This window comes from Kitasatospora sp. NPDC048662 (assembly GCF_055587065.1).
In genome coordinates, this window is record NZ_JBVJHA010000002.1 from 56,734 (window position 1) to 112,671 (window position 55,938).

Below are 55,938 nucleotides of genomic sequence, written 5' to 3' on the forward strand. Positions count from 1 at the left end.
GACGAGCCGGCCCTCGCCGCCCGGGAACAGCCGGGCGAAGACGTCCACGAACTGGGCGGCGGTGTCGTGGTAGGCGGCGGTGAACAGCTGCTCGACCCTGGCGTCGACGTCGCGGACGATGTCGAGCAGGTCTCGTCGGCTCTTGCGCAGGTCGTCGAGCTGTTCGCCGAGGAACTGGTGGCGGGCCTCCAGGGCGGCGAATTCCTCCAGCGCGAGCGGGTTGACCTTGCCGAGCTGCTGGTAGGCGCGTTCGGCGGCCTTGAGCCGCTTCTCCACCTCGGCCCGGACGTACGGGCGTTCCTCGCCCACGCTCTCGCCGTCCTCGGAGGGCGGCGCGGGAACGGGCCGGTCGGGGCCGTAGCCGTTGAGCAGTTCGGCGGCCTCGATGCCGAACTCCTCCAGTGCCTTGGCCTCCAACTGCTCGATCCGCAGCCGCTTCTCCGCTCGCAGCACCTCGTCGCGGTGGCCGGCGTCAACCAACCGGTCGAGTTCGGTCTGGAGTTCGCGGCCGTGTTCGCGGAACTGGCGCAGTTCGCTCTCGCGGGCGGCCCGGTCGGCCTCGACGGCGGCGCGGTCGGTCTCGGCGGCGGCAAGGGTCTCCTCGATCCGGCCGAGCAGGTGGCGGGCGGCGGTGGCGACGGCCCCGGCGACGGCGGATTCCCGGCGGGCGCGGGCGCGGCGTTCGGCGGCGCGGGTCCGGGCTTCGCGTTCGGCGCGGGCGGCGCGGTCCAACTGGTCGGCGCGGCCGGCCAAGCCACGGACCCGTTCTTCGTGGGTGCGGACGGTGAGCCGGGCTTCCATCTCGGTCTGCCGGGCGGCGGCACCGGCGGCGGCCGTCCGGTCGCGTTCGGCGCTGTCGGGTTCGTCCTCGCCGCTGTCGGCCAACTCCTCGGCGGTGGCCAGGCGTTCGGCGAGTTCCTCGGCGGCGGCGCGGGCCTCGGCGAGGCCGCTCTCGGCCTTGGCGGCGGCGGTGACGGTGCGTTCGGCCTCACCGGCGGCGGCGCGCGCGGCCCCGCCCGATCGCCCGAGCGCTCCGGCGAGTTCGGCGCGCTGCTTCTCGCCCTGTCGGCGCAGCACGGCCAACTGTTCGACTTCGGAGGCACGTTCGCGCAGCTGTTCCCGCGCCTCGGCCAGCCGGTGGGTCAACTCTTCGCAGCGGCCGTCAAGTTCCTCGATGCCACGGGCGGCCTCGGCGACGGCGGCCTGAGTCTCCAGCGGACTGGGGGCGCCGGCCGAGCCGCCGTGCGCGAGGGTGGCGGACAGCAGGTCGCCGTCCCGGGTGACGGCCGTCCAGTGCGGGTGGCGGTCGATCAACTGCCGTGCGGCGTCGAGGTCTTCGACCACAGCGGTGCGGCGCAGCAACTGCCGGGCGGCGGCGCGCATCGGGCCGTCGATCAACTCCCCTGCCCAGCGGGCGCCTTCGGGCAGCAGGTCGTCAACGTCCGTGGCACCGGCGGCGATCAGCAGCGCCGCTCGGCCGCCGTCCTCGGCCCGGAGCCGGGTGAGTGCCGCGACGGCGGTGGCCATGTCCTCGACCGCGACGGCGTCCGCGGCGGCGCCCAGTCCGGCGGCGATCGCGAGTTCGAACCCCGGCTCGACGTGCAGCAGTTCGGCGGCGGGGCCGAGCACGCCGGGCCGGCCGAGCAGGCCGGCGCTGCCGTCCTTGCGGCGCAGGGCGAGGGCGAGGGTGTCGTGCCGGGCGGTGAGCGCGGCGCGTTCCTTCTCGGCGCCGGCGAGTGCCTCGCGGGCGGCGCCGGCGGCCCGTTCGGCGTCGGCCAGCGCGGCGCGGGCCCGGTCGTGACGGCTTTCGGTCTCCTCGTCGCCCGCCGCGCTCTGCTCGCTGCGTTCCCGGAGTTCCTCGTACTCGGCCTGGGCGGCTTCGGCGCGCAGCAGGGCTTCGTCGCGGGCGACGGCGAGCCGTTCGATCTCAGCCTCGGCGGCGCCGGCCCGGGAGCGGGCGGCGGCCGCCTGGCCCTGCAGCCGGGCCAGGCCCTCGCGCCGGTCGGCGATCGCCCGGGCGGCCGCCTTGAGCCGCAACTCCTCGGCGGCGAGGGCGCGTTCGAGTTCGGCGCGTTCCTCGACAATTTCGGCGAGCGCGTACTGGGCCTGTTCCAGGGCTCCTTCGAGGGCGGCTTCCTCCTCGCGGACCCGGGCGGCCTCCCGTTCCAGCTCCTCGGGGTCGCGGCCGCGCCGTTCCTCCAACTGCCCTGCGGTGGCGGCGGACCGGACCCGGGCTTCGGCGAGTCCGATGGTGCCGCGGGTGCGTTCGGCGAGCCCGGAGAGCCGGTACCAGGTCTGCCGGGCGGCTTCCAGGGCCGGCCCGAGCTGCTCGACCTGGGCCTGCAGGACGGCCTCGCGCTGGACGGCGGCGGCGAGTTGCTGTTCGACGGTGGTGCGGCGCAGTTTCAGCGCCAGCTCGTCGGCGATCTCGGCCTCGACGGCGCGGCGCAGGGTGAGCACGTCGTCGGCGAGCAACCGCAGCCGGGCGTCGCGCAGTTCGGCCTGGATGCCGGCCGCCCGCCGGGCGATCTTCGCCTGCCGCCCCAACGGGCCGAGCTGGCGGCGCAGTTCGGCGACCAGGTCCTGCACGCGGTTCAGGTTGGCCTGCATCGAGTCGATCTTCCGCAGCGCCTTCTCCTTGCGCTTGCGGTGCTTGAGGACGCCGGCCGCCTCTTCGATGAAGGCGCGCCGTCCCATCGGGTCGGCGTGCAGCACGGAGTCGAGCTGGCCCTGGCCGACGATGACGTGCATCTCGCGGCCGATGCCGGAGTCGGAGAGCAGTTCCTGGATGTCGAGGAGCCGGCAGCCGGTGCCGTTGAGCGCGTACTCGCTGCCGCCGTTGCGGAACATGGTCCGGGTGATGGTGACTTCGGTGTAGTCGATGGGCAGCGCGCCGTCGGTGTTGTCGATGGTGAGGCTGACTTCGGCGCGGCCGAGCGGGGGGCGCCCGCTGGTACCGGCGAAGATCACGTCCTCCATCTTGCCGCCGCGCAGCGACTTGGCGCCCTGTTCGCCCATCACCCAGGACAGTGCGTCGACGACGTTGGACTTGCCGGAGCCGTTGGGGCCGACCACGCAGGTGATGCCGGGCTCGAAGCGCAGCGTGGTCGCCGAGGCGAAGGACTTGAACCCGCGCAGGGTCAGGCTCTTCAGGTGCACCCGCCCGTCCTCCTCGCCCGGCCGCGACCCGCTGTCCGGCTCCGCTGGCGACTGTATCCGGCCGGGCCGCCGAGCTGCCCCCAGATGGGGGTTTGGCCACGCCGCAGGCTGGGCATGTTCGGGCACAAGAACGCCACGGACACGACGAAGGGACGCCCGTCCCGGACGTCCCTTGCAGGCTGCCATCCCCTTGTCGGGGAAGCTCAGTGCGTCACAGCGTCGATCGTGAGGACCACGAGCGATCTGGCCATCAGGTGGATCAGGCCATCGTGCCGATCAGGTGAGGGCCGGCTCGCGCTGGTCCAGGTCGATGCTGTTGAGCAGCGAATGCTCGTCAGCGACAGCGGTCAGGGCATCGTTCTCGGCCTGGAGCTTCACGAGCTCGTTCTCCAGGTCCTGGACGCGCTGCTGAAGCCGTCGCATCTCGGAGAGCATTCGCGGGTCGGGGCCGCCGACGTACCCGAGAAGCGCCTTTGCCATGATGTATGGTCCTCCACGCTGAGTGACCGAACCGTGTACGGTGTGGGTCTTGGGGGAAGGGATACGCACGCGCCTGCGCGCCGGATGTGCTGGCTGGGCACTACGAAACAGCCGCTGGTGAGTGGCATGCTCACACGGCGGAGCTTCGCCGGTAAACTCAGACCTGTGCGCGGGTTTCCAGCGTCTCACCAAAGACCGTACGGGTCAACACGATCACCGCACGCTACCGCGCCCCTGTCACCTGCATGGCGGGATTGTCACGCCGTCGGCCGGGGTAGTGGATCACTTCGCTTGCGGAGTCAACCACGAGTCTGCCCGGATGGCAACCGTATGACACCGGCAGTTGCCGGCGGCTCTCCTCCGACCGGCAGACGCGGTGCGTTCATCGGATCGCGAAGCCCTCGTACCCCTGGCCCACGGCGCTCCAGATCTCGGTGACTCCGCCGACCCGACCTGGCGTTCCGGGCCCGCGCAGCGCGGCGAGCAGCCGCTCGCAGTCCGCCCGCGACCCCTCGGCCACCACCTGAACGCGGCCGTCCCCGAGGTTGCTCGTGTAGCCCGTCAGCCCGATCTCCAGGGCCCTGGCCCTGGTCCACCAGCGGAACCCCACCTGCTGGACGCGTCCGCGTACCCAGATGGTGGCGCGGACGGGACGGTGACTGTCGTGACCTTGCATGCGTCGACCATAGTCGGGCACTTCAGGGGCGCATGGGGCGGACTTCACGCCTCTTCTACCGTGCCTCCTCACCGGCCCGCGCGCATTTACAGCGTCGGCATCCGCACTTGACCGAGCAGCACTCGCCGAGCAGCACTCAGGGGCGCGGCTCGGCGAGCCGGTGCAGCGTCCAGCCGCGGCCGGCCGGGTCCAGCGGAGCGGTGGCGGCGGTGAACAGTTCGGCGGCCCGGCGGTAGGAGAGCCGGGCCCGGCCGGTGAGCGGGCAGCGGTCGCGCTCCGGGGTGCCGGCCGGGGCGCGCCGGTCGGTGAGGAACAGCGGGCCCGCGCTGCGCCCGGCGATCAGCAGCGGCAGCAGCCGGGCGGTGCCGCCGCGCCAGCGCAGCGGGCTCCCGCCGGCGGCGGGCCGGGCCTGCCGGTCGGCCGGGTCGAGCCGGTCCACGTCCAGTGCCAGCAGCTGTTCGATCGGCGCGCCGGTCTCCCGCACCAGGTGCCACAGCACCTTCTCGCGCAGCGGCACCCGCAGTGCGAGCACGGCCCGCACCTGGGCGTCGGTGAGCGCGGGTGCGGGCGAGCCCACAGGCAGCGGGCGCAGGTTCTCGGCGGGGTCGGCGGCCAGCCAGCCCTGCCCGCACCACCAGCGGACGGCGGCCCGCAGCGCGGACAGTTCGCGGTTGGCGGTGCGCGCGCCGACCGCCCCGGCCCGGGCGGCGAACGCCTCGGCCACCCGCCGGGGCGCGCCCGGCCCGTCCAGCATGCCGAGCGGCAGTACCGGTGGCGCGGCCCGCCGCCGCTCGGCGCCGACCGGCGGGGTGCGCCCGACCAGCAACCAGGCCCAGGTGTGCAGGGCGATCCGGTAGACCCGCCGGGAGCCGTCCGAGAGTCGGGCCTCCGTCAGGTAGCGCTCGGCTGCGACGGCGAACTCCACAGGTGTCATAGCCGCAGTAAACCGCTCCCCTGATGCACAGTCAACACCACCTCCAGCTGCGGTAAATGTGCGATTTACTGCGACACTGAGCAAGCCTCGGAAAATTGATGCCGCAACGCTCAAGTTTTTCGCCGGAAGCCCTTGCCCGGCGCCTCGGCGGCGGGGCAGTCTGCCGGGCATGGTGCTGACCTCACGGCGGCTCGCCGTCCTGCGCGGGCGGGAGTTCCGCCTCTTCTTCATCGGCTTCGCCGTCTCCCTGCTCGGATCCTCGATGGCCTCGGTGGCCGTGGCGTTCGCGGTGCTCGACAGCGGGGGCGGCGGCTCCGGGCTCGGTGTGGTGATGACCGCGCGGATCCTGCCGATCGTGCTGCTGCTGGTGCTCGGCGGCGCGGCCGCGGACCGGCTGGGCCCGCGTCCGGTGATGCTCGGCTCGGACGGGCTGCGTTTCGTGACCCAGGCGGCGATGGCGGTGCTGATGTTCACCGCGCACGACCGGGTGTGGACGATGGCGGCGCTGATGGTGTTCTGGGGCCTGGCCGAGGCGGTGTTCATGCCGGCCCTGGACGCGCTGCTGCCCAGGCTCGTCCCGGCCGGTGAACTCTCCGACGCGAACGCCCTGTTGGGGATCGCCCGGAACGGCGTCGCGGTGGCCGGCCCGGCCCTCGCGGGCGGGCTGACCGCCGTCGCGGGCCCCGGCTGGGTGCTGCTGGTGGACGCCCTGTCGTACGCGGTCGGCGGTCTGGCACTGGCCCTGCTCCGGCTGCCCAGGGCCCCCCGGCAGCTGGCCGACGGGGCCTCGCTGCTGTCCGAACTGCGGGCCGGCTGGGGCGAGTTCAGCTCCCGGCAGTGGCAGTGGGTGAGCACCCTGCAGGCCTGCCTGTTCAACCTGCTGGTGTGGGCGCCGTTCCTGATCCTCGGCCCGGTGGTGGCGAACGAGCGCCTCGGCGGGGCGGGCGGCTGGGGCCTGGTGATGGGCGCGTACGGGGCCGGCGCGGTGCTCGGCGGGCTGTTGCTGCTCGGCCGCCGACCGGGCCGTCCGCTGCGCTTGGCGGTCGCGGCGACGGCGGGCTGGGCGCTGCCCTCGGGCGCGCTGGCGCTGGGCTGGTCGCTGCCGTTGGTGGCGCTCGCGGCGGCCGGCGCGGGGGTGACCTCGATCGTCTGCACGACCCTGTTCGCCACGCTGACGCAGCGCCACATTCCGGCGCAGGCACTGGGCCGGGTCAGCGCGTACGGGACGCTCGGCGCGTTCGCCTTCGGGCCGGTCGGACTGGCGCTGGCCGGGCCGGTCGCGGACCGGGTCGGTACCGGCTCGGTGCTGGGCTTCGGCGCGGCCTGGCAGTTGGCGTCGTGCGCGCTGACCCTGCTGGTCCTGGGTCGCCGGGAGCCGGCCGACCCCGTCGGGCCCGGCGCCACCGCCGAGGCGCCCTCCCCCGCCCGGGCATGACAGCGGCCCCCGGTCCGCGAACGGAACCGGGGGCCGGGGGCCGGGGGCCGGGCACGTCGGCGTCAGTCGCCGAAGTCGCCACCACCGAAGTCGCCACCGCCGAAGTCACCGAAGCCACTGTCGCCGCCGAAGTCCCCGCCGCCGAAGTCGGCACCGGAGAAGTCGGAGGAGTTGAAGGCCGCGCCCGAGTACTCGCCGGCGTCCGCGCCGTCGGTGTAGTCGACGCCGCCACCGCCCTGGCCGTAGTCGTGGTAGCCGCCCGCGTAGGCGTAGCCGGGGCTGGAGATCATCGAGCCGAGCATGGTGCCGACCAGCAGGCCGGGGAGCATGCCGCCGCCGAAGTAGCCGCCCGCCCACGGGCTGTAGGCCGGGCCGGCGTTCCAGTACGGCTGGTGGCCGTGCTCGGTCTCCACGGTGCGGATGTACGGGTCCTGGCCGATGGCCAGGCGGTTCGCGTCGTCGGCGCAGGCCGGGACGGAGCGCGGCGCACCGCCGGCCGGCGCCCACTGGACGTCGGTGGTGGAGGGGCCGTGCCGCGGGTCGAAGAAGCACGGGACGCGGCGCTCGGGCAGCGCGCGGCCCTCGCGGCGGGCGGCCAGGGTGGCCAGCGCGAACCGGCCGTCCTCCAGCGCCTCGGTGACCGGGCGGACGTCCTCGGGCTTCTTGGCCTCGTCCATGGTCCGCTTGGCACGGTCGTAGGAGTCCAGCGCCCGGCTGTAGTCGGCGCGCTGGGTGTCGTCCGCGCCGGGGGCACCGGGGTTGAAGTCGAGCCGGTCGAGTTCCTCGCCGAACGCGGTGATGTCCTCGTCCACCACGGTGCGCAGCTGGGCGAGTTCGGCGCGGACCTTCTCCTCCTTGCGCTTCTTGGCGCGGCGGAACAGCAGGAACACGCCGCCGCCGGCCAGCGCCACCAGCACGATCGGGACGACGATCCAGGCCGCGGAGATGCTGTGCTGCGGGCCGTCGCCCTTGGTCTGCTTGACGGCCTGGTCGACGAAGTCGTTGACGGTGCCGTTGATGTCGCCGTTGTTCGAGCGGAAGGACGCACCGGCGATCTTGCCGGCGGAGTCCTTCGGCAGGGCCTTGGCGTCGGCGCCGGCGTCGAACTCGTTGCCGCGCCACACCGCGTAGACACCGACGACGCCGACCTTGGTGCGCAGGTCGCTCACCAGGGTCTTCGGGGCGTAGGCCTGGCTGTCCGGCAGCACCGCGACGAAGATCGGCTTGTCGGCCTTCTTCAGCTTCTTCGCCAGCGCGTCGGCCTGGTCCTGGGAGAACCGGCTGGTCATCGCCGGGTCGACGTAGACCTGGGTCTTCTTCAACGAGTCGGCCGCGTCGTTCAGCCCGGCCGCCTGAGCGGGCGCGGACAGTCCGAGGACCATCAGCAGGCCGAGTAGAGCTGCCAGCACGGCGGCCGGCCCGGTGGCTCGGGAGCGTCGAAGCACAGTTCTCATACCCAGACCGTACCGGTAGGGGGGGCGGATCCACGCCCTCCCCCGGGACGGTCCGACCCTGAGATCGCCCCTACCCGGGGACGACTCCGCCCCTCCCGACCCCCGCCGACCGGCCGGAGTTGGGCCCCGACCCGGCGCGGCCGGGTAATGAGCAGGCATAGTGGTGACGATCTTCCCTCCCCCGACAGGAGCCCCCAGCGTGATCCTCGGCCTCGTCACCGCCGTCGCCGCGTCCGTCTGTTACGGCACCGGGTCCGTGCTGCAAGCCGTCGGTGCCCGAAGGTCGGCCCGGCAGGAGGCGGCCGACGGGACCGTCACCGAGCACGGCGGGCCCAGCCTCGCCTCCACCGCGAAGGCCGCCGTCACCTGGGAGTTCATCCTCGGCACGGTGCTGGACTTCATCGGCTTCGGGCTCGGCGCGCTGGCCGCGCGGCTGCTGCCGCTGTTCCTGTCGCAGACCATCATCAGCGCCAACCTGGTGATCACCGCGCTGCTGTCGGTCAAGCTGCTCGGGCTGAGGCTGCGCCAGCTGGAGTGGCTGTCCATCGGCATCCTGTGCAGCGCCCTGGTGCTGCTGGCGATCGCCGCCGGGCCGGAGGGCGGCCACCACGCCTCCCGGGCATTCCACTGGGGGCTGCTGATCGGCTCCGCGGTGCTGATCGCCGGCGGTTCGCTGATCGTTCGCCGGATGGGCTCCAACGGGGCGATCGTGGCCGGTCTGCTGTCCGGCCTCGGCTTCGGCGCGCTGGGCATCGGCGTGCGCGTCCTGGACGGCATCGAGCCGTTCTCGATCACCGCGCTGCTCGCCGACCCGGCGCTCTACGCCATCCTGATCGGCGGCATCGGCGGCATGTACCTGCACACCGTCGCCCTCCAGGTCGGCTCCGTCAACGGCGCGACCGCCGCCCTGGTGGTCGGCGAGACCGTCGTCCCCGGCGCGGTCGGCGTCCTCTGGCTCGGCGACTCCTCCCGCCCCGGCCTGGCCTGGCTGGCCGTCCTCGGCTTCGTCCTGGCCGTGGCCAGCGCCGTCGGCGTCGCCTACTTCGGCGAGGACGGCGGAGCGCTGCAGGCCGCGGCCGAGGAGGAGAAGGCCGCCGCCGGGAAATCGAGCTGACGGCGCGCACAACCCTCACGCCGATCCGCTCGACGCACTGGAGATCGAGCGGATCGCGTACAGCTGATCAGCGCGGGCGGCGCTGGCACTTCGGGCAGTAGTGGCTGGAGCGGTTCATCCAGGCGTCGCGCCGCATCGCCGTGCCGCAGCGGCGGCACGGCTGCCCCTCGCGGCCGTAGGCGTCGAGGGCGCGGGAGAAGTAGCCGCTCTCGCCGTTGACGTTGACGTACAGCGAGTCGAAGCTGGTGCCGCCGACGGCCAGCGCCGCGTTCATCACGTCCCGTGCGTGGCCGAGCAGTTCGAGTGCGGCGGGGCGGGTGAGGGTGGCGGTGGCGCGGTCGTAGTGGAGGCGGCTGCGCCAGAGGGCCTCGTCGGCGTAGATGTTGCCGACGCCGCTGATCAGCGACTGGTCGAGCAGGGCCCGCTTGACGGTGGTGCGCTTGGCCTTCAGTGCGGTGACGAACGCGGCGTCGTCGAAGCGGGCGTCGAGCGGGTCGCGGGCGATGTGGGCGAGCGAGAGCGGGGTGGACTCGGGGTCGTCCGGCTCGGTCTCCTCGATGGCGAGGCCGCCGAAGGTGCGCTGGTCGACGAAGCGCAGTTCGGTGCCGCCATCGGCGAACCGGAGCCGCACCCGCAGGTGCACCGAGTCGGCCATGTCGGCTTCCTGGACGAGCAGTTGGCCGCTCATGCCGAGGTGGCCGAGCATCGACAGTCCGTCGCCGAGCGGCACCCACAGGTACTTGCCGCGGCGTTGCGGTTTCCCGAAGGTGCGGCCGCGCAGCAGCGCGGTGAACTCCTCGGCGCCGCCGGCCTGTCGGCGGACGGCGCGCGGGTGCAGCACCTCGATGTCGCTGACGGTCCGCCCGGCGGCCCAGCGGGCCAGGCCGCGGCGGACGACTTCGACTTCGGGGAGTTCGGGCACCGGAGGTCAGGCGGTCGGCCGGTCGCCGTCGGCGCCGTCCTGCTTGGCCTTGATGGCGCGCCAGGCGGATTCGGCGGCCTTCTGCTCGGCTTCCTTCTTGGAGCGTCCGCTTCCGGAGCCGTAGTCCTGGCCGGCCACCCGGGCGGCGGCGGTGAAGGTCTTCTCGTGGTCCGGTCCGGACTCGGTGACCACGTACTCGGGAACACCGATGCCGACGGCGGCGGTGAGTTCCTGGAGGCTGGTCTTCCAGTCGAGTCCGGCGCCGAGCAGCGCGGATTCCGCGATCAGCGGGTCGAACAGCCGGTGGACGAAGTCCGTGGCCGAGTCCAGGCCCTGGTCGAGGTAAATGGCGCCGATCACGGCTTCGACGGTGTCGGCGAGGATCGACGACTTGTCGCGGCCGCCGGTTCCTTCCTCACCCTTGCCGAGCCGGATGAAGGCTCCGAGGTCCAGGCCGCGGCCGACCTCGGCGAGCGCGCGGGAGTTGACCACCGCGGCACGAAGTTTGGCGAGCGTCCCCTCGGCGACCTCCGGGTGGAGGCGGTAGAGGGTGTCGGTCACCACCAGGCCCAGCACCGAGTCGCCGAGGAACTCCAGGCGCTCGTTGGTGGGCAGCCCGCCGTTCTCGTACGCGTACGAGCGGTGGGTCAGGGCACGTACCAGAAGGGCGCGCTCAAGTGGATACCCGAGGCGCCCTTCCAGGACGTCGTATTCGGTCGAAGCCGGCCCGCCGCCCTTACCCCCGTGGGAACCGGGGTTCGGCTTGCGAGAAGAATTGCTGCCGTCCGACATCGATCCGTGCACCCCGCCGATCAGACCGAGAGGACCTGGCGACGGTTGTACGTGCCGCAGCTCGGGCACGCGATGTGCGCAAGCTTCGGCTCGTGGCAGCGGTCGCACGCGACGAGCGCGGGCACGACGGCCTTCCAGTTGGAACGCCGGTGACGCGTGTTGCTGCGCGACATCTTCCGCTTCGGAACAGCCACGGCTAAATCTCCTGGTTCTCGGCGAGACCCTCACGGGTACCGCTGTGTCTTATTCCTCGTCACCCTCGTCGCCGGGGGCGGCGGAGAGTCCCTGCAGAGCCGCCCACCGGGGGTCGGCGGCGTCGTGGTGGTGCGACGGGTCGTCGCTCAGGCGAGCTCCGCATTCGGAGCACAGGCCCAGGCAGTCGTCCTGGCACACCGGCTGCAGCGGCAGTGCGAGCACCACCGCATCACGCAGCACCGGCTGGAGGTCGAACAGCTCGCCCTCCAGGCGGTAAGTCTCGTCCTCGGACTCCTCGTCGAAGTCGTCTCCCGCGATCGCGCGGTGACGCTCCTCGGACTCCGGGTAGTAGTACAGCTCCTGGAAGTCGACCTCCAGGTCGTCCTCCACCGGCTCCAGGCAGCGGGAGCACTCGCCGGTCACGTGGGCCTCGGCGGTGCCGGTGACCAGCACGCCCTCGACCACGGACTCCAGGCGGAGCTCCAGCTTGATCTCGCTCTTCTCCGGGACACCGATCACATCCGCGACGCCCAGGTCCGCCGGGGCCTCCAGGGTGCGGGAGACCTTGCGCAACGAGCCGGGGCGACGGCCGAGCTCATGCGTGTCGAACACGAGCGGGTCGCGGTGGTCGAGGCGGTTCAAGGTTTCCTGACTTCCTGGCGGCGGCACGCATCCCTGCGTGGCGCGGACTGTGGTTCCTGCGGTGCGCGGCCCGGCTGCGGGCACGCGGCGAACCCGGCACGAGCAGGCCGGAGTGGTCAGACTACCCGAGAGTCCGGGCCGAACCCAACTCGTCGCCGTTCACCGGCCGCCGAGCTCCCGCAGCCGGGTCATGTCGATCATGCTGGTGTCGAAGAAGCTGGTCTCGTCCAGTCCGGCCTGCTGCTGCGGCAGCTGGGCCTGCTGCGGCTGCTGCTGGTAGCCCTGCGGGTCGGCGGGCAGCGGGTTGCCCCACTGGTCGTAGCCGGGCTGCTGGTACGGCTGCTGCTGGTAGTACGCCGGGTCGCCCGGCTGCTGGTAGCCGTAGGGCTGCCCGTACGGGTCGGTCTGCGGGGCCGCCGCGGGGTCGTAGCCGCCGCCGTAGACCTCGGCGTACTGCGGGGTCTGCGGCTGGCCGTACTGGTCCTCGGCGGGGTTCTGCCAGCCGGCGGCGGCCGGGGCCGGCTCGGGCCAGCTCTGCTGCTGCGGGACGTCCGCGTACCAGGACTGCTCGCCGTCGGTGGTGGCGAAGCCGGCCGCCACCGCCTCGGCGCGGTCCTTGAGCTGCTGGGCCTCGTCGGCGGCGGCCAGGTAGGCGCCCAGCTCGTCGATCGGGGCCTTGCCGAGCAGCTTGTCGCGGCCCTTGCCGACCGCCTCCAGGGTCGCCGAGAGCACCGCCTCCAGGGTGGCGAGCTTCACATCGACGTACTCGTCGGCCTCCGGGCTGAGGCTGATCCGCTGCGGCTGGAACTCCTCGCCGTCCTCGGTGCCCTCGCCCTCCGGCTGGTACACCCCGGCCTCGCCGCGCAGCTTCTGCCGGCCGCGGCCGACCGCGCCGAGCGTCTTGGTGAGCACCACCTCGAAGTTGGCGAGCTTGGAGTCGACGTAGTCGTCCGCCTCGGCGAGCTTGGTGCGCTCCTCGGCGCGGGCCTCGGCGAGGATCCGGTCCGCCTCGGCCTGGGCCTGGCGGACCACCTCGGTGTCGGAGATCAGCGAGCCGCGCTCGTCGTGCGCGCCGCGGATGATCTGGTCGGCCTGCGCCTGGGCGTCGGCGACCAGTTGCTGATGATCTGCCACCACCGACTGCGCCTGGGCGAGTTCGGCGGGCATGGTGTCGCGCAGCTCGCGCAGCAGGCCGGTCAGTTCGGCACGGTTGACCACGCAGGAGGCCGACATCGGCATCGCCTTGGCCTTCTCGACCATGGCGATGATCTCGTCGAGTTTCTGCTGCACGTCCACGGGCGTCTTCAGTCTTTCCGTGTGCCGCCGAGGTGCGGCGGAGGCAGTGCCACGAGGTCGCGGACTGCGCCCCGGGGCCGGGAGTACAGACTGTACGGCCACCTACCCCGCCGCTCACAACGCCTGTGTCACTTGCGGCGTTCGGCGATCCGCTCGACCAGTCGCCGGTTCACCACCTCGGGCAGCAGGTGGGACACGTCGCCGCCCAGCGAGGCCACCTCCTTGACCAGGCTGGAGGACAGGAAGCTGTACGTCGGCGAGGTCGGCACGAACAGCGTCTCGACGCCGGTCAGGCCGTGGTTCATCTGCGCCATCTGCAGTTCGTAGTCGAAGTCGCTGACCGCGCGCAGGCCCTTGATGATCGCCGGGATGCCGCGCTGGGTGCAGAAGTCCACCAGCAGGCCGCTGTGCGACTCCGCCTGGATGTTGCCCAGGTGGGCGGTGGTCTCCTCGATCAGGGCGAGCCGCTCCTCGATCGAGAACATCCCCTGCTTGTTGCGGTTCACCGCCACCGCCACGTGCACCACGTCGTACAGCTTCGAGGCCCGCTCGATGATGTCGAGGTGTCCGTTGGTGATGGGGTCGAAGGACCCCGGGCAGACGGCGCGGCGCATGGGTGTGCTCCCTTGTGGGGCGGGATGTTCTGCTACGAGTCTTGGTCAGCCCCGGTAGCGGCGCGACCGTACCAGAGCGTGCCCTCGCCGTAACGGCGCGAGCGCAGCCCTTCGAAGCCGTCCGGCCAGCCGAACTCGCCCCCTCGGGTGCTGCGTTCCACGGTGACGAGAACATGCTCGGACAGCCAGCCCCCCGAGCGGAGTGTGACCAGCATCTCCCGCAGCACGGCGTCCTCCACCGCGTACGGCGGGTCCAGGAACACCAGGTCGTACGGTTCGGCCGGCGGGGCGCCCGCGATCACCTTCTCCGCCTTGTCCGCCCGCACCTCCGCGCCCGGCAGCCCCAGCGTCCGGACGTTCTCCCGCACCGTCTTCACCGCGCTCGCGTCGGCCTCCACCAGCAGCGCGTGCGCCGCGCCCCGGGACAGCGCCTCCAGCCCGACCGCGCCACTGCCCGCGAACAGGTCCAGCATCCGCGCCCCGGCGATCGGCCCGAACAGCGACTCGACGGTGGAGAACATCGCCTCCCGCGCCTTGTCGGAGGTCGGACGGGTGTTCCGGCCGGGCGGCACGGCGAGACGGCGGCCTCCGGCACGGCCGGCGATGACGCGGGGCATGGGGCTTGTTCCTTTGGGCAGGGGGTCAGCAAAAACAGGGGCGCGAGGAACTGCGCGCCCGACCATAGCCGACAAATAGTGCACGGCAGATCGGAGCAGCCCCTCGCGCCCTGGTGCCTCAGCGCAGGCGGTCACTCATTGGACGCCGCGCCCAACAGTGTGGGCGAGGCGTAGCGCGACCAGGACAGGCAGCCGTCCGGCGGGCAGTACTCCGGGCGGCGCGGGTCGTGACCGAGCTCGCGCAGCTTGGTGCGGACGGAGTCGGGCGTGCGCCCGTAGCGGGCGGCGATCCGGGCGATGGTGTCGCCGTCGTGGAAGCGCCGGACCAGCTCCTCCTCGTGCTGCGGCACCCAGGGGGAGCCGTGGCCGGGGTAGAGCTCGCGCAGCACGTCCCGGTCGGGGATGGGCTCGGAGATGTCGGCGACGATCGCCAGGGCGCGCAGGGCGCGGTTGAGCGCGATGCGCAGCGAGGCGACGTCCTCCACCGGGAGGCGGAGCTTGCCGGAGGCGACCGGGTTGGCGGAGTTGCCCTCGCGCCAGCCGGTCAGGGTGAGGGTGACTTCGCGGTCGTCTTCGCTGGCGACCTCGATCCGGAAGACCTTGTCGCCGAGCGGGAGCTCGTTGAGGTGACGGAATGCCATGCAATGACCCCCAAATCTCGTGCCGGGAGCGCGACTTGAGGAGCGCCCCGAACAACTCCATTCTCTCCCGGGGCACTGACAATCCGGCCTGATCACACCGCCTGTCAGCCCTTCTCCAGGTACTCCGCGCGGTCCTCGTCGAGCAGGCTCTCCAGGGCTGTGCGCAGTTCGGGGTGGGCGGCGAGTTCGGGGTCGGCGGCGACCAGCCGGGTGGCCTCGGCGCGGGCGGTGGCGATGACGTCCTCGTCGTCGAGGACGGAGAGCACCTTGAGCGAGGACTTCACGCCGGACTGGGCCTGGCCGAGGACGTCGCCCTCGCGGCGCTGTTCGAGGTCGATCCGGGAGAGCGCGAAGCCGTCCAGGGTGCCGGCCACCGCGTCGAGCCGGGCGCGGGCGGCGCTGGCGGCGGGCATGTCGCTGACCAGCAGGCAGAGTCCGGCGGCGGAGCCCCGGCCGACCCGGCCGCGCAGCTGGTGCAGCTGGGAGACGCCGAACCGGTCCGCGTCCATGATCACCATGACGGTGGAGTTGGGGACGTTGACGCCGACCTCGATGACGGTGGTGGCGACCAGCACATCGACCTCGCCGGCGGCGAAGCGGCGCATCACCTCGTCCTTGGCGTCGGGGGCGAGCCGGCCGTGCAGGATCTCCACCCGCAGTCCGGCGAGCGGTCCCTTGGCGAGCTTCTCGGCGGTCTCGACCACGGCGAGCGGCGGCCGGCGCTCCTCGCTGTCCGCTCCCCCACCCACCTCTTCGGGGTCCTCCTTGCGCTTCTTCTTCCCCTTCGGCGCGTCCTCCTCGTCGCCGATCCGCGGGCAGACCACGTACGCCTGGTGGCCCTTGCCGACCTCTTCGCGGACGCGTTCCCAGGCGCGGGTGAGGAAGTTGGGCTTCTCCAGGGCGGGGACGACGTGGGTGGAGATCGGCGAGCGGCCGGACGGCAGCTGGTCGAGGACGGAGGTCTCCAGGTCGCCGAAGACCGTCATGGCGACGGTGCGCGGGATCGGGGTGGCGGTCATCACCAGCAGGTGCGGGGGCTGTTCGCCCTTGGCGCGCAGCGCGTCGCGCTGTTCGACGCCGAACCGGTGCTGCTCGTCGACCACCACCAGGCCGAGGTCGGCGAACTGCACCTTGTCCTCGATCAGCGCGTGCGTGCCGATGGTGATGCCGGCCTTGCCGGAGGCCATGTCGAGCATCGCGCCGCGGCGGGCGGCGGCACCCATCGAGCCGGTGAGCAGGGCCACCCGGGTGCCGATCTCGGAGCCGCCGATCATGCCGGCCTCGGCGAGGTCTCCCATCATCTCGACGATGGAGCGGTGGTGCTGCTGGGCGAGCACCTCGGTGGGCGCGAGCAGCACGGCCTGGCCGCCGGTGTCGACCACGGCGAGCATGGCGCGCAGCGCGACGAGCGTCTTGCCGGAACCGACCTCGCCCTGCAGCAGCCGGTGCATGGGGTGTTCGGTGGCGAGGTCGGCGAAGATCTCGGCGCACACCTTCTGCTGGCCGTCGGTCAGGGTGAACGGCAGCCGGTCGTCGAAGGCGTCCAGCACGCGGCCGGGGACGGCGCGGCGCGGGACGGCGGGAAGTGCGGAGTCGGCGGCCCGGCGCTGGGCGAGGGCGACCTGGAGGACGAACGCCTCGTCCCAGCGCAGCCGGTTCTGGGCGCGTTCCTTCTCGGCCTGGTTGCGCGGGCGGTGGATCAGTTCGAGCGCCTCGGGCAGCGGGATCAGGTCGTGCTCGGCGCGCAGTTCGGCGGGCAGCGGTTCGCCGACGTCCGCGAGGTGCTTGGTGAGGGCGAGTTCGACGCAGAGCGACAGCTTCCAGCTGGGCAGCTGGGCGCTGGCCGGGTAGACCGGGATGAGCCGCCCGGCGAACTGCTTCGCCGCCGAGGAGCCCTCCTCCTCCTCGATCAACTGGTAGTCGGGCGAGGCGAGTTGGCGGGTGCGGTTGAACATGCCGACCTTGCCGGCGAACAGGCCCTGCTGGCCGGGCTTGAGTTCCTTCTGCCGCCAGCCCTGGTTGAAGAACACCAGGGAGAGCCGGGAGCGGCCGTCGGTGACCACCACTTCGAGCCGGTCGCCCTTGCGGCCGCGGAACGGGATCAGCGTGACCTTCTCGATCCGGGCCAGCACGGTGACGTGCTCGTCCACCTCCAGCTCGTCCAGGCTGGTGAGTTGGCCGCGCTCGACGTACCGGCGCGGGTAGTGGTGCAGCAGGTCGCCGACCGTGCGCAGCTTGAGGGAGTCGGCCAGCACCTTCGCGGTGCGGTCGCCGACCAGGTCCTTCAGTGGTTCATCGAGAGCGCCCATCGGGTCCCATTTCACACCACGGGACCGACGCTGCGGCTCACTCGACGCCGATCAGCAGCGGCGCGGCCTCCTGGCCGCCCCGGTAGGCGACGGTGTCGACCTCGGGACGGGTACGCCTGGCGTGCGCGATCAGGCGGTCGGCGAGCTCGGCGGGGGCGTCCTCGCCGAGCACCAGGGTGACGAGTTCGCCGGACGCCGCGATCATCCGGTCCAGCACGGTGAGCGCGGTCTCGGTGAGGTCGTGGCCGATCACCGCGACGTCGCCGTCGATCAGGCCGAGCACGTCACCGGCCTGGCAGACGCCGGCCATCGTCCAGGATTCGCCCTCGGCGACGGCGAGTTCGGCGTACCGGGTGGCGCCGGCGGCGGAGGTCATGGCGACCACGTCCTCGTCGAAGCGGCGGCCGGCGTCGTGCACGGCGAGCGCGGCCAGGCCCTGCACCGGGGAGCGGGTGGGCAGCACGGCGATCCGCACGCCCTCCTCGCGCAGCTGGTCGGCGGCGGCGCCGGCGGCGGCCCGCAGTTCGGGGTCGTTGAGCAGCAGGATCACCTCGCGGGCCGCGCAGCGGTGCACGGCGGCGACCAGTTCGGCGCTGGCGGGGGCGCGGTCCGGGTCGGCGGCGAGCACCACCGAGCCGGCCTGCTCGCACAGCTGGGCCAGTCCGCTGCCGGACACCACGCTGAGCACCGCCCGCCCGTGCGAGACGGTCTCCTCGCGCTCGCCCGCGCGGGCCGCCGCCTCGGCGAAGTGGGTGATCCGGATCCGGTACGGCCGGCCCGCCTCGACGCCCGCCTCCACGGCCGCGCCCGCGTCGTCCACGTGCACATGGACGTTCCACAGGCCGTCGCCTCCGCCGATCACCAGCGAGTCCCCGAGCCGCCCGAGCCGCTCGCGCAGCCGCGGCAGCTGCCCGTCCTCGGCCTCCAGCAGGTAGATCACCTCGAACGCGGGGTGGCCGGGCCCCGGCGGACGCTCGTGGCCCTCGCAGCCGGCCATCACCACCGGGTCCACCTCGCGACGCAGCGCCACCGGCCCCATCGGCTGCTGCCCGGACACCGCGTCCACCAGCGCGCCCAGCACGGCGACCAGGCCCCGCCCGCCCGCGTCCACCACGCCCGCCTCGGCGAGCACCGTCAGCTGGTCCGGGGTGAGCAGCAGCGCCTGCCGGGCCGCCCGGTACGCCTCCTTGGCCTGGCCGGTCAGGCCGTCCGCGGCCTTCGCGGCGTCGGCGGCGGCCGCGGCGACGGTCAGCAGGGTGCCCTCGACGGGCTCCGCGACGGCCAGGTAGGCGGAGCGCGCGCCGTTGTCGAGCGCCTCCCTCAGTTCACCGCCCTCGGCCAGCACCTCGGCGAGGCCGCGCAGCCACTGCGCGAGGATCACCCCGGAATTGCCGCGCGCCCCGATCAACGCCCCGCGAGCAGCCGCGTTCGCGGCGGCGGCCAGCGCCGGCCCCTCCTCCGCCACGAACAGCGCGTCCAGCGCCTCGGCGGCGGACTCCACGGTCAGGTACAGGTTGGTGCCGGTGTCGCCGTCCGGAACCGGGTAGACGTTCAGCGCGTCGATCTCCTCGCGGGCCTGGCCGAGAGCCGCCAGCGCGAGCCGGCACCAGGTGCGGACGGCCGGGGCGTCGAGGGTGTCCAGCACCAGGTCTCCTCCGGGTGAACGCCACGAGAACGCGACGGGACGCGGTGGCGAGGGGCGATGCTGGCAGGTTATCGGCCCCCGCGACGCCACCGACGGCACCCTCCGGCCCAGGTCGGGGGAACGATCACCCCGGCAGCCGTGGTAGTTTCGTTGAGCGGGAGTCACCGTTGTATGCTCTCCCGGTTGCCTGGAACACCCCGGGCTGTTCAAGTTCCTGATCTGAAGTCTTGGAGTGACTCCTGTGGCTGCCAACTGCGACGTCTGCGGCAAGGGCCCGGGCTTCGGCAACAGCATCTCCCACTCGCACCGCCGCACCCCCCGTCGTTGGAACCCCAACATCCAGACGGTGCGCGCTGTGGTTGGGCGCACGCCGAAGCGGCTCAACGTCTGCACCTCGTGCATCAAGGCCGGTAAGGTCTCGCGCTGACGCGCAGACCGGTACGCCGGTCACCTTCTTGCTACGGCGAAAGCCGACCATCCCCTCCGGGGGTCATGGTCGGCTTTCGCTGTTTTGCCTTCAGGGGCTCGTGGGGGTACCTCCCGGCCTGCTAGGGCCGGGGGAGAACGGCGAGGCCGGGTCTGCTGGTGATCAACGGGGCGCTCGGCGTTCCGCCGTTTCTGGTCCCCGTCTTTGACCCGACCCCCCGAGCCCTGGAGCGCTTACCCCCTCGCCTGCCAGAAATGATCCACCGGCCCGATGCCGGAACCCAGTGCGAAGCCGTGCTCGATGGCACCCGTCACATACGCCTTGGCGTTCGCGACAGCCTCGGGCATCGTCTCCCCCTTGGCGAGCTGCGAAGCGATCGCGCTGGCGAGGGTGCAGCCGGTTCCGTGGGTGTGGCGGTTGTCATGGCGGGCGGCCCGGTACCAGTGGGTTTCGCCGGTGGGGCCGAGGAGTAGATCCGCGGCTTCGCCTTCGAGGTGGCCGCCCTTGATCAGGGTCCAGCGGGGGCCGAGGTCGCGCAGCGCCTTCGCGGCGTCGAGCATCTCGCTCTCGTCGGTGACCTCAAGACCGGTGAGCTGGGTCACCTCGTGCAGGTTGGGGGTGACCAGCGTGGCGACCGGCAGGAGGCGCTCGCGGACGGTGGAAACGGCTGCGGCGGCAAGCAGCGCGTCGCCGTGCTTGGAGACTCCGACGGGGTCGACGACCACGGGGGCGGGGGCGTCGGTGAGGAGTGCGGAGACGGTTTCGACGAGTTCGATCGAGGCGAGCATGCCGGTCTTGATCGCTTGGACGCCGATGTCGTCGACGACGCTGCGGTACTGGGCGCGGACGGCTTCGGCGGGCAGTTCCCAGTAGCCCTGGACGCCGAGCGAGTTCTGCGCGGTGACGGCGGTGATGACGCTCATGCCGTGGACGCCGAGGGCGAGCATCGTCTTGAGGTCGGCCTGGATGCCGGCACCGCCGCCGCTGTCGGAGCCGGCGACGGTGAGCACCCGGGGCGGGGCGGTGTTGGTGGTCATGTGCCCCAACCTATCCACCGGGGGAAACGCGTCAGAGCACGGCCTCGGATTCGGCCCAGCGGTCCGGCGGGACGGTCTTGAGCCGGATGACGCCGTCGGCGATCGGGGTGAGGCGGATCCCGGTGTTGCGCAGGGCGGTGAACTGGCCGAAGGCGCCCTGGTGGACGGCCTCGACGGCGTGCCAGCCGAAGCGGGTGGCGAGGACCCGGTCGAGCGCGGTGGGGGTGCCGCCGCGCTGGGTGTGGCCGAGGATGACCGGGCGGGCTTCCTTGCCGAGCAGGTTCTCCAGTTCGAGGGCGAGCCGGGTGCCGATGCCGCCGAAGGTCTGGTGGCCGAACCGGTCGACCTGGCCGTGTTCGAAGCGCAGGGTGCCCGGCAGCGGCTGGGCGCCTTCGGCGACGGCGACGATGGCGAACTTCTTGCCGCGCCGGAAGCGGTCCTCGATCATCCGGGCGACGGCCTCGATGTCGAAGGGCTTCTCGGGGATGAGGATGCCGTGGGCGCCGCCGGCCATGCCCGCGGTGAGGGTGATCCAGCCGGTGTGCCGACCCATCAGTTCGACCACCATGACGCGCTGGTGGGATTCGGCGGTGGTCTTCAGCCGGTCGATGGCCTCGGTGGCGACGTGCACGGCGGTGTCGAAGCCGAAGGTGACGTCGGTGGCGTCGATGTCGTTGTCGATGGTCTTGGGGACGCCGACCACCGGCAGCCCGGCGTCGCTGAACAGTTTGGCGGCGGTCAGGGTGCCTTCGCCGCCGATCGCGATCAGCGCGTCGATGCCGAGTTCGGCGGCGAGTTCGGCGGAGTTCTCCACCGCCCAGTGGATCCGCTCGCGCTGCACCCGGGCGGAGCCGAGGATGGTGCCGCCGAGGGTGAGCAGGCCGGTGACGTCGTCGTGCGAGATCGGGCGGGCGCGGCCTTCGATCAGGCCGAGGAAGCCGTCCTCGATGCCGATGATCTCGTCGCCGTGGACGTCAGTGCCGCGGTGCACGACGGAACGGATCACCGCGTTGAGTCCTGGGCAGTCACCGCCGCTGGTGAGAACTCCGATGCGCATGGTGGCTGTGTTCTCCTGCTCCCGGGAACGCGGGGCCCCCAGCGTAGGTGGAGACCGGACCGCCGACGCTGCCGGTCCGCCCGACAGTCGCCACCCTACGCGTTGGCGGCCCTACCGACGGGTAAAGCAGGCGGACTACTGTTCGGCGAAGTGGTCCCAGCCGGCGGTGCGGTCCCAGGGGGCGCCGTCGACGGTGACCACTCCCCCGCGGCCGGGCCGGGCGGGGCGCACCACCTCGCCGATCTGCCGCCAGCGGGCGGGGAGTCCGGCGCTCTTGGGGAAGGTCGCGACGATCGCGTGGTCCTCGCCGCCGGACAGCACCCACACGAGCGGGTCCACGCCGACGGCCTGGCCGATGTCGGCCATCTGCGCGGGGATGTCGAAGTCCGCGGCCCGCAGGTCGATGTCCACGCCGCTGGCCCGGGCGACGTGGCCGAGGTCGGCGACCAGCCCGTCGGAGACGTCGACCATGGCGGTGGCGCCGAGGTCGCTGGCGGCGGGGCCGGCGTGGTACGGCGGTTCGGGACGGCGGTGCGCCTCGACGAAGGCGCGCGGGGAGCGGAAGCCGCGCTGCAGGACGGTCAGGCCGGCGGCGGACCAGCCGAGCCAGCCGGTGACGGCGACCACGTCGCCGACCTGGGCGCCGGAGCGCACCACCGGACGGCGGCCCTGCAGGTCGCCCAGGGCGGTGATGGCCAGGGTGATGGTGTCGCCGCGGACCACGTCGCCGCCGACCACGGTGGCGCCGGCCACCTGGCACTCGTCGCGCAGACCGTCCATCAGCTCGGTGGCCCAGGTGGTGGGCAGGTCGGCGGGGGCGACCAGGCCGAGCAGCAGGGCGGTGGGAACGGCGCCCATCGCGGCGATGTCGGCGAGGTTCTGCGCGGCGCACTTGCGGCCCACGTCGTACGCGGTGGACCAGTCGCGGCGGAAGTGCCGGCCCTCGATGAGCACGTCGGTGGTGGCCACCACCCGGCCGTCGGGGGCCTTGACCACGGCGGCGTCGTCGCCGGGCCCGAGTTCCACCGCCGGCGTCATCGGCAGCCGCGCGGTCAGCTCCCGGATGAGCCCGAACTCGCCGAGCTCGCCCACGGTCCCCTGCATCAGCCCGTCCTCCCGCGTTCTTCACGATCCGTCTTGGGTGTGCGCCCCCCGCGCGGCAGCGTACGCCCTCAAAGGGTTCGAGGGTCTCCCCTGTGCCACGGTCGCGCGGTAGCGTGGTGATCAGACTGCCGGTCAGCAACTCCCCCCACCCAGCCGCCTGGAGGTCCACCGTGGTGCAGGCATACATCCTGATCCAGACCGAGGTGGGCAAGGCCACCGCGGTCGCCGAGTCCATCGCCAAGATCCCCGGGGTGATCACCGCCGAGGACGTGACCGGTCCGTACGACGTGATCGTCCGGGCCGAGGCCGAATCCATCGACGACCTGGGCCGCCTGGTGGTGGCGAAGGTCCAACAGGTGGAGGGGATCACCCGCACCCTTACCTGTCCGGTGGTCCGCCTGTAGGGGCGCTTACCATCGACGGATGCGTCCACGTGAGCTCCTGAACCGCCTCCCCGCACCGGTCCGCTGGCTCGCACCGCCGGCCGTCCTGCTGGCCTGCACGGCCTTGCTGGCCGTCGCCTGGAGCGGCGACCCCGACGTCGAGCCGCCGACGCCCAGCGCCCAGGTCGCGCAGTACTGCCAGGCGCTGGACGCCAAGCTGCCCGCGGAGGTGCTCGGCCACCCGCGCAAGGACCCGTCCCCGGCCTCGCCGTACACCGCCGCCTGGGCGTCCTCGCCGCGCACCGTGCTGACCTGCGGCGGGGACCGGCCGGCGTACATGAGCGACGACCGGAAGGGCCCGTGCATCGACGAGGTCCGCTGGGGCCTGACCGAGGACGGGCACGGCGGCTACTGGTTCGCCACCGGGCTGCGCAAGGCATACGTCGAAGTGCACGTCCCGGCGGGCGCCTACACCAACTACGCGGATCCGCTGAGCTCGTACACGGACGCCATCCGGTCGACCATCCCGACCTGGGACGAGAAGGCCGACCTGGACTGCTTCGACAACAACGCCTAGGAACTAGCGCAGGCCGGTGGAGCGGCGCAGCGCGGCGGCCAGCAGGCGGTCGATCAGCTCGGCGTAGGGCACGCCGGTGGCCTCCCACATCTTGGGGTAGGCCGAGATCGGCGTGAAGCCGGGCATGGTGTTGACCTCGTTGACCATCCACCGGCCGTCGTTCAGCAGGAAGAAGTCGACCCGGGCCAGGCCCTCGCAGCCGAGGCCCTCGAACACCTCGACGGCCTGCCGCTGGAGTTCGGTGCGCTCCGCGTCGGTGAGCCGGGCCGGGATCTCGACCTCGGAGGAGTCGATGTACTTGGCCTCGAAGTCGTAGAACTCGAAGTCGGCGTCGACCAGCACCTCGGCGGGCACCGAGGCGCGCGGGCCGTCCTCGAACTCCAGGACGCCGCACTCGATTTCGCGGCCTTCGACGCCCTTCTCCACGATCACCTTGGGGTCGTGGCGGCGGGCCTCGTCGATCGCGGCGTCCAGGTCGGCGAGGTCCTTGACCTTGGTGATGCCGATCGAGGAGCCGGCCCGGCAGGGCTTGACGAACAGCGGCAGGCCGAGCGCGGCGATCCGCTCGCGGGCGGCGGCCCGGCCGGTCTCGGACTGCCACTCGCGCGGCTTGACCACCGTGTACTCGCCCGCGTACAGGCCGAGCGACTCGATGATCCGCTTGGTGAACTCCTTGTCCATGCCGACCGAGCTGGCCAGCACGCCGGAGCCGACGTACGGCACCCCGGAGAGCTCCAGCAGGCCCTGCAGGGTGCCGTCCTCGCCCCACGGGCCGTGCAGCAGCGGCAGCACCACGTCGACCTCGCCGAGCACCTTGGGGGTGGCGCCGGGCTCGCTCCACACCACGTCGCGGTTGCCGGGGGTGAGCGGCAGCGCCACCTGGCCCTCGGTGGACTCGGCGACCTGGTCGACGTCGGGCATCCGGCCGTCGGTGATGGCCATCCGGGCGGGTTCGTCGCCGACCAGGGCCCAGCGGCCCTCGTGGGTGATGCCGATCGGCAGCACCTCGTACTTGCTGCGGTCGATCGAGCGCAGCACGCTGGCGGCGGTGACCACGGACACGCCGTGTTCGGAGCTCCGGCCGCCGAAGACGATCGCGACGCGCGGCTTGGCCGACTGGTTCGGGGAGGTCTGTTCGATGCTCATATCGGCGTTGAGACTACCGTCCGATTCCGGTCACCGGCGCTCCGGCTTGGCCGAACGGGCCATCAGCCCCTTCAGGACTTCCTGGGTCGGCCGGCCGTTGTGCACCACGTCGACCACGGCTTCGACGATCGGCATCTCCACGCCGTTGCGCCGGGCCAGGTCGAGCACCGACTCGCAGGACTTCACGCCCTCCGCGGTCTGGCTGGTCGCCGCGATGGTCTCGGCGAGCGTCATGCCGCGGCCCAGGTTGGTGCCGAAGGTGTTGTTCCGGGACAGCGGCGAGGAGCAGGTCGCCACCAGGTCGCCCATGCCGGCCAGGCCCGCGAAGGTGTGCGCGTCGGCGCCCAGCCGCAGGCCGAGCCGGGTGGTCTCGGCCAGGCCGCGGGTGATCAGGGTGGCCTTGGTGTTGTCGCCCAGGCCCATGCCGTTGGCCATGCCGACCGCCAGGCCGATCACGTTCTTCACCGCGCCGCCGAGTTCGCAGCCCACCACGTCGGTGTTGGTGTACGGGCGGAAGTACGGGGTGTGGCAGGCCTTCTGGAAGCGCTTGGCGACTTCCTCGTCGGTGCAGGCGACGACGGTGGCGGCGGGCTGCCGGTTGGCGATCTCGCCGGCCAGGTTGGGGCCGGACACCACCACGACGCGCTCCGGGCCGACCTGCGCGACCTCCTCGATCACCTCGCTCATCCGCTTCGCGGTACCGAGTTCGATGCCCTTCATCAGGCTGACCAGCACCGTGTCCGGGGCCAGCATCGGCGCCCAGTGCGCGAGGTTGTCGCGCAGCGTCTGGGAGGGCACCGAGAGCACCGCGAAGTCCGCGCCGGCCAGCGCGGCGGCCGCGTCGGTGGTCGCCCGGATCGAGTGCGGGAGCGTCAGGCCGGGCAGGTAGTCCCGGTTGACGTGGTCCTTGTTGATGGCGTCGGCCAGCTCCGGCCGGCGGCCCCACAGGGTCACCTCGCAGCCTGCGTCGGCCAGGATCATCGCGAAGGCGGTGCCCCAGGAGCCCGTCCCCATCACGGCACAGCGGGTCACCGGTCGCCCTCCTTGGCCGCTCGCTCGCGCTTGGCCTCGGCGGCCGTGGCGCGGTCCTTGGCGGCCTTGCGCATGTCGTAGCGCTCGGCGGGGGCCTGCTCGCCGCGGATCCCCTCCAGCACGGCGGTGATCGCCGCCATGATGTCGTCGGTGGCCTCGCGCAGCACCTGGGCGGTGATCTCCTGGCCCTGGTACTTGCTCAGGTCCACCGCCGGGCCGGCCGCGACCGTCACCTTGTGCCGGGGGAACAGGTGGTACTTGCCCTTTCCGCCCTTCCCGTACGGCGGGATGATCTCCTGCGCGCCCCAGTGCGCGACCGGGATCACCGGCGCGCCCGTCATCAGCGCGACCCGGGCGGCGCCGCTCTTGCCGGTCATCGGCCACATGTCCGGGTCCCGGGTGAGCGTGCCCTCCGGGTAGAACTGCACGCACTGGCCGCCCTTGACCGCGTCGATCGCGGACCGGAACGCGTCGGCGGCGTCGGTGGACTCCCGGAACACCGGGATCTGGCCGGTCTTGCGCAGCATGAAACCGATGAACGGCACCGAGAACAGCGAGGACTTGGCGAGTATCCGGGGCGGGCGGCCCGAGTTGTACTGCCAGTGTGCGTAGAACACCGGGTCGATCACCGAGTTGTGGTTCACCACGACGATGAATCCGCCCTTCTCGGGCAGGTGCTCCCAACCCCGCCAGTCCGTCTTCGCCAGGGCGTTTGTCACCGGCTTCACCAGCACCGCCGCAAAGCGGTACCAGATCCCGTAATCGGCGTTGCCGAACCTGGCGTTAGAGCGGCGGGCCACCCCAGCTCCTCCTCATTCGCGCGGCGAACCGCCGAGCGGTGCCGCTGATCTCTCTCCCTCGCCGGGGCCGGGCAACGGCTCCGAGGCGCCGACCAGTCTCACCCGCGAGGGAAGTCCGTGTCGAGCAGCCACCGCCGCCACCGGCCGGCAGGTGCCCCGCCGACAGCCCGGGCGACCCGGAACCGCTGGCCAGGCCTCCCCGGCCGACGTCACAATGACGCCGATGACAGAGGACACCGTACGCCCCGCCACCGTCCGCCCGTCCGTCCCGGTGCCGCGGCCGGACGGTGCGGGCCGGCGCTTCGGGTGGACCCTGATCGTCCCGGTCAAACCGCTCGCCGAGGCGAAGAGCCGCCTCGCGGCGCTCGGGGAGCTGCGGCCCCGGCTCGCCCTCGCTTTCGCCCTGGACACCGTCGCCGCGGCGCTCGCCTGCCCGGTGGTCGAACGGGTGTTGGTGGTGGGGCGGGATCCGCGCGCCGCGGGTGCGCTGCGCGCGCTGGGGGCGACCGTGCTCGACGACGAACCCGGCGGCGGGCTCAACCCGGCGCTCTCGCACGGCAGTAGCGCCGCGCACCGACTGCACCCCCGCTCCCCCGTCGCCACCCTCTCCGCAGACCTGCCGGCGCTGCGGCCCGCCGAACTCGCCCGGGTCCTTGCCGCTGTGCCCCCGCAGCGCCGGGCCTTCCTCGCCGACGCCCCCGGCACCGGGACCGTCCTTCTCGCCGGACCGCCCGGCACCCCGCTCCGCCCGGCCTTCGGGCCCGGCTCCCGGGAACGCCACGCGGCCGGCGGGGCGGCCGAACTCCAGCTCTCCGACGTGCCGTCCGTCCGGCGTGACGTCGACACCCCCGAGGACCTGGCCGCCGCCCACCGACTCGGCCTCGGCCCGGCCACCGGCGCCCTGCTCCGAAGCTCTATGCTGCTTCCCATGCAGGCCACCGCGTTCACCTTCGACCCCACGACCCGCTCCGGCTCGGTCCTGCTCGACGACGGCACCCCCGTCCCCTTCGACGCCCCCGCCTTCGACGCCGGCGGCCTCCGCCTGCTCCGCCCCGGCCAGCGCCTGCGCATCCGCACCACCGGCGAAGGCCCCGCCCGCCGCGTCACCTTTCTCACCCTCCCCACCTTCCCGGACCCCGAGAGCGCCTGAGGCGTCGTCAACGACCGGGCCGATGGCCGGAGTTCGGTCAGGCGCTGCGCGGGAGGTGCGCGTCCAGGTCGGGGTACGCGGGCGTGCCCCGGAGGCAGAGCGCCGCGACGGCCGGGGTGTTGAGCAACTCCAGCCGCTTCGGGGCGAGTTGCAGCGGGCCGGTGCTGGTGGGGACCACCCGGATCACGCGGGTCTGGCCGAGCAGGATGAAGCTCAGCAGCAGGTGGCCGTCACGGGCCAGGAACCCCTCGGTGCGCTGCGTGGCACCCGGGCCGAAGAAGTAGCGGTAGGCCTCGTACTGCGTCCAGCCGAGCGGGAGTGTGCGCAGGGTGCCCCAGAGCGAGGCGAGCGCGTCGGCGAGAGAGACGAACGAGGCCGATTCGGTGATGCCTTCGATGCTGACGGCATATCCGGACTGAGGGCCCTTCACGGCGGCTCCTGGGGCGGGTCGAGTTCGGCCCAGATGGTGTGGGACCGGGCGGTGTGGCGATGTCCGTAGCGGTCGGCTTCGGCGAGGACGTCGAGGAGCACCAAGTGGGCCTCGGCGTCCGGGTTTCCGGGGAGGGTGGCTTCCACCCGGTAGCCGCCGCCGGGGAGGCGTCGGATACGGGCTTCGGCTCCGGTGGCGGCTGTGAGCCTGGATGCAAGGTCGAACACCCTGGTGGTTCGCACGCCACGCCTCTCCCCCGCAGTCGGCCGATCACTCAAAGTGAATCTAAGCCATTAGATTCCTCCTGATGCATTAGATTGTCAAGCTGAATCACCCGTCCTGTCGCGATCCGGCAGGTCTCGCCTTCCGCCGGGAGATGCCAGATGCCCTCACAGGACCCGCCGTACCTCCGCATCGCGGACCATCTGCGCCGCCGGGTGGAGAACGGGGAGTGGGCGATCGGCGAGCGGCTGCCGTCCCGCGCGCAGCTCGCGCTGAGCTACGAGGTGGGGCCCAACGTGCTCCAGCGGGCTCAGGAAGTGCTCATCGCGGAAGGCCTGTTGGAGGGCCGGGCGGGTTCCGGAACGTACCGGCGCGAGCCGGTGGAGCGGCGTCCGATGCGGCGCGCCCGGACGGTCGCCGCCTTCCCGATGTCCGCTGTGCCGGACGGGAGTTGGGAGTCGCACACCGAGTCCCGGGTGGAGGCGCCGGCCGGGGTGGCGCGCCGACTGGGCATCGAGCCGGGCGAGTTGACGGTTCACACCCGCTACGAGTTCACCGTGGAGCACAAGCCGGTCCAACTCGCCGAGTCCTGGGAGCCGATGGCGATCACCGACGGAACTCCCGTCCTGCTGCCGGAGTTGGGCCCGCTGGCCGGGCGCGGTGTGGTGGCGCGGATGGCCTCCATCGGGGTGCGGGTGGTGCGCGCGGAGGAACGGCCGCGTCCCGGGCGGGCGACGGCGGAGCAGGCGAGTCTGCTGGGGATCAGCACCGGCGATCCGGTGATGCTGATCGAGCGGACGTATCTGGACGACTCCGACCGGCCGGTGGAGACCGCGGATCTGGTGATTCCGGATTCCCGCTGGGAGATCATCTACGACCTCGCGGTGGAACAGCCGGAGTAATTCCGCCCGGCCCGCCGCATTTCCCCGCCGGCTGCGCCCGTCCCCCTGCGGGGTGTCCTGGCCGGGGTGCCCGAACGAGCCGTGCACGGACGCGAAAAGGCCGCGACGGCCCCCGGTCCCGGGTCTCCGGAGGTCCGGGTTCCCTGGCGTGGGGCCGTCACGGCCTGGCCGCCCCGGCGCCGGTTCTCCGGCCCCGGGCTCGGTGCGACTACTTGGCGGTGGACTTGCGTGCCGCGGTCTTGCGCGCGGTGGTCTTCTTCGCCGGAGCGGTCTTCTTGGCGGCGGCCTTCTTGGCCGCGGCCGCGGTGGTCTTCTTCGCCGCGGTGGTCTTGGCGGTGGTGGCCTTCGCGGTGGTCTTCGCCGCGGTGGTCTTCGCGGTGGTGGCCTTCTTGACCGCCGTGGCCTTCTTGGCCGCGGTGGTGGCGGTCTTCTTGGCGGCGGCCTTCTTGGTCGCCGGGGCGGCGGCAGCGGCGGCCCGCTTGGTCGCGGCGCGCTTGGCGGCCGGGGTGGCGGCCACACCGGTCTTGCCCGGGGTCAGCGAGCCCTTGGGCGCCTTCTTGACGGAGGGGCCCTCCTTCGGCAGCTTCTTGCTGCCGGAGACGAGGTCCTTGAAGCCCTGGCCGGGGCGGAACCGCGGCACGGCGGTCTTCTTGACCTTGACCCGCTCGCCGGTCTGCGGGTTGCGGGCGAAGCGCGCCGAGCGCTCCACCTTCTCGAAGGTGCCGAAGCCGGTGACCGACACCCGGTCACCCGCCACGACGGCACGCACCATGGTGTCGAGCACTGCGTCGACGGCCTCTGCGGCAGCCTTGCGACCGCCCAGCTGCTCGGCCACCGCTTCGACAAGCTGAGCCTTGTTCACGTCTTCCCCTTCGGAAACGGGCGCCGGATGATTCCATCCGTTCTTTTCGCACGTTAGGTATGTATCTGCGGACTTTCAATTACCAAACGCGTGAATCACCCTAGTGTCGCAACATATTTGCGCATGGAGGTGCTCACCGGGGCGGCATCCGCCCCTCGTCGAGGTCCTGCACAAAGCGACTCAACCGCCGTGCCGCCTCCGGGAGATCACGCTTGGCGGTCTCCGTGACGATCAGCAGTTGTCGGGTGAGAGCGGTCTTTGCGTCCGTCGACACGTTCAGCGCGTGAACGCGGGCGTGGGCTTGCTTCAACCGCTCGGCCACCAGTGCGTGGAGCAGGGTGACTTCCGAGTCGGCATCACCGTCCCGACCCTCCGCAGACGCGGGTTCGCCACCCGGGTACGGCGGTTCGGGGTTGTGGTGCATGCAACGATTGTGCCATCTGTACGCAGTTGCGCTGAACCAGGGTCTATTCACGGCTGACGAACTCCCCTGCGAACAACGAAGACCCGCCCCGGAGGGGGGCGGGTCTTGTTGTCCGACCGTCAGAATGCGGTGACTCAGGCAGCCGGGAGAGTACGCGGCTTGAACGACGGCCGCTTCGCTTCGAACGCCGCCACATCGGCCTCGTTCTGCAGCGTGATGCTGATGTCGTCCAGGCCGTTCAACAGCCGCCAGCGGACGTTGTCGTCCAGCTCGAACGAGGCCGTCACACCGGCCGCGCGAACCTCGCGGGCCTCCAGGTCCACGGTGATCTCCGCGGTCGGGTCGGCCTCCGTCAACTCCCAGAGCCGGTCCACGGTCTCCTGCGGCAGCACCACCGTCAGCAGGCCGTTCTTCAGCGAGTTGCCGCGGAAGATGTCGGCGAACCGGGAGGAGATGACGGCCTGGAAACCGTAGTTCTGCAGCGCCCAGACGGCGTGCTCGCGGGACGAACCGGTGCCGAACTCGGGGCCCGCCACCAGGACCGTCGCGCCCTGCCGCTCAGGGCGGTTGAGAACAAACGCCTCGTCCTTGCGCCAGGCCTCGAACAGCCCGCCCTCGAAGCCGGAACGGGTGACCTTCTTCAGCCAGTGAGCCGGGATGATCTGGTCGGTGTCCACGTTGGAGCGGCGCAGCGGGACGGCGCGGCCGGTGTGGGTGGTGAACTTCTCCATGGCTCAGGCCTCCACGGCAACGTTGTTCGGCAGATCGGACGGGGAGGCCAGGCGGCCCAGCAGCGCGGTGGCCGCGGCAACCTGGGGCGACACCAGGTGGGTACGGCCGCCCTTGCCCTGCCGGCCCTCGAAGTTGCGGTTCGAGGTGGACGCGCAACGCTCGCCCGGGGCCAGCTGGTCGGGGTTCATGCCCAGGCACATCGAGCAGCCGGCGTGCCGCCACTCGGCGCCCGCGGCGGTGAACACCTTGTCCAGGCCTTCCTCGACGGCCTGCAGGGCGACCCGGACCGAGCCCGGAACCACCAGCATCCTTACCCCGTCGGCGATCTGACGACCCTCCAGCACTGCGGCGGCGGCGCGCAGGTCCTCGATCCGGCCGTTGGTGCAGGAGCCGACGAACACCGCGTCGACCTTCACCTCGCGCAGCGGGGTGCCGGCCTCCAGGCCCATGTACGTGAGGGCGTTCTCGGCGGCGATCCGCTCCTGCGGGTCCGCGAAGTCGGCCGGGTTCGGCACGTTGGCACCCAGCGGCGCGCCCTGGCCCGGGTTGGTGCCCCAGGTGACGAACGGGGTCAGCTCGGCGGCGTCGATGAACACCTCGGCGTCGAACACCGCGTCCTCGTCGGTGGCCAGGGTGTCCCAGTAGGCGACCGCGGCATCCCAGTCAGCGCCCTGCGGGGCGTGCGGACGGCCCTGCAGATAGTCGTAGGTGGTGCGGTCCGGGGCGATCATGCCGGCCCGGGCGCCCGCCTCGATGGACATGTTGCAGATCGTCATCCGGGCCTCCATGGAGAGGCTGCGGATCGCCGAACCGCGGTACTCCAGGACGTAGCCCTGGCCGCCGCCGGTACCGATCTTGGCGATCACGGCCAGGATCAGGTCCTTGGCGGTGACGCCCTCGGGCAGCTCGCCCTCGACGGTGATCGCCATCGTCCGGAACGGCGCCAGCGGCAGCGTCTGGGTGGCCAGCACGTGCTCGACCTGGCTGGTGCCGATGCCGAACGCCAGTGCGCCGAAAGCCCCGTGGGTGGAGGTGTGGGAGTCGCCGCACACCACGGTCATGCCCGGCTGGGTCAGACCCAGCTGCGGGCCGACCACGTGCACCACGCCCTGCTCGACGTCGCCCAGCGAGTGGAGGCGCACGCCGAACTCCTCGGCGTTCTTGCGCAGCGTCTCCAACTGCACCCGGGAGACCGGGTCGGCGATCGGCTTGTCGATGTCCAGGGTGGGGGTGTTGTGGTCCTCGGTGGCGATCGTCAGATCGGTGCGACGAACCGGGCGGCCGGCCAGCCGGAGGCCGTCGAACGCCTGCGGGCTGGTCACCTCGTGCAGCAGGTGCAGATCGATGTAGAGCAGGTCGGGCTCGCCCTCGGCGCGCCGGACGACGTGGTCGTCCCAGACCTTCTCTGCGAGTGTCCGTCCCATCGGATTCCCTCCAGCCGGCCGCTCTGCCGGCCTTCTCGTGATCGTCGTCGAGGTCTTGTCCCGTGCCGCCCTGTGAGGCTCGCTCGGCATCGTGACCTGCACGCCGGATCGTCCAGCATCCGGACACCGTGATACGGCTCCGCGCCGGGTGTTCTCCCTGGCTGCTGAGTCCAGAGTGGCGCTTTTCCCGGAAGATTGAACTTGCGTCTCGCTGATTGAGACTGCAGTATCGAGACATGGACAACACTAGCGGCGTCGGCGTTCTCGACAAGGCCGCTCTGGTGCTGAGCGCACTGGAGTCGGGCCCCGCCACGTTGGCGGGGCTGGTCGCCGCCACCGGTCTGGCCCGGCCCACGGCCCATCGGCTCGCCGTCGCACTCGAACACCACCGCCTGGTCACCAGGGACATGCAGGGCCGCTTCATTCTCGGCCCCCGGCTCGCCGAACTCTCCGCCGCCGCAGGCGAGGACCGGCTGCTCGCCGCGGCCGGCCCGGTGCTCACGCACCTGCGCGACGTGACGGGCGAGAGCGCCCAGCTCTACCGCCGCCAGGGCGAGATGCGGATCTGCGTGGCCGCCGCCGAGCGCCTCTCCGGCCTGCGCGACACGGTGCCCGTCGGCTCCACCCTCCCGATGAAGGCCGGCTCCGCCGCCCAGGTCCTGCTCGCCTGGGAAGAGCCCGAGCGTCTCCACCGCGGCCTCCAGGGCGCCCGGTTCACCGCCACCGCGCTCAGCGGCGTGCGCCGCCGCGGCTGGGCCCAGTCCATCGGCGAACGCGAGCCCGGCGTCGCCTCCGTCTCCGCCCCCGTCCGCGGCCCCTCCAACCGCGTCGTTGCCGCCGTCTCCGTCTCCGGCCCCATCGAACGACTCACCCGGCACCCCGGCCGCCTCCACGCCCAGGCCATCATCGAAGCCGCCAACCGCCTCACCGAGGCCCTCCGCCGCAGCTGACACCCCCACCACCCCTTGTGCCCCCGCCAACCCGGCGGGGGCACACGCGTTTCGGGCCCGTGGTGCACCCGAGCCGGTGGGTGCACGGACGGGTGGGCGGTCGGGCGGGCGAGGCGGGAACGCAAAAAAGCCCCGGTTTCCCGGAGCTTTCAGAAAATCTTGGCTGGGGTACCAGGACTCGAACCTAGACTAAATGAACCAGAATCACTCGTGCTGCCAATTACACCATACCCCAAAAGTACCCCCGACCGGATTCGAACCGGCGCTACCGCCTTGAGAGGGCGGCGTGCTAGGCCGCTACACAACGGGGGCCCTAGCTTGAATGAGTACCCCCGACCGGATTCGAACCGGCGCTACCGCCTTGAGAGGGCGGCGTGCTAGGCCGCTACACAACGGGGGCGTGTCTCATTCATTCTGCAATTGTCAAGAATTGCGTACCCCCGACCGGATTCGAACCGGCGCTACCGCCTTGAGAGGGCGGCGTGCTAGGCCGCTACACAACGGGGGCTTGCTTCACTTGCGTGTTGCGCTGGGGTACCAGGACTCGAACCTAGACTAACTGAACCAGAATCAGTCGTGCTGCCAATTACACCATACCCCACCAGAGTTCAACCCCTGCGGGCCTTCCTCGGTGTCTTGCGCCCCCCTGCCGGGCGGCGCAGAAAGAACATTACCCGACGCCCGGCCCGGCTCCAAAATCGATAACCGCAGGCAGTGCGCAGGACACCTGCGGGCCAGGTCAGCGACCTGGCCCGCAGGTGTGCCGGCGGCGGCCCCGGCGGGCCGCAGGGGGCTCAGGAGGCCGGGAGCAGCTCCAGGGCGGCGAGCAGGCGGCGCAGCGTCTCCTCGCGGCCCAGCAGCTCCATGGACTCGAACAGCGGCGGCGAGACCCGGCGGCCGGTCACCGCGACCCGGAGCGGGGTGAAGGCGAACTTGGGCTTGATGCCGAGGCCGTCGACCAGGGCCTCGCGCAGGGCGGCCTGGATCGGGTCGGGGGTGAAGTCCGTCAGTTCGGTGAGCGCCTTGACGGAGGCTTCGATGACCGGGCGGGCGTCGGCGGTGAGCACCTTCGCCGCGTCCTCGGGGTCGACGGCGAAGTCGGCGGGGGCGACGAACAGGAAGCCGGCCATGGTGACGATCTCGGAGAGGACGACCATCCGCTCCTGGGTGAGCGGCGCGACCTTGGCGAGCAGGTCGAGCTGCTCGGCGGTCGGCTCGGCCGGGAGGAGTTCGGCGGCCTGGAGGTAGGGGACCAGGCGCTTGACGAACTCTTCGGGGGCGAGGCGGCGGACGTGCTCGGCGTTGAGGTGCTCGGCCTTCTTGAGGTCGAAGCGGGCCGGGTTGCCGTTGACGTCGTCGATGTCGAAGGCGGCGACCATCTCGTCGATGTCGAAGATGTCGCGGTCGTCGGAGAGCGACCAGCCCAGCAGGGCCAGGTAGTTGAGCAGGCCCTCGGGCAGGAAGCCGCGCTCGCGGTACAGGTTGAGCGAGGCCTGCGGGTCGCGCTTGGAGAGCTTCTTGTTGCCCTCGCCCATCACGTACGGCAGGTGGCCGAAGCGGGGGGTGGTGCCGTTGCCGACGCCGATGTCGGCGAGGGCGGCGTAGAGGGCGATCTGGCGGGGCGTCGAGGACAGCAGGTCCTCGCCGCGGAGCACGTGGGTGATCTCCATCAGGGCGTCGTCGACCGGGTTGACCAGGGTGTACAGCGGGGCGCCGTTGGCCCGGACGATGCCGTAGTCGGGAACGTCCTTGGGGTCGAAGGAGATCGGGCCGCGGACCAGGTCGTCGAAGGTGAGGGTGGTGTCGGGCATCCGGAAGCGGAGGATCGACGCGCGGCCCTCCTGCTCGTAGACGGCGATCTGGTCGGCCGTCAGGTCGCGGCAGTGGCCGTCGTAGCCGGAGGGCTTGCCGGCGGCGCGGGCGGCCTCGCGGCGGGCGTCCAGTTCCTCGGTGGTGCAGTAGCAGGGGTAGGCGTGGCCGGCCTCGCGGAGGCGAGCCGCGACGTCGGCGTAGATGTCCATCCGCTGCGACTGGCGGTAGGGGGCGTGCGGGCCGCCGACCTCGGGGCCCTCGTCCCAGTCGAAGCCGAGCCAGCGCATCGCGTCGAGCAGCTGGTTGTAGGACTCCTCGGAGTCGCGGGCGGCGTCGGTGTCCTCGATCCGGAACACCAGGGTGCCGCCGTTGTGGCGGGCGTAGGCCCAGTTGAAGAGGGCCGTGCGGACCAGGCCGACGTGCGGGTTCCCGGTCGGGGAGGGGCAGAAACGGACCCGGACGTCGGGGTTCTTGTCAGCCACGGTTACTGCATCCTTCATCGCTTGACGACCTTGTTGGCGAGGGTGCCGATGCCTTCGACGGAGACGGCGACCTCGTCGCCGATGTTCAGGGGGCCGACACCCGCGGGGGTGCCGGTGAGGATGACGTCGCCCGGGAGCAGCGTCATCGCTTCGGAGATGTGCGCGACCAGTTCGGCGACCGAGCGGGCCATCTGGGAGGTGCGGCCGGCTTGGCGCAGTTCGCCGTTGACGGTGCAGGTGACGGCCAGGTCGGCGGGGTCGAGGTCGGTCTCGATCCACGGGCCGAGCGGGCAGGAGGTGTCGAAGCCCTTGGCGCGGGCCCACTGGCCCTCGCGCTGCTGCACGTCGCGGGCGGTGACGTCGTTGGCGCAGGTGTAGCCGAAGATCACTTCGGGGACCCGGTCGAGCGGCACCTCGCGGCACATCCGGCCGATCACCACGGCGAGTTCGGCCTCGTACTGGACGTCCGAGGAGAACGGCGGGTAGGCGATGGACTCGGTGGGGCCGATGACGGCGGTGGAGGGCTTGAAGAAGGTCAGCGGCACGGCCGGGATCTCGTTGCCCAGTTCGGCGGCGTGGTCGGCGTAGTTGCGGCCGACCGCCACGATCTTGCTGGGCAGCATCGGGGCCAGCAGCCGGACGTCCTGCAGCCGGTGGGTCTCACCGGTCGGCTGGGGGGCGCCGAAGGGGTGGCCGGCGAGGGTGTGCACCACCAGCGAATCGGGTTGTGCGGCGTCCCCCTCGATGATTCCGAAGGAGACCGAGCCCGCCGCGGGGCTCCCTTCACGGACGGAGAACCTGGCGATACGCACAGCCCTGCAACCTCTCGGTTCGTCGGCCGCCCGGACGCTCCCGGGCGGTTGCCGAGCCCGCAGTGCCGGGCCCGGCTGTGCCACCAGGTTATCGGCGCGAAGGTCAGGCCTGCGGCAGGCGGGTGGCCGGGGCGGCCATCAGGACGGTGCGGCGCGGGTTGGCGGTGGCCGTGGGCAGCTGGGTGGCGTACTCGCGCGGCGTGCGGACGCCGCCGAAGCCGGGGAGCTCGGAGAAGTCCGCGACGGAGGCCAGGGTGGTGCGGCGCGGGTTGGCCGTGGAACGGATGGCCGTCGTGGTCGTCTCGGACATTTGCGTCAGCACCTTGTTTCGCTCGAACGGACTTTTGCTCGGGCCCACCGCTGGGCAGGCTCCGGTCAACCCTGCCAGGTTAGGGATCCCATTCCACAGCGGCCGTGACCAAAGCTATACATCGAGCTGTGAGTTTGCTCACAATTACCGGTTCAAAGGGCGTGGAAGTGGTGATTCCGGACCAATGGCAAAATCTCTCATTGGGGATATTGCGGACATTTGCCGCACAAACTGATCTTCCTCTTTGTTGACATGGCTAGGACGAGTGTCCGAAAAAGACCATATTCCGAACCCGAAGCAACACGGACCGTGAGTCACCGCACGCGCTCGGTAGCCCTGGACACCGAGTCGTAACGGCCCTTGTTGGACTTCCCCCGCTGTGCTGGAATGCCACGGAAAAACTCGACACCGCTCTATCTCCGCCCGGCGGGGAAGGGCGCCCGGTCCAGAGGTTGCGACGCCAGTGCAGGGACGTTTCAAGAGGGGCAACGGCGCCGCGGGTGAGCCGGAGTCGCGGGAGCCCGTGGCCGGCGCCCACCAGGCGGCACCGGCGACAGGCCAGGGTGAGCGGCCGTTCGGCGCCCCCGCCGAGGCCGCCGCCGACAGCAGTGCCCCGGGCGCGGCGAGCGCGCCCAAGCAGCAGGACGGCAGTGCGCCGGCCGACAAGCAGAGCCGCCGCGCGAGACTGCGCGGCACGCTCAACCGCCGTCGTGCCACCGGCGCGAGCCGCTTCGCCATGCGCAACTGGCGAATCCGCACCCGTCTGATCGCGCTGCTGTTCCTGCCCGTGGTCGTCTCGCTGGCGCTGGGCGGCCTGCGGGTGCAGGAGTCGATGGCGAACTCCCGCCAGCTGTCCCAGATGAGCGACCTGGCCGAGCTCGCCCGCAACGCCACCGCGCTGGCCAACGCCCTGCAGTACGAACGCGACATCTCGGCCGGCCCGCTGGCCGCCGGCGGCAGCGCCGACAACGACCCCGAGATCGCCGACGCGTACCGGCAGACCAACACGCTGTCGAAGACCTTCAACGCCAGCGCCGACAAGTTCGACAACCTCGACCTGGCCGGCTCCAAGACCCTGCTGCTGCAGGTCCGCAAGGACCTCAACACGCTGCCCCGGGCCCGTAGCGGCGCGTTCGCCGCCCGCGACAACATCCAGGCCACGATCACCAACTACGACGTGATCATCAAGGACCTGATCGGCGCCACCCAGGACATCGCGATCACCTCGAACTCCACCGAGCTGATCAAGACCACCCGGGCGCTGTTCCAGTTCTCCACGGCCAAGGAGTACACCTCGATGCAGCGCGCGCTGCTCAGCGCCGCGCTCGCGAACCCCAACGGCCCGTACCTGTCGCCCTCCGACGAGACCTTCGGCGTCCGGCTGATGAGCTCCGAGGACAACGCCCTCGCCAACTTCACCGCCATCTACGGCGAGAGCGAGGCCCGCACGCTGCGCGCGGCGATGAGCTACAACCAGGTCGTCGCCGAGGCCGACCGGTTCGCCAAGCAGGCGCTGAACACCAACGGCATCCGGCAGACCGACAACCCGTCCTACAAGGAGTGGTTCGACAAGTCGACGGCCAAGGTCAGCGCCGAGAAGACCATTGAGAACAACCTGGTCAACGTCCTCGACGGCAAGGCCCAGGCGCTGCAGTCGGACGTCGACACCGAGTCGGTCATCAACGCCGCCGTGGTCGCCCTGGTGCTCGTCGTCGCCATCGCCGGCGCCGCCCTGGTGGCCCGCTCGATGGTGCGCTCGCTGACCCGCCTGCAGGCCTCCGCCGAGGACGTCGCCGAGCGCCGCCTGCCGGAGCTGGTCAAGACGCTCTCCGAGAGCGACCCGCACGACGTGGACGTCACCGTCGAACCGGTCGGCGTCGACTCCGCCGACGAGATCGGCCACGTGGCGCACGCCTTCGACATGGTGCACCGCGAGGCGGTCCGACTGGCCGCCGAGCAGGCGCTGCTGCGAGGCAACATCAACGCGATGTTCACCAACCTGTCGCGCCGCAGCCAGGGCCTGATCCAGCGCCAGCTGTCGCTGATCTCCGAACTGGAGAGCCGCGAGGCCGACCCGGACCAGCTGGCCTCGCTGTTCAAGCTCGACCACCTCGCCACCCGCATGCGCCGCAACGGCGAAAACCTCCTCGTCCTCGCGGGCGAGGACCCCGGCCGCCGGTGGACCCGCCCCGTCCCGCTGGTCGACGTGCTCCGCGCCGCCGCCTCCGAGGTGGAGCAGTACGAGCGCATCGAACTCGCCTCGGTGCCCACCGCCGAGGTCGCCGGACGCGTCGTCAACGACCTCGTCCACCTGCTCGCCGAGCTGCTGGAGAACGCCACCTCGTTCTCCTCCCCGCAGACCCGGGTCCGGGTCACCGGTCACGCCCTGCCCGACGGCCGGGTGCTGATCGAGATCCACGACACCGGCATCGGCCTCTCCCCCGACGACCTGGCCGACATCAACGAGCGTCTGGCCAACCCGCCGGTGGTGGACGTCTCGGTGTCCCGCCGCATGGGTCTGTTCGTGGTCGGCCGCCTGTCCCTGCGACACGGCATCCGGATCCAGCTCCGCCCGTCCGACTCCGGCGGCACCACCGCGCTGGTCATGCTGCCCGTGGACGTCACCAACTCCGCCGAGCGGCGCGGCAACCGGCCCGGTGCGGGCGCCGGGGCCGGCCAGGGCGGCCGGCCGCAGCGCGGGGTCGCGCCGACGCCGCGTCAGCAGGGCCGTCCCGCGGGCGACCTGCCCGGTGCGCGCACCGCGCTCGGCCAGGGTCCGGCGGCCGGCGGGCAGGGCGGCCAGGGCGGCCGTCCGCAGCTCGGCCAGGGCCCGATGGGCGGCAGCCCCGATCTGTTCACCCCGGGCGCTCCGTCCGGTCCGTCCGCTCCGGCCGCGCCCCAGGGCCCGGCGGGTACGGGTGGCCGGCGCGGGCCGGGCGAGACGCCCGCGCAGGGCGGCTTCGGCCCCGGCGGCGCGTTCGGCAACGGTGGGGCCCAGGGCGGCCGCACCGGTGGCCTGCCGACCCGTTCGGTCGGCCAGTCGCTGCGCGACAACCCGGCGCCGGGTGTGTCCGGCCCGGCGGCCCCGGCCGGTGCGGGTGCGGGTGCGGGTGTTGGTGCGCCGGCCGGTGGCGGGCTGCCGCCGCGGCGGGTGCCGGGTGCGTCCGGTGCGCCGGGCCTGCAGGGCGGGCCGGGCGGCCCCGGCGGTCAGGGCGGTCTTCCGCCGCGCCGTCCGCAGGGACCGCAGGCTCCGCAGGGCCCGCAGGGCCCGCAGGGTGGTCCGCGTCGTCCGCAGGGCCCGCAGGCTCCGCAGGGCGGTCCGGAGCGGACCCGTCCGGCGGAAGGCCGTCCGGGCCTGGAGAGCCGTCCTGAGATGGAGGGTCGTCCGGGGATGGACAGCCGTCCCGGGATGGAAGGCCGTCCTGGGATGGAGAACCGTCCTGGGATGGAGAACCGTCCGGGCCTGGAGAGCCGTCCCGGGATGGAGGGCCGTCCCGGCCTGGAGCGCCGTCCGGGCGGGGAGCCGACCCAGCACGGCCGCGCCGAGCAGTCGCAGCAGCCGCCGCGCCGTCCGCTGCCGCAGCAGCAGCCGGCCGCGCCGCTGGAAGCCGCCCCGGCGGACCAGCCGGGCGGGTTCGCCCGGCCGCGCTTCGAGGCGTCCGACATCGACCCGCGCGACCCGCTGGGCCTGGGCCTGGTGGAGCCGGTGCTGCCGGACCCGGTGGGTCAGGGTGTGCCGGTGGTGGCGCCGCCTCAGGAGCGGGTCGTCCCCCAGCAGTTCGCGGAGCGGCCGCAGCCGATGGCGCTGCCGACCGCCGGCGAGTCGGCTGCCGCCCCGGTGCCGGCCCGTGAGCAGGTCCGCTCCCGGGGGTACCAGCCGCAGCGGCCCGGTACCAGTGCGCCCGGGTTCGACCAGCAGCCGTCCCGACCGGCCCCGCAGGCTCAGGCCCCGCAGGCCCCGGCCCCGGCCCCGCAGGCTCCGGCCGCGCGGCCGCAGGCTCCGCAGCAGGCCGAGCCGTTCCAGCAGGCCGAGCAGTACCCGCAGGCCGAGCAGTACCCGCAGCAGCGTCCGCAGGGCATGCCGCAGCGGCCGGTGCCGGGTGGCCCGCAGGGTGCCCCGCAGCGCCCGGCGGCGGAACGGCAGGCCCCGCAGGCCCCCGCCGCCCCGCAGCCGCAGGCTCAGGCCCCGCAGCCGCAGGTCCCGCAGGCCGAGCAGTACCCGCAGCAGCAGCCCGCCGGTCCCGGTCCGGACGCCCCGTGGCGCCCGTCCGCGAACGACGAGCGCTGGCGGCGGGCCGAGCAGATGCGCGAGCCGCAGACCGACGGCCTGACCACCTCGGGGCTGCCCCGTCGCACCCCGCAGGCCAACCTGGTCTCCGGCAGCGCCGAGGCCAGCCCGCTGACGGGCCCGCAGGTCTCGCGCAGTCCGGAGGAGGTGCGCGGCCGGTTGACCAACCTGCGCCGCGGCATCCAGCAGGGCCGCCAGGCCGGTTCGCAGCAGCCGGGCTCCGGCCGTCCCGCGCCGCAGCAGCGGCCGGGCTTCGACTTCGGCGGCACGTCCGAGGGCCTCCGGGGAGCCCAGTTCGACGCCGATGGCAACAACGGCTTCGGCCCCGAGCACCAGGAGCGTTGAGTTGAGTCAGATGATGAGCCAGGCCGCCCAGAACCTGAACTGGCTGATCACCAACTTCGTGGACAACACCCCCGGGGTGTCCCACACGGTGGTGGTCTCGGCCGACGGTCTGCTGCTGTGCATGTCCGAGGGGTTCCCCCGGGACCGCGCCGACCAGCTCGCCGCGGTCGCCTCCGGGTTGACCTCGCTGACCTCCGGCGCCAGCCGGATCTTCGAGGGCGGCGAGGTCAACCAGACCGTCGTGGAGATGGAGCGGGGTTTCCTGTTCCTGATGGCGATCAGCGACGGCTCCGCGCTCGCGGTGCTGGCCTCGCCGGACTCCGACATCGGCCTGGTGGGCTACGAGATGGCCCTGCTGGTCGACCGGGCCGGTGCGGTCCTCACTCCCGCTCTGCGGGCCGAGCTCCAGGGCAGCCTGCTGCACTGACCACCGGTCCGGTCCCATCCGCTCCTCAGCACCACCCTCACTGTGCCGGGCCCGTCCGAACCGGGTCCGGCACACCCACCCCCAAGTCTTCGCCGCTCGGTGGCTGACATCCGGTCAGCCGGCAGGCCCAGGGCTCCGGCAGCGAACGACTGCAGCACAAGGAGGACGCAATGCCCCCGACACCCGCCGGCTCATACGGCAACGGGTACGGAAACGGCTACGGCGGCCAGCAGTCGGACGGCTACGAGCAGCAGCCGCTGGTCCGCCCGTACGCCATGACCGGCGGACGTACCAGGCCGCGCTACCAGCTGGCCATCGAGGCACTGATCTCGACCACGGGCACCAACCCGCCGGGCACCTTGCTGCCCGAGCACGCGCGCATCGTGGCGCTGTGCCGTGAGGTCAAGTCGGTCGCCGAGATCTCCGCGCTGGCGGGAGTCCCGCTCGGCGTCGCCCGCATCCTTGTCGCAGACCTGGCGGAAGCCGGTCTGGTCGCCATCCACCAGCCCGCCGCCGCGGGCGAGTCGGGCGGTACGCCTGACGTCACGCTGCTCGAAAGGGTCCTCAGTGGACTTCGCAAGCTCTAACGCGGCCGCCCCCAGCCGCGCCACCACCTCCGCCAAGATCGTCGTCGCGGGCGGATTCGGCGTGGGCAAGACGACGCTCGTCGGCGCGGTCTCCGAAATCAACCCCCTGCGCACCGAAGCCGTCATGACCTCGGCCTCCGCCGGCATCGACGACCTCAGCCACGTCTCCGGCAAGACGACCACCACCGTCGCCATGGACTTCGGCCGCATCACCCTCGACGAAGACCTCATCCTCTACCTGTTCGGCACCCCCGGACAGGACCGCTTCTGGTTCATGTGGGACGACCTCGTCCGCGGCGCCATCGGCGCCGTCGTCCTCGTCGACACCCGACGCCTCGCCGACTGCTTCCCCGCCCTCGACTACTTCGAGAACAGCGGACTCCCCTTCGTCGTCGCCCTCAACGGCTTCGACGGACACCAACCCCACACCGCCGACGAGGTACGGGAGGCACTCCAGTTGAACGCCGACATCCCGATCATCACCCTCGACGCCCGACGCCGGGACAGCGCCAAGAGCGCACTCATCACCCTCGTCGAACACGCCCTCCTCGCCCGCCTGCGATGAGTGGCGCGAGGCCCCGCCGGGGGGTGCGTACCAAGGATGGTTCGCGCCCCCCGGTAACAGTTCGACAGACATTTGCCCGGCTTTTCTGACGGTACGTAGTCACCCGGCTCCGGTCCGCACCAGCGGCCTAGACCTTTGCGGAAGTTCCACCGCAAATGTCCGCTTTCCGCCCCGGGCGTGCGGGACGGGGCAGCCGAATGTCCGCTTCTCCGGCTCGTGTTGAATTCCAGCTACCCCGTAGTATCCGAGCGGGTCGCGGCCCGTCGGGGGGTAGCCGCCGGATAGATCCATGGCCGCCAGTCGGTCGAGAGGTTGTTGTCGAGTGAGGCGTAAGCAGCCAGTCACCCCGCAGCGGCGCTCAGAGCCCCGCCAGCAGGAACCGGCAAGCGGCCGGACCACAGGTCAGTTCTCCGCGTTCACCGCGGCCGAGGACCGCGGCGAGCCGCAGCGCACCGCCCCCGCCGCCGCCGGCGAGTCCGCCGAGCGGCCCGCCGCCGCCAAGGAGGCCAAGCGTCAGGGCGGCAGCAGCCGGCCCGACTTCCTGTCGCCGCTGAACTGGCGAGTGCCGACCCGTCTGGTGGCCATCCTGGTCATCCCCGTGGTGATCGCACTGGTCTTCGGCGGCCTGCGCGTCAACACCTCGCTGGACGACTACAGCAGCGCCGACCGCGCGGTGCGCATCGCGAAGCTGGCGAGCGCCGCGACCAACCTGGCCGACGCGCTGCAACAGGAGCGCGACGAGAGCCTGGTGCCGCTGCTCACCGGCCAGGGCGACCAGGGCGAGGTGAAGAAGCTCCGGGACAAGACGGACCAGGCGCTGGCCGCCTACCGTTCCGCCTTCGCCAAGATCAAGGACGACCCGACGGTCGCCCGCCGCAACTCGCAGTTCGAGTCGATGGCCCTGTGGCTCCCCCACCTGCGGCAGAACGCCTACAAGCCGGAGCTGTTCGCGACCGCGACCGTCAACGCGTACTCGATGCTGTACGCGCCGCTGCTGTCGATGGACAACTCGGTCGGCTTCGGCTCCTCCAACGTCACCTCCAAGGGCCGCGCCATCTACGCGATGTCGCTGGCCAAGGCGGCCGCCTCGGCCCAGCGCGCGCTGATGCTCCACCTGCTGGTCGGCCTCGGCGTCGGCGGCGTGGACGGCCACGAGGGCCAGGACCTGATCCAGGGCCTCCAGGTCGCCGCCAAGCTGGAGCAGACCGCCCGCGACGAGTTCAACACCGCGTCCAGCAGCGAGGAGGTGAAGGTCTACGCGGACGCCGAGGTCGCCCAGGCCACCGCCGACCAGCGCCTGCCGCTGCGCATGCCGGACGGCCGCACCATGCCCAGCATGATCGCGCTGCTGGCGGTCGGCATGAACTACGGCAACCAGCTGGCCGCTTCGGCCTCCGACCGCGACGCCGCAGCCAGGATCATCGCCTCGGCCGGCGCCGACGGCCTGACCCGCCCGCTGTGGGACCAGGCCACCAAGAGCCACATGAGCGCGCTGCGCACGGCCGAGACCGAGCTGCTCGAGCAGGTCGTCGACGACGCCCAGAGCATCAAGGACCGGGCGTTCACCGACTGGGTGCTCAACGCGCTGATCGTGATCGCCTCTCTGGTGCTGGCCGGTCTGCTCACCGGTTACATCGCCCGCTCGATGATCCTCGGCATGCGGACCCTGAACACCGCCGCGCTGGACATCGCCAACCACCGTCTGCCGGAGCTGGTCGACAAGCTCTCCAAGACCGACCCGGAGCGGGTCGACACCGCGGTCACCCCGATCCCGCTGTACGGCAAGGACGAGATCGGCGAGGTCGCCCGCGCCTTCGACCAGGTCCACCAGCAGGCGGTCTCGCTGGCCGCCGAGCAGGCGCTGCTGCGAGGCAACGTCAACGCGATCTTCACCAACCTGTCGCGCCGCAGCCAGGGCCTGATCCAGCGCCAGCTGTCGCTGATCACCGACCTGGAGAACAACGAGGCCGACCCGGACCAGCTGGAGAACCTCTTCAAGCTGGACCACCTGGCCACCCGCATGCGCCGCAACGGCGAGAACCTCCTGGTCCTCGCCGGCGAGGAGCCCGGCCGCCGCTGGAGCACGCCCGTCCCGCTGGTCGACGTGCTGCGCGCCGCCGCCTCCGAGGTGGAGCACTACGAGCGCATCGAACTGGCCGGCATCCCCGAGGCCGACGTGGTCGGCCCCGCCGTGACCGACCTCGTCCACCTGCTCGCCGAGCTGCTGGAGAACGCCACCTCGTTCTCCTCCCCGCAGACCCGGGTGCTGGTCAACGCCACCAGCCTGCCGGACGGCCGGGTTCTGGTGGAGATCCACGACAAGGGCATCGGCCTGACCGCCGAGGACTTCGCCGAGATCAACGAGAAGCTCGCCGAACCGCCCACCGTGGACGCCACCATCTCCCGCCGCATGGGCCTGTTCGTGGTCGGCCGGCTGTCCCAGCGGCACGACATCCGCGTGCAGCTGCGCCCCTCGGGCGAATCGGCCGGCACCACCTCGCTGGTGATGCTTCCGCAGCAGCTCACCTCGCTGGTCGCGGTGCCCGAGGCGCAGAACGAAGAGTTCACCGTCTCGCGGATCTTCGCCGAGCAGGAGACCCCCGCCGAGTGGTCCTTCGACGGCGCGGACCGCACCGCCGCAGAGCTCGGCTTCGACGACCACCTGCCCGTCCACGGCGCGGCCGGCGGCAACGGCTTCTCCCCCGCGCTGGAGTCCATGCAGCGCTCGCAGCGCCTGGAGGAGCGCCGCCGGGCCGCCCTGGAGGCCGGTCCGGGCGCCACCCTCGAGGAGCCGATGGAGGCGGAGATCCTGGAGTCGCCGTACGACTCCGAGGACCAGCCCGCCGCGAACGGCTACCAGGCCCCGTACGGGGACGACTACCGCCGTCCGGAGTCCGACCCCTTCGCCGCCGCCTACGAGCCCCAGCAGGGCGCCCAGGACGACACGTACGGCTACCAGGACGCCGGTTACGGCCGTGACCCGTACACGCCCGCGGAGCACTACCAGGACGACCCGTACGCGCCCGAGCAGTACCAGGCCCCGTACGCGCCGGCCGGCTACCAGGACGACACCTTCCAGGGCGACCCGTTCCAGGGCGGCCGGCAGTACGGCGAGGAGTACCAGCAGCCGTACGCCGCCCAGTACGCCGACCAGCAGCAGTACGGCGACGAGCAGTACCCGGAGGCGCAGTACGCCGACGAGTACCGGCAGCAGGAGTACGGCTACGAGGAGCCGGCCGGGCACCCGTACCCGACCGAGGAACTGCCGGCGCTGCCGCCGGCGCCGTCGACGACCGACAGCGGGCTGCCGCAGCGCCGGCCCGGCCAGCAGCTGGCGGGCGCGGGCGGCGGGCTGGGCGCGGAGAGCCCGAACTGGTTCACCGGCGCGAAGGACACCTCGGAGCCGGTCGAGTCGCGCGGCCACGACGTGTCCGCGCTCGGCGGCTACGGTCCGACCGGCCCGACCACCGCGCCCAGCGAGTGGGAGTCCCCCAACGACGGCGACTGGCAGCGCGCGGAGAAGCTCCGCGAGCCGTCCAGCGCGGGCACGACCCCCTCGGGTCTGCCGCGCCGCGTACCGCGGCAGAACCTGGTGCCGGGCAACGCCAAGCCCACCCCGCAGGAAGGCCCGCAGGTCTCCCGCGACCCGAACGAGGTGCGCGGCCGCCTGACCAACCTGCGCCGCGGCGTCGAGCAGGGCCGCCAGGCCGGCGGCGACTCCGGGACCACCGGTAGTTTCCGGATCGACCCCGATGAGGGGGCGTACGGTGATGGACCGCACAACAGCAGCACCGATCTCTTCGGCGGCTCGAACCAGCAGGAGCGTTGAGTTGACCCAGATGAGCCAGGCCGCACAGAACCTGAACTGGCTGATCACCAATTTCGTGGACAACACCCCCGGGGTGTCCCACACCGTGGTGGTCTCCGCCGACGGTCTGCTGCTGTGCATGTCCGAGGGTTTCCCCCGGGACCGCGCCGACCAGCTCGCCGCCGTCGCCTCCGGACTGACCTCGCTGACCTCCGGCGCCAGCCGGATCTTCGAGGGCGGCGACGTGACCCAGACCGTGGTCGAGATGGAGCGGGGCTTCCTGTTCCTGATGGCGATCAGCGACGGCTCCGCGCTCGCGGTGCTGGCCTCGCCGGACTCCGACATCGGCCTCGTCGGCTACGAGATGGCCCTGCTGGTGGACCGCGCGGGCGCGGTCCTGACGCCCGCTCTGCGGGCCGAACTCCAGGGCAGTCTCCTGCACTGACGGTTCGTCGGATACCGTCCTGGTATTCGAAAGACCTCATTGCCCGTCCCGAGGTCGCTTCGGCGGCCTCGGGACCGGGCGTTGTACGGCCTCCGCACCACCGGCCTCGGCGCTCCTCCGGCGACGCGGCCCGCTACGCACCGCCGCACCCTTTGAGGAGATGAACCGTGACACCGCCCGACCACAGTGGCCAGTTCGGCGTCCCGTACGCGGGCTCCGGCCACGACGCTTTCGGGACTCCCGGCGTCGGCCACGGTCAGCAGCAGCAGTACGCGCCGCAGTTCAACAACGGTGGCCAGTCGTACCTGCCCCCGCAGTCCGACCCGCGCTGGTTCCAGCAGCCGGACGGATACGGCCAGGCCTACCCCGGCCATGAGGCGTTCCCGCACGACCCCGCCGACCTGCCGCACCGCTACGAGGCGCCGCAGGTCGAACAGCCTTACGAGGACGACGGGTTCGACGACTACGAGGACGCCGAGCCGCTGATCCGCCCGTTCGCCATGACCGGCGGACGCACCCGGCCGCGCTACGAACTCGCCCTGGAAGCACTGGTCTCCGCGTCGGTCGACCCGGCCCGGCTGGCCACGCTGCTGCCCGAGCACCAGCGGATCTGCTCGCTGTGCGCCTCCGACGTGAAGTCGGTGGCGGAGATCTCCGCCCTGCTCGGCCTCCCCCTTGGGGTGGCCCGCATTCTCGTGGCGGACCTGGCCGAGGCCGGCCTGGTCGCCATCCACCAGCCCGCAGCCGGCGGTGAATCCGGCAACCAGCCCGACGTCACGCTGCTCGAAAGGGTCCTCAGTGGACTTCGCAAGCTCTAACGCGGCCGCCCCCAGCCGCGCCACCACCTCCGCCAAGATCGTCGTCGCGGGCGGATTCGGCGTGGGCAAGACGACGCTCGTCGGCGCGGTCTCCGAAATCAACCCCCTGCGCACCGAAGCCGTCATGACCTCGGCCTCCGCCGGCATCGACGACCTCAGCCACGTCTCCGGCAAGACGACCACCACCGTCGCCATGGACTTCGGCCGCATCACCCTCGACGAAGACCTCATCCTCTACCTGTTCGGCACCCCCGGACAGGACCGCTTCTGGTTCATGTGGGACGACCTCGTCCGCGGCGCCATCGGCGCCGTCGTCCTCGTCGACACCCGACGCCTCGCCGACTGCTTCCCCGCCCTCGACTACTTCGAGAACAGCGGACTCCCCTTCGTCGTCGCCCTCAACGGCTTCGACGGACACCAACCCCACACCGCCGACGAGGTACGGGAGGCACTCCAGTTGAACGCCGACATCCCGATCATCACCCTCGACGCCCGACGCCGGGACAGCGCCAAGAGCGCACTCATCACCCTCGTCGAACACGCCCTCCTCGCCCGCCTGCGCTGACCGGACGAGGGCATGGCCACGCCAGCAGGGGGCGTGCGGAGCCTTCCGCACGCCCCCTGGGCACTTCCTCGCACCAACTGCCCCTACGGCTGCTGATCGGCCCTCAGCAGGCCGTAGGTGTAGGCGTCCTCCAGCGCCACCCAGGACGCCGCGATCACGTTGTCCGCCACGCCGACCGTGGACCACGTCCCGGTGCCGTCGGTGGACTCGATCAGCACCCGGGTCTTCGAGCCGGTGCCGTGCTGGCCCTCCAGGATGCGGACCTTGTAGTCCACCAGCTCCAGCTTCGCCAGCGGCGGGAAGATCGGCTCCAGCGCCGCCCGCAGCGCCTTGTCCAGCGCGTCCACCGGGCCGTTGCCCTCGCCGGTGGCGACCTTCCGCTCGCCCCGCGCCCACAGCTTCACGGTGGCCTCGTTGCCCGCCCGGCCCTCCGGGCCCTGCTCGCTGATGGTCCGCCAGGACTCCAGCTCGAAGAACCGCAGCCGCTCGCCGCCGTTCACCTCGTCACGCAGCAGCAGCTCGAAGGACGCGTCCGCCGCCTCGTAGGTGTAGCCCAGGTTCTCCTGCGCCTTCACCCGGGCCACCACCCGGCCCGCCAGGTCGCGGTCGCCGGCCAGGTCGTAGCCCAGCTCCTTGCCCTTCAGCTCGATCGACGCCCGGCCCGCCATGTCGGACACCAGCATCCGCATGGTGTTGCCGACCCGCTCCGGATCGATGTGCTGGTACAGGTCCGGGTCCACCTTGATCGCGGAGGCGTGCAGGCCCGCCTTGTGCGCGAACGCCGAGAAACCGACGTACGGCTGGTGGGTGGACGGGGTCAGGTTCACCACCTCGGCGATGGCGTGCGAGATCCGGGTCATCTCGGCGAGACTGCCGGCCGGCAGCACCCGGCGGTCGTACTTCAGCTCCAGCGCCGCCGTCACCGGGAACAGGTTGGCGTTGCCGACCCGCTCGCCGTAGCCGTTCGCGGTGCACTGCACGTGCGTGGCGCCCGCGTCCACCGCGGCCAGCGTGTTGGCGACCGCGCAGCCGGTGTCGTCCTGCGCGTGGATGCCGAGCCGGGCGCCGGTCTCCGCCAGCACGGTCGCGACGATCTCGCGCACGCCGGACGGCAGCATGCCGCCGTTGGTGTCGCACAGCACCACCACGTCCGCGCCGGCCCCGTGCGCGGCCCTGACCACCGCCAAGGCGTACTCCGGGTTCGCCCGGTAGCCGTCGAAGAAGTGCTCGCAGTCGATGAACACCCGGCGGCCCTGGGAGCGCAGGAACTCCACGCTGTCCCGGACCATCTCCAGGTTCTCCTCCAGCGTGGTGCGCAACGCCAGCTCCACATGCCGGTCGTGGGACTTCGCCACCAGCGTCACCACCGGCGCGCCGGACGCCACCAGCGCCGCCAGCTGCGGGTCCTCCGCGGCCTTCCCGCCGGCCCGGCGGGTCGCCCCGAACGCCACCAACTGGGCGTTCTTCAGCTCCAGTTCGGCCTGCGCGCGGGCGAAGAACTCGGTGTCCCGGGGGTTGGCTCCGGGCCAGCCGCCCTCGATGAAGCCGACGCCGAACTCGTCCAGGTGGCGCGCGATGGCGAGCTTGTCCGCCACGGTGAGGTTGATCCCCTCCCGCTGGGCGCCGTCGCGGAGCGTGGTGTCGAAGACGTGGAAGCCGTCGTGCGGGCGGCTGTTGGCCTCGGTCATGGCCCTGGGTTCTCCGTTCGGTGGAGTATTTTCATGCATTTTGCCGGGATCGTGATCCGGCTCCACTGTCCAGCATCCCGCGCGCTCCCCCGGTGTCTCCGGCCCCCTCGTGAGGGCCCGGGCCGGTCCGGGACAAAACAAAAGACCCCTCGCGGGTGCGAGAGGTCTGCGCGCGGGTCTGGACGCTGGTGGTCGCTCCGCGATCAGGGTGTTGCCACGGAAACGGTCACTGCGGACCGGCGCGCCTGCTGCTAATAATCAGCGAAAGCGAGGACACCTTTGCAGTCTTGCACACACCTTCTCCATCGCCAGAACCCGTCTCGCCATCCGGAACGGCTACCCGAACAGCTCGGCGGTGTCGAGCTCGAACCCGAACGGCTCGGGCAGCAGGAGCGGGTTTCCCACAGTCACCGTGGCGGTGGAGGTGTAGTCGCCCTTGGCCGGGCTGCTGTGCAGCACCACCTGACCGGCTTGCCGGTCCACCAACAGGTACAGCGGAATTTCCGCTGCGGCGTAGCCCTTGCGCTTGGCCTCGCGGTCCTTGCTCGGATTACCGGAGGTCACCTCGACGACCATCAGCACGCCATCGGGCTTGGACCACGACTCGCGGTCCATCATCGTTCCGTTATCGGTGAACGTGGCATCTGGAACGTACCGGCCGTTGGGCACGATCAAGCCCGTACCCGGCGCGAAGTCGAAATCCTTCGCACTGCGCCGGAAGACCTGCCTGACAATCCGCCCGATCACAGTCTCGTGCTCGCCGTTCGGCGGCGGTGTCACGATGATCTCTCCCTCGATGATCTCGGCCTTGAAGCCCTGCGGGGTTTTCAGGGCCAAGAAGGCTTCGCGGAGGTCATCCTCCGGGCTGCGCCAGACGTCGGTGTCGTCGTACATCGCGGCGGTCATGGTCCCTCCCTCCTATCCGAGCTGCTCAACGAGTGGAGTTTTCCGAGGGTATCGAGCCCGGGCATTCCGCCACGGAATGCCCGGGCCGACGGCGTCAGACGATCTTGTGGAGCCAGTTGTGGGTGTCCGGGCGCTGGCCGCCCTGGATGGCGAGGAGGGCCTCGCGGAGCTGCATGGTGATGGGGCCGGGTTCGCCGGTGCCGACGGTCCAGTCGGCGGTGGCGGACTTGACGTGGCCGACGGGGGTGATGACGGCCGCGGTGCCGCAGGCGAAGACCTCGGTGATGGTGCCGTCGGCGTTGCCCTGCTTCCACTCGCCGGTGGAGATCTTGCGCTCCTCGGAGCGGTAGCCGAGGTCGCGTGCGAGGGCGAGCAGCGAGTCGCGGGTGATGCCGGGGAGCAGGGCGCCGGAGAGTTCGGGGGTGACGACGGTGGCGTCCTTGCCCTCGCCGACGACGAAGTAGAGGTTCATGCCTCCCATCTCCTCGACCCACTTGTGCTCGGCGGCGTCCAGCCAGACCACCTGGTCGCAGCCCTTGGCGGCGGCCTCGGCCTGGGCGACCAGGGAGGCCGCGTAGTTGCCGGCGCACTTCGCGGCGCCGGTGCCGCCCGGCGCGGCGCGGACGTAGTCCTCGGAGAGCCAGACCGAGACCGGCTTGACGCCGCCGGGGAAGTACGCGCCGGCCGGCGAGGCGATGATCATGAAAATGTAGGAGTTGGCGGGGCGCACGCCCAGCCCGACCTCAGTGGCGAACATGAACGGCCGCAGGTAGAGGCTCTGTTCGGGCTGGCTGGGCACCCACGCCTGGTCCTGCTGGACCAGCAGCTCGACCGCCTCGACGAAGGCCTCGACGGGCAGCTCGGGCATCGCCAGGCGCCGCGCCGAGGCCTGGAAGCGCTCGGCGTTGGCCTCCGGGCGGAAGGTCGCGATGGAGCCGTCGGCCTGGCGGTAGGCCTTCAGGCCCTCGAAGATCGCCTGGCCGTAGTGCAGGGTCATGTTGGCCGGGTCGACCTCCAACGGCGCGTACGGCGTCAGCTGGGCGTCGTGCCAGCCGCGGCCCTCGGTCCAGCGGATGGTCACCATGTGGTCGGTGAAGATCCGGCCGAAGCCGGGGTTGGCCAGTCGGGCCTCGCGCTCCGCGTCGGACAGCGGCTGCGCCGAGGGCTTGAGGTCGAACGTGATGGGCGCCTGGGTGGGCGTGCTCATGGCTGTCTGTCCTTCACCGTGGGTTTTGGCTGGGCCACCGCCGGGCGGAGGAACGCATGACGGCACGGCCCACTGTCGATACTCGCATCCAGAGGGCCGTGCCGAACAGCCGGGAGGCTGTACGTATATGAACCGGCCCGTCGGCCGGAATTGTTGTCCGGCCGGGTCAGCCCGATACTCGGGCGGCGAGCGCGTCGCCGACCGCGGAGGTGGACCGGGGGCCGGTGCGCTCGGCGAGGTCCGCGGCGACCGCGGCCTCGACCTGGGCGGCCTCGGCGGCGAAGCCGAGGTGCTCCAGCAGCATGGCGACCGAGAGCACGGTGGCGGTCGGGTCGGCCTTGCCCTGGCCGGCGATGTCCGGGGCGGAGCCGTGCACCGGCTCGAACATCGACGGGAACTCGCCGCTCGGGTTGATGTTGCCGGACGCGGCCAGGCCGATGCCGCCGGTGACGGCCGCGGCGAGGTCGGTCAGGATGTCACCGAACAGGTTGTCGGTGACGATCACGTCGAACCGCTCGGGCTGCGTGACGAAGAAGATCGTCGCCGCGTCCACGTGCAGGTAGTCGGTGGTGACCTCGGGGAACTCCCGGCCGACCTGCTCGAAGATCCGGGTCCACAGGTGGCCGGCGTGCACCAGCACGTTGTTCTTGTGCACCAGCGTCAGCTTCTTGCGCGGGCGGGCCTGGGCACGGCGGTAGGCGTCCCGGACGACCCGCTCGATGCCGAACGCGGTGTTCAGGCTGACCTCGGTGGCGACCTCCTGCGGGGTGCCGGTGCGCAGCGTGCCGCCGTTGCCGACGTACGGGCCCTCGGTGCCCTCGCGGACCACCACGAAGTCGATCTCCGGCTGCCCCGCCAGCGGCGACCGCACGCCCGGGAACAGCTTGCCGGGGCGGAGGTTGATGTGGTGGTCGAAGGCGAAGCGCAGCTTCAGCAGCAGCCCCCGCTCCAGTACCCCGGACGGCACGCTCGGGTCCCCGATCGCACCGAGCAGAATGGCGTCCTGCCCCTTCAGCTCCTCCAGCACCGCATCGGGCAGGGTCTCCCCGGTCCGGTGGTACAGCCGGGCACCGAGGTCGTACTCGGTGGTCTCCAGCTTCACATCGGAGGGCAGAGCGGCACGAAGCACCTTGAGGCCCTCGGCCACGACCTCCTGGCCGATGCCGTCACCCGGGATCACTGCGAGACGAATGGTGCGAGACATGTTTCGGACAGTACAACCGTCCCAGGCCCTGAGCACGCGCCGTCCACCATCTGGACGGTGCGTCAGCTCAGCTCGACCTCGACGGGGAAGGGGACATCGAGCTTGAGAACGCCGTGATGGATCCCCACGAGACCGTAAGCGCTGGTCGCCGGGTCCAGCTCGTAGACATAGGCGACCGTCCGGCCGTTGTCGTTCTCCACCCGCCAGAAGTGGCGGATGCCGGCGGCCGCGTACTTCCTGGGCTTGGCTTCGCGATCGCGCTCCTCGGACTCCTCCGAGACCACCTCGACCGCGAGCAGGACGTCCTTCGGCTCGCAGTAGGTCTGCTTCAGGCCGGTGACCGCCTGCTGATTGACGACCATCAAGTCGGGCTCAAGACGGTTACGCCGGTTGAGCTTGACGTTCATCTCCCGCCACACCTCCCAACCGGCCGGGACCGCCGCGACCAGTGCCCATTCCAGGGTTCGGAGCGCAAGCATGTGGAAGCTCGTCTGCGGACTCACGAAAATCAGGCTCCCGTCGATCAGCTCTGTGTGCGGCGGGAGGTCCGGCAGTCGGTCCAGGTCGTCGGCGGTGTAGCCGCCGACCGGCGGGCGGAGCCAGTCCGGGTACGGGTCGACGCTCATCAGTGCTCCCATGGCGGGGACTCTGGCCTGTGCTGTCAGGCTACCGGGTGGTTTCCCGCCCGGGATCACCCTTCGGGGTGAGGAGTTGGACGCGCTGCCCGACCGGGTTGAGGTGGTGGATCAGCAGGGCGTCGCGCAGTGGGGTGTGGAGGATCTCGCCGGGGCGGACGGGGTGGAGGACCGGGGTGGGGCGGGTGAGGTCGAGGGGGTACGGGCCGAGGGTGGCGGTGGTCTGGAGGGTGTAGTGGGGGGCGGTGGCCGGCGGGAGGGCGGCGAGGCGGACGGGGAGGAGGAGGGTGTCGGAGTCGAGCAGGGCGGTGTCGGTGTCGCCCCAGCGGCCGTTGAGGGGCTGGACGTCGAGTTCAGCGCCGGTGCGGGCGTCGAGGGTGCGGGCGATCAGGACGTCGCTGCCGGGGAGGCGTTCGGCGGTGACGGTGGCGTCGGGGGTGCCGTCGCCGTCGAGGTCGAGGGTGGCGCGGACGGCGTGGGCGGTGGCGGGGGTGGCGGCGGGGGCCGACAGGACGGCGGCGAGGTAGAGCATGCCCTGGTCGTCCACGGCGGCGGCCGCGTACCGCAGCTCGGACTCGGAGGTGCCGCCGGGTTGCAGGACGGTGAGCAGGTCGGGCCGGGTGCCACTGGCGACGGCGAAGGTGGCGGGGGTGCCGAACGCGGTGGCGTCGGTCGCGGGGCGCGGGGCGGCGAACAGCGGGACGCGCAGCGAGGGCAGGGCGGGGTCGGCGGGGGTGAGGGTGAGCCGGCCGGAGAGTTCGCCGCGGTAGGTGCGGGCGTGGCCGGCCTGGATCAGGTCGAGGGTGGGGTCGGGGGCGCGGCCGAGGCCGCTGGTGAGGCGGAGTGTGACGGTGACGGTCGCGGTGCCGTGCGGCGGGAGGACGACCCGGGCGGGCGAGAGCGCGAAGCTCGCGCCGGGGACCGAGGTGGCGGCGGAGTAGCCGACGGCATAGGCGAGTTGACGGTCACTCAGATTCTGAACCGCGACCTCGCGGGTGGCCGCGAGAGCCCCGGTGGCTTCGACCACGCCGAACGAGACGCCGACCGCGCCGTCGAGTTGGGTGCCGTGGGCGAGGGCGGGGGTGCGGACGGCCTCGTCCACCCGGGCCCGGCCGCTGCCGGTGCGTTCGGGCCCGTGGACCGGGCCGGTGCGGTCGTGGTGCAGGTAGGTGTCGGTGGCGGTGTTCATGAGCGCGGCCTTGATCTCGGCGGCGCCCAGTTCGGGGTGCGCGGAGCGGACCAGTGCGGCCAGGCCGGCCAGTTGCGGGGTGGCCATCGAGGTGCCGTCCTCGCGCATGCCGCCGCTGCCGGATCCGGCTTTCGCGGACCAGATGGTCTCGCCGGGCGCGGCCAGATCGGGTTTGACGATGCCGTCCACGCCGATACCGCGGGAGGTGAAGGCGGCGAGGGTGTCGGTGCGCTCCGGCTGGTCCTGCGGGACGGCGCCGTG

51 protein-coding genes, 5 tRNA genes and 1 pseudogene (2 of these 57 cut by a window edge) are annotated in these 55,938 nt (G+C 71.8%); 16 read left to right on the plus strand and 41 right to left on the minus strand.

The window, feature by feature from the left end; all coding sequences use genetic code 11:
- From smc to ACZ6R9_RS06255, 4 genes are all read right to left on the minus strand, one after another.
- A protein-coding gene (gene smc, locus ACZ6R9_RS06240) for a chromosome segregation protein SMC (RefSeq protein WP_465536889.1) crosses the window boundary here: on the minus strand, positions 1–3,159 show its 5' portion. Its footprint begins 423 nt before the window's first position; only the first 3,159 of its 3,582 coding nucleotides appear in the window; it begins with the start codon at positions 3,157–3,159; the stop codon falls past the left edge of the window.
- Positions 3,160–3,435: 276 nt separating this feature from the next.
- The gene (locus ACZ6R9_RS06245) at positions 3,436–3,639 is read right to left on the minus strand and encodes a hypothetical protein (protein ID WP_380488264.1); all 204 of its coding nucleotides are present in this window, start codon (positions 3,637–3,639) and stop codon (positions 3,436–3,438) included.
- Between the two features lie 382 nt (positions 3,640–4,021).
- On the minus strand, positions 4,022–4,315 hold the full coding sequence (locus tag ACZ6R9_RS06250; RefSeq protein ID WP_465536891.1) for an acylphosphatase: 294 nt from the start codon (positions 4,313–4,315) through the stop codon (positions 4,022–4,024).
- Between the two features lie 136 nt (positions 4,316–4,451).
- Positions 4,452–5,249, minus strand: a complete 798-nt coding sequence (locus ACZ6R9_RS06255) for a hypothetical protein (RefSeq protein ID WP_465536893.1) — start codon at positions 5,247–5,249, stop codon at positions 4,452–4,454.
- Positions 5,250–5,418: 169 nt separating this feature from the next.
- On the opposite strand from ACZ6R9_RS06255, the gene ACZ6R9_RS06260 reads away from it, so the two are divergent.
- Positions 5,419–6,684, plus strand: coding sequence for an MFS transporter (locus ACZ6R9_RS06260; protein WP_465536895.1), 1,266 nt, complete (start codon positions 5,419–5,421; stop codon positions 6,682–6,684).
- 62 nt (positions 6,685–6,746) lie between these two features.
- On the opposite strand, the gene ACZ6R9_RS06265 is transcribed toward ACZ6R9_RS06260, so the two are convergent.
- Positions 6,747–8,138 carry a hypothetical protein gene (locus ACZ6R9_RS06265; RefSeq protein WP_465536896.1) on the minus strand — a complete coding sequence of 464 codons (1,392 nt, stop codon included), beginning with the start codon at positions 8,136–8,138 and terminating at the stop codon, positions 6,747–6,749.
- Positions 8,139–8,337: 199 nt separating this feature from the next.
- Between ACZ6R9_RS06265 and ACZ6R9_RS06270 the strand changes: the two genes are divergently transcribed.
- On the plus strand, positions 8,338–9,252 hold the full coding sequence (locus ACZ6R9_RS06270) for a DMT family protein (protein WP_380488269.1): 915 nt from the start codon (positions 8,338–8,340) through the stop codon (positions 9,250–9,252).
- Positions 9,253–9,319: 67 nt separating this feature from the next.
- Here ACZ6R9_RS06270 and mutM read toward each other — a convergent pair whose 3' ends face one another.
- The 10 genes from mutM to ACZ6R9_RS06320 all read right to left on the minus strand — a co-directional run bounded on the left by mutM (position 9,320) and on the right by ACZ6R9_RS06320 (position 18,925).
- The gene (mutM, locus tag ACZ6R9_RS06275; RefSeq protein WP_380488270.1) at positions 9,320–10,174 is read right to left on the minus strand and encodes a bifunctional DNA-formamidopyrimidine glycosylase/DNA-(apurinic or apyrimidinic site) lyase; all 855 of its coding nucleotides are present in this window, start codon (positions 10,172–10,174) and stop codon (positions 9,320–9,322) included.
- Positions 10,175–10,180: 6 nt separating this feature from the next.
- Positions 10,181–10,966, minus strand: coding sequence for a ribonuclease III (gene rnc / locus ACZ6R9_RS06280; RefSeq protein ID WP_380488271.1), 786 nt, complete (start codon positions 10,964–10,966; stop codon positions 10,181–10,183).
- A gap of 20 nt (positions 10,967–10,986) precedes the next feature.
- The gene (gene rpmF, locus ACZ6R9_RS06285; RefSeq protein ID WP_035866499.1) at positions 10,987–11,160 is read right to left on the minus strand and encodes a 50S ribosomal protein L32; all 174 of its coding nucleotides are present in this window, start codon (positions 11,158–11,160) and stop codon (positions 10,987–10,989) included.
- 49 nt (positions 11,161–11,209) lie between these two features.
- Entirely contained in the window at positions 11,210–11,803 is a 594-nt protein-coding gene (locus ACZ6R9_RS06290) for a YceD family protein (RefSeq protein ID WP_380488272.1), read from the minus strand.
- Positions 11,804–11,962: 159 nt separating this feature from the next.
- Positions 11,963–13,099, minus strand: coding sequence for an ATP synthase F0 subunit B (locus ACZ6R9_RS06295; protein WP_380488273.1), 1,137 nt, complete (start codon positions 13,097–13,099; stop codon positions 11,963–11,965).
- Positions 13,100–13,227: 128 nt separating this feature from the next.
- Positions 13,228–13,713 carry a pantetheine-phosphate adenylyltransferase gene (gene coaD, locus ACZ6R9_RS06300; RefSeq protein ID WP_380488274.1) on the minus strand — a complete coding sequence of 162 codons (486 nt, stop codon included), beginning with the start codon at positions 13,711–13,713 and terminating at the stop codon, positions 13,228–13,230.
- 32 nt (positions 13,714–13,745) lie between these two features.
- The gene (gene rsmD / locus ACZ6R9_RS06305) at positions 13,746–14,330 is read right to left on the minus strand and encodes a 16S rRNA (guanine(966)-N(2))-methyltransferase RsmD (RefSeq protein WP_380488275.1); all 585 of its coding nucleotides are present in this window, start codon (positions 14,328–14,330) and stop codon (positions 13,746–13,748) included.
- Positions 14,331–14,461: 131 nt separating this feature from the next.
- A complete protein-coding gene (locus ACZ6R9_RS06310) occupies positions 14,462–14,971 on the minus strand; it encodes a hypothetical protein (protein WP_380488276.1) in 510 nt (169 codons plus the stop codon).
- Between the two features lie 104 nt (positions 14,972–15,075).
- On the minus strand, positions 15,076–17,280 hold the full coding sequence (recG, locus tag ACZ6R9_RS06315) for an ATP-dependent DNA helicase RecG (protein WP_380488277.1): 2,205 nt from the start codon (positions 17,278–17,280) through the stop codon (positions 15,076–15,078).
- Between the two features lie 37 nt (positions 17,281–17,317).
- On the minus strand, positions 17,318–18,925 hold the full coding sequence (locus tag ACZ6R9_RS06320) for a DAK2 domain-containing protein (protein WP_465536900.1): 1,608 nt from the start codon (positions 18,923–18,925) through the stop codon (positions 17,318–17,320).
- Between the two features lie 241 nt (positions 18,926–19,166).
- Between ACZ6R9_RS06320 and rpmB the strand changes: the two genes are divergently transcribed.
- Entirely contained in the window at positions 19,167–19,352 is a 186-nt protein-coding gene (gene rpmB / locus ACZ6R9_RS06325) for a 50S ribosomal protein L28 (RefSeq protein ID WP_073813963.1), read from the plus strand.
- Between the two features lie 233 nt (positions 19,353–19,585).
- Here the strand turns inward: rpmB and thiD are convergent, their stop codons facing one another.
- The 3 genes from thiD to ACZ6R9_RS06340 form a co-directional block, all read right to left on the minus strand.
- Positions 19,586–20,389, minus strand: coding sequence for a bifunctional hydroxymethylpyrimidine kinase/phosphomethylpyrimidine kinase (gene thiD, locus ACZ6R9_RS06330; RefSeq protein WP_465536902.1), 804 nt, complete (start codon positions 20,387–20,389; stop codon positions 19,586–19,588).
- A 31-nt stretch (positions 20,390–20,420) separates the two neighbouring features.
- Positions 20,421–21,446: an ATP-dependent 6-phosphofructokinase gene (locus tag ACZ6R9_RS06335; protein ID WP_380488966.1), complete on the minus strand. Its 1,026-nt coding sequence runs from the start codon at positions 21,444–21,446 to the stop codon at positions 20,421–20,423.
- 135 nt (positions 21,447–21,581) lie between these two features.
- Positions 21,582–22,550, minus strand: coding sequence for a thiamine-phosphate kinase (locus ACZ6R9_RS06340; RefSeq protein WP_380488965.1), 969 nt, complete (start codon positions 22,548–22,550; stop codon positions 21,582–21,584).
- A 170-nt stretch (positions 22,551–22,720) separates the two neighbouring features.
- Between ACZ6R9_RS06340 and ACZ6R9_RS06345 the strand changes: the two genes are divergently transcribed.
- Positions 22,721–22,954: an Lrp/AsnC family transcriptional regulator gene (locus ACZ6R9_RS06345; RefSeq protein ID WP_380488964.1), complete on the plus strand. Its 234-nt coding sequence runs from the start codon at positions 22,721–22,723 to the stop codon at positions 22,952–22,954.
- A gap of 19 nt (positions 22,955–22,973) precedes the next feature.
- On the plus strand, positions 22,974–23,510 hold the full coding sequence (locus ACZ6R9_RS06350) for a DUF3515 domain-containing protein (RefSeq protein WP_380488963.1): 537 nt from the start codon (positions 22,974–22,976) through the stop codon (positions 23,508–23,510).
- Positions 23,511–23,513: 3 nt separating this feature from the next.
- Here ACZ6R9_RS06350 and ACZ6R9_RS06355 read toward each other — a convergent pair whose 3' ends face one another.
- The 3 genes from ACZ6R9_RS06355 to ACZ6R9_RS06365 are packed head-to-tail and all read right to left on the minus strand — an operon-like array spanning position 23,514 to position 26,488.
- Positions 23,514–24,656 carry a D-alanine--D-alanine ligase family protein gene (locus tag ACZ6R9_RS06355; RefSeq protein ID WP_380488862.1) on the minus strand — a complete coding sequence of 381 codons (1,143 nt, stop codon included), beginning with the start codon at positions 24,654–24,656 and terminating at the stop codon, positions 23,514–23,516.
- Between the two features lie 30 nt (positions 24,657–24,686).
- Positions 24,687–25,670: an NAD(P)H-dependent glycerol-3-phosphate dehydrogenase gene (locus tag ACZ6R9_RS06360; RefSeq protein ID WP_380488863.1), complete on the minus strand. Its 984-nt coding sequence runs from the start codon at positions 25,668–25,670 to the stop codon at positions 24,687–24,689.
- Positions 25,671–25,684: 14 nt separating this feature from the next.
- Positions 25,685–26,488 carry a lysophospholipid acyltransferase family protein gene (locus ACZ6R9_RS06365; RefSeq protein ID WP_380488861.1) on the minus strand — a complete coding sequence of 268 codons (804 nt, stop codon included), beginning with the start codon at positions 26,486–26,488 and terminating at the stop codon, positions 25,685–25,687.
- A 223-nt stretch (positions 26,489–26,711) separates the two neighbouring features.
- On the opposite strand from ACZ6R9_RS06365, the pseudogene cofC reads away from it, so the two are divergent.
- Positions 26,712–27,422, plus strand: a pseudogene (gene cofC, locus ACZ6R9_RS06370) (2-phospho-L-lactate guanylyltransferase); the annotation flags it as partial.
- Positions 27,423–27,675: 253 nt separating this feature from the next.
- On the opposite strand, the gene ACZ6R9_RS06375 reads toward cofC, so the two are convergent.
- Complete coding sequence (locus ACZ6R9_RS06375; protein ID WP_380488860.1) at positions 27,676–28,068, minus strand: hypothetical protein; 393 nt, start codon at positions 28,066–28,068, stop codon at positions 27,676–27,678.
- Positions 28,065–28,310, minus strand: coding sequence for a hypothetical protein (locus ACZ6R9_RS06380; protein WP_380488859.1), 246 nt, complete (start codon positions 28,308–28,310; stop codon positions 28,065–28,067). Before ACZ6R9_RS06380 ends, ACZ6R9_RS06375 begins: the two co-directional genes overlap by 4 nt.
- Before the next feature lie 141 nt (positions 28,311–28,451).
- On the opposite strand from ACZ6R9_RS06380, the gene ACZ6R9_RS06385 reads away from it, so the two are divergent.
- Complete coding sequence (locus ACZ6R9_RS06385) at positions 28,452–29,192, plus strand: GntR family transcriptional regulator (RefSeq protein ID WP_380488858.1); 741 nt, start codon at positions 28,452–28,454, stop codon at positions 29,190–29,192.
- A gap of 208 nt (positions 29,193–29,400) precedes the next feature.
- Here the strand turns inward: ACZ6R9_RS06385 and ACZ6R9_RS06390 are convergent, their stop codons facing one another.
- The 4 genes from ACZ6R9_RS06390 to leuC all read right to left on the minus strand — a co-directional run bounded on the left by ACZ6R9_RS06390 (position 29,401) and on the right by leuC (position 32,634).
- Positions 29,401–30,054 carry an HU family DNA-binding protein gene (locus ACZ6R9_RS06390; protein ID WP_380488857.1) on the minus strand — a complete coding sequence of 218 codons (654 nt, stop codon included), beginning with the start codon at positions 30,052–30,054 and terminating at the stop codon, positions 29,401–29,403.
- Between the two features lie 133 nt (positions 30,055–30,187).
- Positions 30,188–30,478, minus strand: coding sequence for an SCO5555 family protein (locus ACZ6R9_RS06395; RefSeq protein WP_380488856.1), 291 nt, complete (start codon positions 30,476–30,478; stop codon positions 30,188–30,190).
- Positions 30,479–30,612: 134 nt separating this feature from the next.
- A complete protein-coding gene (gene leuD / locus ACZ6R9_RS06400; protein ID WP_380488855.1) occupies positions 30,613–31,209 on the minus strand; it encodes a 3-isopropylmalate dehydratase small subunit in 597 nt (198 codons plus the stop codon).
- Between the two features lie 3 nt (positions 31,210–31,212).
- A complete protein-coding gene (gene leuC / locus ACZ6R9_RS06405; protein WP_380488854.1) occupies positions 31,213–32,634 on the minus strand; it encodes a 3-isopropylmalate dehydratase large subunit in 1,422 nt (473 codons plus the stop codon).
- 236 nt (positions 32,635–32,870) lie between these two features.
- Here leuC and ACZ6R9_RS06410 point away from each other — a divergent pair, with 236 nt between their 5' ends.
- Complete coding sequence (locus ACZ6R9_RS06410) at positions 32,871–33,584, plus strand: IclR family transcriptional regulator (protein ID WP_035866446.1); 714 nt, start codon at positions 32,871–32,873, stop codon at positions 33,582–33,584.
- Positions 33,585–33,744: 160 nt separating this feature from the next.
- Here the strand turns inward: ACZ6R9_RS06410 and ACZ6R9_RS06415 are convergent.
- The 8 genes from ACZ6R9_RS06415 to ACZ6R9_RS06450 form a co-directional block, all read right to left on the minus strand.
- A tRNA-Gln gene (locus ACZ6R9_RS06415) sits at positions 33,745–33,819 on the minus strand.
- Between the two features lie 4 nt (positions 33,820–33,823).
- Positions 33,824–33,896 (minus strand) — tRNA-Glu (locus ACZ6R9_RS06420).
- A 15-nt stretch (positions 33,897–33,911) separates the two neighbouring features.
- Positions 33,912–33,984, minus strand: a tRNA-Glu gene (locus ACZ6R9_RS06425).
- Positions 33,985–34,019: 35 nt separating this feature from the next.
- A tRNA-Glu gene (locus ACZ6R9_RS06430) sits at positions 34,020–34,092 on the minus strand.
- Between the two features lie 21 nt (positions 34,093–34,113).
- Positions 34,114–34,185 (minus strand) — tRNA-Gln (locus ACZ6R9_RS06435).
- 193 nt (positions 34,186–34,378) lie between these two features.
- Positions 34,379–35,896, minus strand: a complete 1,518-nt coding sequence (gene gltX, locus ACZ6R9_RS06440; protein ID WP_380488853.1) for a glutamate--tRNA ligase — start codon at positions 35,894–35,896, stop codon at positions 34,379–34,381.
- Positions 35,893–36,690 carry a fumarylacetoacetate hydrolase family protein gene (locus ACZ6R9_RS06445; protein WP_380488852.1) on the minus strand — a complete coding sequence of 266 codons (798 nt, stop codon included), beginning with the start codon at positions 36,688–36,690 and terminating at the stop codon, positions 35,893–35,895. The genes gltX and ACZ6R9_RS06445 overlap by 4 nt, the downstream gene beginning before the upstream one ends.
- Before the next feature lie 103 nt (positions 36,691–36,793).
- The gene (locus tag ACZ6R9_RS06450; RefSeq protein ID WP_380488851.1) at positions 36,794–37,000 is read right to left on the minus strand and encodes a hypothetical protein; all 207 of its coding nucleotides are present in this window, start codon (positions 36,998–37,000) and stop codon (positions 36,794–36,796) included.
- 523 nt (positions 37,001–37,523) lie between these two features.
- Here ACZ6R9_RS06450 and ACZ6R9_RS06455 point away from each other — a divergent pair.
- From ACZ6R9_RS06455 to ACZ6R9_RS06490, 8 genes are all read left to right on the plus strand, one after another.
- Entirely contained in the window at positions 37,524–41,633 is a 4,110-nt protein-coding gene (locus ACZ6R9_RS06455; RefSeq protein ID WP_465536909.1) for a nitrate- and nitrite sensing domain-containing protein, read from the plus strand.
- 13 nt (positions 41,634–41,646) lie between these two features.
- A complete protein-coding gene (locus ACZ6R9_RS06460) occupies positions 41,647–42,060 on the plus strand; it encodes a roadblock/LC7 domain-containing protein (protein ID WP_097236138.1) in 414 nt (137 codons plus the stop codon).
- A 170-nt stretch (positions 42,061–42,230) separates the two neighbouring features.
- Positions 42,231–42,647, plus strand: coding sequence for a DUF742 domain-containing protein (locus ACZ6R9_RS06465; protein ID WP_380488849.1), 417 nt, complete (start codon positions 42,231–42,233; stop codon positions 42,645–42,647).
- The gene (locus ACZ6R9_RS06470) at positions 42,628–43,212 is read left to right on the plus strand and encodes a GTP-binding protein (protein ID WP_035866431.1); all 585 of its coding nucleotides are present in this window, start codon (positions 42,628–42,630) and stop codon (positions 43,210–43,212) included. Before ACZ6R9_RS06465 ends, ACZ6R9_RS06470 begins: the two co-directional genes overlap by 20 nt.
- Before the next feature lie 322 nt (positions 43,213–43,534).
- Positions 43,535–47,041 carry a nitrate- and nitrite sensing domain-containing protein gene (locus ACZ6R9_RS06475; protein WP_465536911.1) on the plus strand — a complete coding sequence of 1,169 codons (3,507 nt, stop codon included), beginning with the start codon at positions 43,535–43,537 and terminating at the stop codon, positions 47,039–47,041.
- Between the two features lie 10 nt (positions 47,042–47,051).
- Entirely contained in the window at positions 47,052–47,465 is a 414-nt protein-coding gene (locus ACZ6R9_RS06480; RefSeq protein ID WP_035873526.1) for a roadblock/LC7 domain-containing protein, read from the plus strand.
- Positions 47,466–47,632: 167 nt separating this feature from the next.
- Positions 47,633–48,283 (plus strand): DUF742 domain-containing protein, encoded by a 651-nt coding sequence (locus tag ACZ6R9_RS06485; protein ID WP_380488767.1) that lies wholly within the window; start codon positions 47,633–47,635, stop codon positions 48,281–48,283.
- Positions 48,264–48,848, plus strand: coding sequence for a GTP-binding protein (locus ACZ6R9_RS06490; protein WP_035866431.1), 585 nt, complete (start codon positions 48,264–48,266; stop codon positions 48,846–48,848). The genes ACZ6R9_RS06485 and ACZ6R9_RS06490 overlap by 20 nt, the downstream gene beginning before the upstream one ends.
- 83 nt (positions 48,849–48,931) lie before the next feature.
- On the opposite strand, the gene cimA is transcribed toward ACZ6R9_RS06490, so the two are convergent.
- From cimA to ACZ6R9_RS06520, 6 genes are all read right to left on the minus strand, one after another.
- Positions 48,932–50,536 carry a citramalate synthase gene (gene cimA, locus ACZ6R9_RS06495; protein WP_380488768.1) on the minus strand — a complete coding sequence of 535 codons (1,605 nt, stop codon included), beginning with the start codon at positions 50,534–50,536 and terminating at the stop codon, positions 48,932–48,934.
- A 336-nt stretch (positions 50,537–50,872) separates the two neighbouring features.
- The gene (locus tag ACZ6R9_RS06500; RefSeq protein ID WP_380488769.1) at positions 50,873–51,442 is read right to left on the minus strand and encodes a Uma2 family endonuclease; all 570 of its coding nucleotides are present in this window, start codon (positions 51,440–51,442) and stop codon (positions 50,873–50,875) included.
- 94 nt (positions 51,443–51,536) lie between these two features.
- Complete coding sequence (locus ACZ6R9_RS06505; protein ID WP_465536914.1) at positions 51,537–52,649, minus strand: branched-chain amino acid aminotransferase; 1,113 nt, start codon at positions 52,647–52,649, stop codon at positions 51,537–51,539.
- A gap of 166 nt (positions 52,650–52,815) precedes the next feature.
- Positions 52,816–53,853 carry a 3-isopropylmalate dehydrogenase gene (locus tag ACZ6R9_RS06510; RefSeq protein ID WP_465536916.1) on the minus strand — a complete coding sequence of 346 codons (1,038 nt, stop codon included), beginning with the start codon at positions 53,851–53,853 and terminating at the stop codon, positions 52,816–52,818.
- Between the two features lie 62 nt (positions 53,854–53,915).
- Entirely contained in the window at positions 53,916–54,479 is a 564-nt protein-coding gene (locus tag ACZ6R9_RS06515) for a Uma2 family endonuclease (RefSeq protein ID WP_465536918.1), read from the minus strand.
- Positions 54,480–54,519: 40 nt separating this feature from the next.
- Positions 54,520–55,938, minus strand: partial view of a S8 family serine peptidase gene (locus ACZ6R9_RS06520; RefSeq protein WP_465536919.1) — the end only. Its footprint extends 1,614 nt past the window's final position; 1,419 of the gene's 3,033 nt are visible here — the last part of the coding sequence; its start codon lies off the right edge, out of view — the gene reads right to left on this strand; its stop codon occupies positions 54,520–54,522.

Excerpts from the sequence above, each read along its gene's own strand:
- ACZ6R9_RS06245 (WP_380488264.1), bottom strand. The coding sequence starts at position 3,639 with ATGGCAAAGGCGCTTCTCGGGTACGTCGGCGGCCCCGACCCGCGAATG.
- ACZ6R9_RS06250 (WP_465536891.1), bottom strand. The coding sequence starts at position 4,315 with ATGCAAGGTCACGACAGTCACCGTCCCGTCCGCGCCACCATCTGGGTA.
- ACZ6R9_RS06255 (WP_465536893.1), bottom strand. The coding sequence starts at position 5,249 with ATGACACCTGTGGAGTTCGCCGTCGCAGCCGAGCGCTACCTGACGGAG.
- ACZ6R9_RS06260 (WP_465536895.1), top strand. The coding sequence starts at position 5,419 with ATGGTGCTGACCTCACGGCGGCTCGCCGTCCTGCGCGGGCGGGAGTTC.
- ACZ6R9_RS06265 (WP_465536896.1), bottom strand. The coding sequence starts at position 8,138 with ATGAGAACTGTGCTTCGACGCTCCCGAGCCACCGGGCCGGCCGCCGTG.
- rnc (WP_380488271.1), bottom strand. The coding sequence starts at position 10,966 with ATGTCGGACGGCAGCAATTCTTCTCGCAAGCCGAACCCCGGTTCCCAC.
- coaD (WP_380488274.1), bottom strand. The coding sequence starts at position 13,713 with ATGCGCCGCGCCGTCTGCCCGGGGTCCTTCGACCCCATCACCAACGGA.
- rsmD (WP_380488275.1), bottom strand. The coding sequence starts at position 14,330 with ATGCCCCGCGTCATCGCCGGCCGTGCCGGAGGCCGCCGTCTCGCCGTG.
- ACZ6R9_RS06310 (WP_380488276.1), bottom strand. The coding sequence starts at position 14,971 with ATGGCATTCCGTCACCTCAACGAGCTCCCGCTCGGCGACAAGGTCTTC.
- recG (WP_380488277.1), bottom strand. The coding sequence starts at position 17,280 with ATGGGCGCTCTCGATGAACCACTGAAGGACCTGGTCGGCGACCGCACC.
- thiD (WP_465536902.1), bottom strand. The coding sequence starts at position 20,389 with ATGACCACCAACACCGCCCCGCCCCGGGTGCTCACCGTCGCCGGCTCC.
- ACZ6R9_RS06335 (WP_380488966.1), bottom strand. The coding sequence starts at position 21,446 with ATGCGCATCGGAGTTCTCACCAGCGGCGGTGACTGCCCAGGACTCAAC.
- ACZ6R9_RS06340 (WP_380488965.1), bottom strand. The coding sequence starts at position 22,550 with ATGCAGGGGACCGTGGGCGAGCTCGGCGAGTTCGGGCTCATCCGGGAG.
- ACZ6R9_RS06350 (WP_380488963.1), top strand. The coding sequence starts at position 22,974 with ATGCGTCCACGTGAGCTCCTGAACCGCCTCCCCGCACCGGTCCGCTGG.
- ACZ6R9_RS06355 (WP_380488862.1), bottom strand. The coding sequence starts at position 24,656 with ATGAGCATCGAACAGACCTCCCCGAACCAGTCGGCCAAGCCGCGCGTC.
- ACZ6R9_RS06360 (WP_380488863.1), bottom strand. The coding sequence starts at position 25,670 with ATGGGGACGGGCTCCTGGGGCACCGCCTTCGCGATGATCCTGGCCGAC.
- ACZ6R9_RS06385 (WP_380488858.1), top strand. The coding sequence starts at position 28,452 with ATGCCCTCACAGGACCCGCCGTACCTCCGCATCGCGGACCATCTGCGC.
- ACZ6R9_RS06395 (WP_380488856.1), bottom strand. The coding sequence starts at position 30,478 with ATGCACCACAACCCCGAACCGCCGTACCCGGGTGGCGAACCCGCGTCT.
- leuD (WP_380488855.1), bottom strand. The coding sequence starts at position 31,209 with ATGGAGAAGTTCACCACCCACACCGGCCGCGCCGTCCCGCTGCGCCGC.
- leuC (WP_380488854.1), bottom strand. The coding sequence starts at position 32,634 with ATGGGACGGACACTCGCAGAGAAGGTCTGGGACGACCACGTCGTCCGG.
- ACZ6R9_RS06410 (WP_035866446.1), top strand. The coding sequence starts at position 32,871 with ATGGACAACACTAGCGGCGTCGGCGTTCTCGACAAGGCCGCTCTGGTG.
- gltX (WP_380488853.1), bottom strand. The coding sequence starts at position 35,896 with ATGAAGGATGCAGTAACCGTGGCTGACAAGAACCCCGACGTCCGGGTC.
- ACZ6R9_RS06450 (WP_380488851.1), bottom strand. The coding sequence starts at position 37,000 with ATGTCCGAGACGACCACGACGGCCATCCGTTCCACGGCCAACCCGCGC.
- ACZ6R9_RS06460 (WP_097236138.1), top strand. The coding sequence starts at position 41,647 with ATGAGCCAGGCCGCCCAGAACCTGAACTGGCTGATCACCAACTTCGTG.
- ACZ6R9_RS06465 (WP_380488849.1), top strand. The coding sequence starts at position 42,231 with ATGCCCCCGACACCCGCCGGCTCATACGGCAACGGGTACGGAAACGGC.
- ACZ6R9_RS06480 (WP_035873526.1), top strand. The coding sequence starts at position 47,052 with ATGAGCCAGGCCGCACAGAACCTGAACTGGCTGATCACCAATTTCGTG.
- cimA (WP_380488768.1), bottom strand. The coding sequence starts at position 50,536 with ATGACCGAGGCCAACAGCCGCCCGCACGACGGCTTCCACGTCTTCGAC.
- ACZ6R9_RS06500 (WP_380488769.1), bottom strand. The coding sequence starts at position 51,442 with ATGACCGCCGCGATGTACGACGACACCGACGTCTGGCGCAGCCCGGAG.
- ACZ6R9_RS06505 (WP_465536914.1), bottom strand. The coding sequence starts at position 52,649 with ATGAGCACGCCCACCCAGGCGCCCATCACGTTCGACCTCAAGCCCTCG.
- ACZ6R9_RS06510 (WP_465536916.1), bottom strand. The coding sequence starts at position 53,853 with ATGTCTCGCACCATTCGTCTCGCAGTGATCCCGGGTGACGGCATCGGC.
- ACZ6R9_RS06515 (WP_465536918.1), bottom strand. The coding sequence starts at position 54,479 with ATGAGCGTCGACCCGTACCCGGACTGGCTCCGCCCGCCGGTCGGCGGC.